The 57671-nt window shown below is 65.6% G+C and carries 49 protein-coding genes, 3 tRNA genes and 1 pseudogene (2 of these 53 only partly in view); 27 read left to right on the plus strand and 26 right to left on the minus strand.

What is annotated here, in order from left to right; all coding sequences use genetic code 11:
• The 7 genes from C5E10_RS00290 to rpmH all read right to left on the minus strand — a co-directional run.
• Positions 1 to 551, minus strand: partial view of a ParA family protein gene (locus C5E10_RS00290; protein WP_104329930.1) — the 5' portion only. The gene continues 373 nt to the left of window position 1, outside the view; only the first 551 of its 924 coding nucleotides appear in the window; its start codon is at positions 549 to 551; its stop codon lies beyond the left edge, outside the window.
• Between the two features lie 6722 nt (positions 552 to 7273).
• The gene (gene rsmG, locus C5E10_RS00295; RefSeq protein ID WP_104329931.1) at positions 7274 to 7912 is read right to left on the minus strand and encodes a 16S rRNA (guanine(527)-N(7))-methyltransferase RsmG; all 639 of its coding nucleotides are present in this window, start codon (positions 7910 to 7912) and stop codon (positions 7274 to 7276) included.
• 281 nt (positions 7913 to 8193) lie between these two features.
• Positions 8194 to 8703 carry a R3H domain-containing nucleic acid-binding protein gene (locus tag C5E10_RS00300; RefSeq protein ID WP_104329932.1) on the minus strand — a complete coding sequence of 170 codons (510 nt, stop codon included), beginning with the start codon at positions 8701 to 8703 and terminating at the stop codon, positions 8194 to 8196.
• 40 nt (positions 8704 to 8743) lie between these two features.
• Entirely contained in the window at positions 8744 to 9754 is a 1011-nt protein-coding gene (gene yidC / locus C5E10_RS00305) for a membrane protein insertase YidC (RefSeq protein WP_104329933.1), read from the minus strand.
• 31 nt (positions 9755 to 9785) lie between these two features.
• A complete protein-coding gene (gene yidD, locus C5E10_RS00310; protein WP_104329934.1) occupies positions 9786 to 10085 on the minus strand; it encodes a membrane protein insertion efficiency factor YidD in 300 nt (99 codons plus the stop codon).
• The gene (gene rnpA, locus C5E10_RS00315) at positions 10085 to 10543 is read right to left on the minus strand and encodes a ribonuclease P protein component (protein WP_258070935.1); all 459 of its coding nucleotides are present in this window, start codon (positions 10541 to 10543) and stop codon (positions 10085 to 10087) included. Before rnpA ends, yidD begins: the two co-directional genes overlap by 1 nt.
• Positions 10482 to 10619, minus strand: coding sequence for a 50S ribosomal protein L34 (gene rpmH, locus C5E10_RS00320; protein WP_068484134.1), 138 nt, complete (start codon positions 10617 to 10619; stop codon positions 10482 to 10484). The genes rnpA and rpmH overlap by 62 nt, the downstream gene beginning before the upstream one ends.
• Positions 10620 to 11041: 422 nt before the next feature.
• Here rpmH and dnaA point away from each other — a divergent pair, with 422 nt between their 5' ends.
• From dnaA to C5E10_RS00365, 9 genes are all read left to right on the plus strand, one after another.
• Positions 11042 to 12508 carry a chromosomal replication initiator protein DnaA gene (gene dnaA, locus C5E10_RS00325; RefSeq protein WP_258070936.1) on the plus strand — a complete coding sequence of 489 codons (1467 nt, stop codon included), beginning with the start codon at positions 11042 to 11044 and terminating at the stop codon, positions 12506 to 12508.
• A gap of 479 nt (positions 12509 to 12987) precedes the next feature.
• Positions 12988 to 14127 (plus strand): DNA polymerase III subunit beta, encoded by a 1140-nt coding sequence (gene dnaN, locus C5E10_RS00330; protein ID WP_104244032.1) that lies wholly within the window; start codon positions 12988 to 12990, stop codon positions 14125 to 14127.
• A 3-nt stretch (positions 14128 to 14130) separates the two neighbouring features.
• On the plus strand, positions 14131 to 15312 hold the full coding sequence (recF, locus tag C5E10_RS00335; RefSeq protein ID WP_104329937.1) for a DNA replication/repair protein RecF: 1182 nt from the start codon (positions 14131 to 14133) through the stop codon (positions 15310 to 15312).
• Positions 15305 to 15793, plus strand: coding sequence for a DUF721 domain-containing protein (locus C5E10_RS00340; protein ID WP_104244036.1), 489 nt, complete (start codon positions 15305 to 15307; stop codon positions 15791 to 15793). Before recF ends, C5E10_RS00340 begins: the two co-directional genes overlap by 8 nt.
• Positions 15794 to 15958: 165 nt before the next feature.
• Complete coding sequence (gene gyrB / locus C5E10_RS00345) at positions 15959 to 18181, plus strand: DNA topoisomerase (ATP-hydrolyzing) subunit B (RefSeq protein WP_104329938.1); 2223 nt, start codon at positions 15959 to 15961, stop codon at positions 18179 to 18181.
• A 17-nt stretch (positions 18182 to 18198) separates the two neighbouring features.
• Complete coding sequence (gene gyrA / locus C5E10_RS00350) at positions 18199 to 20853, plus strand: DNA gyrase subunit A (protein WP_104329939.1); 2655 nt, start codon at positions 18199 to 18201, stop codon at positions 20851 to 20853.
• 11 nt (positions 20854 to 20864) lie between these two features.
• A complete protein-coding gene (locus C5E10_RS00355; protein WP_104244042.1) occupies positions 20865 to 21272 on the plus strand; it encodes a DUF3566 domain-containing protein in 408 nt (135 codons plus the stop codon).
• A gap of 54 nt (positions 21273 to 21326) precedes the next feature.
• Positions 21327 to 21400, plus strand: a tRNA-Ile gene (locus C5E10_RS00360).
• A gap of 39 nt (positions 21401 to 21439) precedes the next feature.
• Positions 21440 to 21512: transfer RNA gene (locus C5E10_RS00365), tRNA-Ala, on the plus strand.
• Positions 21513 to 21566: 54 nt separating this feature from the next.
• Here the strand turns inward: C5E10_RS00365 and C5E10_RS00370 are convergent.
• The 3 genes from C5E10_RS00370 to C5E10_RS00380 form a co-directional block, all read right to left on the minus strand.
• On the minus strand, positions 21567 to 22412 hold the full coding sequence (locus C5E10_RS00370) for an NAD(P)-dependent oxidoreductase (RefSeq protein WP_258070937.1): 846 nt from the start codon (positions 22410 to 22412) through the stop codon (positions 21567 to 21569).
• A gap of 184 nt (positions 22413 to 22596) precedes the next feature.
• Positions 22597 to 24228: a cation acetate symporter gene (locus C5E10_RS00375; protein ID WP_104329940.1), complete on the minus strand. Its 1632-nt coding sequence runs from the start codon at positions 24226 to 24228 to the stop codon at positions 22597 to 22599.
• Entirely contained in the window at positions 24225 to 24569 is a 345-nt protein-coding gene (locus C5E10_RS00380) for a DUF485 domain-containing protein (protein ID WP_104329941.1), read from the minus strand. Before C5E10_RS00380 ends, C5E10_RS00375 begins: the two co-directional genes overlap by 4 nt.
• A 181-nt stretch (positions 24570 to 24750) precedes the next feature.
• Between C5E10_RS00380 and C5E10_RS00385 the strand changes: the two genes are divergently transcribed.
• The 5 genes from C5E10_RS00385 to C5E10_RS00405 all read left to right on the plus strand — a co-directional run bounded on the left by C5E10_RS00385 (position 24751) and on the right by C5E10_RS00405 (position 29194).
• Positions 24751 to 25644: a LuxR C-terminal-related transcriptional regulator gene (locus tag C5E10_RS00385; RefSeq protein ID WP_181062566.1), complete on the plus strand. Its 894-nt coding sequence runs from the start codon at positions 24751 to 24753 to the stop codon at positions 25642 to 25644.
• A gap of 198 nt (positions 25645 to 25842) precedes the next feature.
• Positions 25843 to 26718 (plus strand): MetQ/NlpA family ABC transporter substrate-binding protein, encoded by an 876-nt coding sequence (locus C5E10_RS00390; RefSeq protein WP_104329943.1) that lies wholly within the window; start codon positions 25843 to 25845, stop codon positions 26716 to 26718.
• A 151-nt stretch (positions 26719 to 26869) separates the two neighbouring features.
• On the plus strand, positions 26870 to 27922 hold the full coding sequence (locus tag C5E10_RS00395; protein ID WP_104329944.1) for a methionine ABC transporter ATP-binding protein: 1053 nt from the start codon (positions 26870 to 26872) through the stop codon (positions 27920 to 27922).
• Positions 27919 to 28578, plus strand: a complete 660-nt coding sequence (locus C5E10_RS00400; RefSeq protein ID WP_104244057.1) for a methionine ABC transporter permease — start codon at positions 27919 to 27921, stop codon at positions 28576 to 28578. Before C5E10_RS00395 ends, C5E10_RS00400 begins: the two co-directional genes overlap by 4 nt.
• A gap of 157 nt (positions 28579 to 28735) precedes the next feature.
• Positions 28736 to 29194, plus strand: a complete 459-nt coding sequence (locus C5E10_RS00405) for an NUDIX hydrolase (protein WP_104329945.1) — start codon at positions 28736 to 28738, stop codon at positions 29192 to 29194.
• On the opposite strand, the gene C5E10_RS00410 is transcribed toward C5E10_RS00405, so the two are convergent.
• Complete coding sequence (locus C5E10_RS00410; protein WP_104329946.1) at positions 29191 to 30111, minus strand: DMT family transporter; 921 nt, start codon at positions 30109 to 30111, stop codon at positions 29191 to 29193. The genes C5E10_RS00405 and C5E10_RS00410 overlap by 4 nt on opposite strands.
• Before the next feature lie 68 nt (positions 30112 to 30179).
• Between C5E10_RS00410 and C5E10_RS00415 the strand changes: the two genes are divergently transcribed.
• Positions 30180 to 31049, plus strand: a complete 870-nt coding sequence (locus tag C5E10_RS00415) for a LysR family transcriptional regulator (RefSeq protein ID WP_104329947.1) — start codon at positions 30180 to 30182, stop codon at positions 31047 to 31049.
• Positions 31050 to 31083: 34 nt separating this feature from the next.
• On the opposite strand, the gene C5E10_RS00420 is transcribed toward C5E10_RS00415, so the two are convergent.
• Entirely contained in the window at positions 31084 to 31629 is a 546-nt protein-coding gene (locus tag C5E10_RS00420; RefSeq protein WP_104329948.1) for a hypothetical protein, read from the minus strand.
• Positions 31630 to 31820: 191 nt separating this feature from the next.
• Here C5E10_RS00420 and C5E10_RS00425 point away from each other — a divergent pair, with 191 nt between their 5' ends.
• A complete protein-coding gene (locus tag C5E10_RS00425) occupies positions 31821 to 32360 on the plus strand; it encodes a peptidylprolyl isomerase (RefSeq protein WP_104244184.1) in 540 nt (179 codons plus the stop codon).
• A 21-nt stretch (positions 32361 to 32381) separates the two neighbouring features.
• Positions 32382 to 33257, plus strand: a complete 876-nt coding sequence (locus C5E10_RS00430) for a rhomboid family intramembrane serine protease (protein ID WP_104307578.1) — start codon at positions 32382 to 32384, stop codon at positions 33255 to 33257.
• Between the two features lie 155 nt (positions 33258 to 33412).
• On the opposite strand, the pseudogene C5E10_RS00435 reads toward C5E10_RS00430, so the two are convergent.
• A pseudogene (locus C5E10_RS00435) lies at positions 33413 to 33646 on the minus strand (cell division protein CrgA); the annotation flags it as partial.
• Between the two features lie 151 nt (positions 33647 to 33797).
• Between C5E10_RS00435 and C5E10_RS00440 the strand changes: the two are divergent.
• Together C5E10_RS00440 and C5E10_RS00445 are read left to right on the plus strand one after the other, a co-directional pair.
• Positions 33798 to 34688: a class E sortase gene (locus C5E10_RS00440; RefSeq protein WP_181062567.1), complete on the plus strand. Its 891-nt coding sequence runs from the start codon at positions 33798 to 33800 to the stop codon at positions 34686 to 34688.
• Positions 34688 to 34882, plus strand: coding sequence for a hypothetical protein (locus C5E10_RS00445; RefSeq protein ID WP_104329950.1), 195 nt, complete (start codon positions 34688 to 34690; stop codon positions 34880 to 34882). The genes C5E10_RS00440 and C5E10_RS00445 overlap by 1 nt, the downstream gene beginning before the upstream one ends.
• An 84-nt stretch (positions 34883 to 34966) precedes the next feature.
• Here the strand turns inward: C5E10_RS00445 and pknB are convergent, their stop codons facing one another.
• The 7 genes from pknB to C5E10_RS00480 form a co-directional block, all read right to left on the minus strand.
• Positions 34967 to 36739 (minus strand): Stk1 family PASTA domain-containing Ser/Thr kinase, encoded by a 1773-nt coding sequence (pknB, locus tag C5E10_RS00450; RefSeq protein ID WP_104329989.1) that lies wholly within the window; start codon positions 36737 to 36739, stop codon positions 34967 to 34969.
• A 184-nt stretch (positions 36740 to 36923) separates the two neighbouring features.
• Complete coding sequence (locus tag C5E10_RS00455) at positions 36924 to 38723, minus strand: protein kinase (protein WP_104329951.1); 1800 nt, start codon at positions 38721 to 38723, stop codon at positions 36924 to 36926.
• On the minus strand, positions 38720 to 40180 hold the full coding sequence (locus tag C5E10_RS00460; protein ID WP_104329952.1) for a penicillin-binding protein 2: 1461 nt from the start codon (positions 40178 to 40180) through the stop codon (positions 38720 to 38722). The genes C5E10_RS00455 and C5E10_RS00460 overlap by 4 nt, the downstream gene beginning before the upstream one ends.
• On the minus strand, positions 40177 to 41571 hold the full coding sequence (locus C5E10_RS00465) for an FtsW/RodA/SpoVE family cell cycle protein (RefSeq protein WP_104329953.1): 1395 nt from the start codon (positions 41569 to 41571) through the stop codon (positions 40177 to 40179). The genes C5E10_RS00460 and C5E10_RS00465 overlap by 4 nt, the downstream gene beginning before the upstream one ends.
• On the minus strand, positions 41555 to 42805 hold the full coding sequence (locus C5E10_RS00470) for a Stp1/IreP family PP2C-type Ser/Thr phosphatase (protein WP_181062568.1): 1251 nt from the start codon (positions 42803 to 42805) through the stop codon (positions 41555 to 41557). The genes C5E10_RS00465 and C5E10_RS00470 overlap by 17 nt, the downstream gene beginning before the upstream one ends.
• A 2-nt stretch (positions 42806 to 42807) precedes the next feature.
• Positions 42808 to 43398 (minus strand): FHA domain-containing protein, encoded by a 591-nt coding sequence (locus tag C5E10_RS00475; RefSeq protein WP_104329954.1) that lies wholly within the window; start codon positions 43396 to 43398, stop codon positions 42808 to 42810.
• On the minus strand, positions 43395 to 44105 hold the full coding sequence (locus tag C5E10_RS00480) for a DUF3662 and FHA domain-containing protein (protein WP_104329955.1): 711 nt from the start codon (positions 44103 to 44105) through the stop codon (positions 43395 to 43397). Before C5E10_RS00480 ends, C5E10_RS00475 begins: the two co-directional genes overlap by 4 nt.
• 222 nt (positions 44106 to 44327) lie before the next feature.
• On the opposite strand from C5E10_RS00480, the gene C5E10_RS00485 reads away from it, so the two are divergent.
• Positions 44328 to 44412, plus strand: a tRNA-Leu gene (locus C5E10_RS00485).
• A gap of 227 nt (positions 44413 to 44639) precedes the next feature.
• Positions 44640 to 46121, plus strand: coding sequence for an MFS transporter (locus tag C5E10_RS00490; protein ID WP_219820296.1), 1482 nt, complete (start codon positions 44640 to 44642; stop codon positions 46119 to 46121).
• 96 nt (positions 46122 to 46217) lie between these two features.
• Here C5E10_RS00490 and C5E10_RS00495 read toward each other — a convergent pair whose 3' ends face one another.
• Positions 46218 to 47492 carry an alpha-amylase family glycosyl hydrolase gene (locus C5E10_RS00495; RefSeq protein ID WP_104329956.1) on the minus strand — a complete coding sequence of 425 codons (1275 nt, stop codon included), beginning with the start codon at positions 47490 to 47492 and terminating at the stop codon, positions 46218 to 46220.
• A 123-nt stretch (positions 47493 to 47615) separates the two neighbouring features.
• Between C5E10_RS00495 and C5E10_RS00500 the strand changes: the two genes are divergently transcribed.
• Positions 47616 to 48536 carry an aldose 1-epimerase family protein gene (locus C5E10_RS00500; RefSeq protein ID WP_104329957.1) on the plus strand — a complete coding sequence of 307 codons (921 nt, stop codon included), beginning with the start codon at positions 47616 to 47618 and terminating at the stop codon, positions 48534 to 48536.
• A gap of 65 nt (positions 48537 to 48601) precedes the next feature.
• Here the strand turns inward: C5E10_RS00500 and C5E10_RS00505 are convergent, their stop codons facing one another.
• On the minus strand, positions 48602 to 49531 hold the full coding sequence (locus tag C5E10_RS00505) for an N-acetylglucosamine kinase (RefSeq protein ID WP_104329958.1): 930 nt from the start codon (positions 49529 to 49531) through the stop codon (positions 48602 to 48604).
• Between the two features lie 78 nt (positions 49532 to 49609).
• On the opposite strand from C5E10_RS00505, the gene C5E10_RS00510 reads away from it, so the two are divergent.
• From C5E10_RS00510 to C5E10_RS00525, 4 genes are all read left to right on the plus strand, one after another.
• A complete protein-coding gene (locus tag C5E10_RS00510) occupies positions 49610 to 50311 on the plus strand; it encodes a hypothetical protein (RefSeq protein ID WP_104329959.1) in 702 nt (233 codons plus the stop codon).
• A 190-nt stretch (positions 50312 to 50501) separates the two neighbouring features.
• On the plus strand, positions 50502 to 51320 hold the full coding sequence (locus C5E10_RS00515) for a CoA ester lyase (protein WP_236558325.1): 819 nt from the start codon (positions 50502 to 50504) through the stop codon (positions 51318 to 51320).
• Between the two features lie 162 nt (positions 51321 to 51482).
• Positions 51483 to 51947 (plus strand): peroxiredoxin, encoded by a 465-nt coding sequence (locus tag C5E10_RS00520; RefSeq protein ID WP_219820297.1) that lies wholly within the window; start codon positions 51483 to 51485, stop codon positions 51945 to 51947.
• 101 nt (positions 51948 to 52048) lie between these two features.
• Positions 52049 to 52747 (plus strand): GNAT family N-acetyltransferase, encoded by a 699-nt coding sequence (locus tag C5E10_RS00525; protein WP_104329962.1) that lies wholly within the window; start codon positions 52049 to 52051, stop codon positions 52745 to 52747.
• A 43-nt stretch (positions 52748 to 52790) separates the two neighbouring features.
• Here C5E10_RS00525 and C5E10_RS00530 read toward each other — a convergent pair whose 3' ends face one another.
• From C5E10_RS00530 to nucS, 4 genes are all read right to left on the minus strand, one after another.
• The gene (locus C5E10_RS00530; RefSeq protein WP_219820298.1) at positions 52791 to 53999 is read right to left on the minus strand and encodes an ATP-binding protein; all 1209 of its coding nucleotides are present in this window, start codon (positions 53997 to 53999) and stop codon (positions 52791 to 52793) included.
• 17 nt (positions 54000 to 54016) lie between these two features.
• Positions 54017 to 54499 (minus strand): DUF3224 domain-containing protein, encoded by a 483-nt coding sequence (locus tag C5E10_RS00535; protein WP_104329963.1) that lies wholly within the window; start codon positions 54497 to 54499, stop codon positions 54017 to 54019.
• 51 nt (positions 54500 to 54550) lie between these two features.
• Positions 54551 to 55318: an HAD hydrolase-like protein gene (locus C5E10_RS00540; RefSeq protein ID WP_104329964.1), complete on the minus strand. Its 768-nt coding sequence runs from the start codon at positions 55316 to 55318 to the stop codon at positions 54551 to 54553.
• 69 nt (positions 55319 to 55387) lie between these two features.
• On the minus strand, positions 55388 to 56083 hold the full coding sequence (nucS, locus tag C5E10_RS00545; protein WP_104244101.1) for an endonuclease NucS: 696 nt from the start codon (positions 56081 to 56083) through the stop codon (positions 55388 to 55390).
• A 178-nt stretch (positions 56084 to 56261) separates the two neighbouring features.
• On the opposite strand from nucS, the gene C5E10_RS00550 reads away from it, so the two are divergent.
• A protein-coding gene (locus C5E10_RS00550) for an alkaline phosphatase (protein WP_219820299.1) crosses the window boundary here: on the plus strand, positions 56262 to 57671 show its 5' portion. It continues 267 nt past the right edge of the window; only the first 1410 of its 1677 coding nucleotides appear in the window; it begins with the start codon at positions 56262 to 56264; its stop codon lies beyond the right edge, outside the window.

A 57671-nucleotide genomic window follows, 5' to 3' on the forward strand; every position in this document is an offset into this window, starting at 1 on the left:
CCGAGCGAGGGAGGGCAGTCGATGAAGACGTAGTGGAACTCCTGGTCGGTGCCCGTGGTCTCGTCGAGGAGCCCCGCGATTGCCTGACGCAGGCGGTAGTCGCGCTTGTCAAGGTTCACGAGCTCGATTTCAGCGCCCGCCAGGTCAAGTGTTGCCGGTACGCACCAGAGGGTCTCGATATCCGGGCACTGCTGCATGAGTTCGCTCAGTGGTTCTCCATCGAGGAGTGCCTCGTAGGTTCCCGCGGTCTCACCGCGGTGTTCGATACCGAGCGCAGTGGATGCGTTGCCCTGGGGATCTAGGTCGATGACAAGGACCCGAGCGCCAAGCGTCGCGAGAGCCGCCGCGAGGTTGACAGCCGTTGTTGTCTTCCCGACTCCGCCCTTCTGGTTGGAGATCGTGAAGATGCGCGTGTGATCGGGAAGGGGAACCTCTTTCTTGACGAGGCTCTTTCTCCGCTGGTTCAGTTCAGAGAGGGCCGTCGCGAGCGGTGAATCGTCGAGCTGCGACGCTGGTGGCGAAGCGGCATCGCCGGCAGATGAAGCTTTCAAGAATGCTCTCCCTCAAGTAGACGTCTCAATTGTGCCCCAGATCGCACGCGGAAACGCGGTGACGCTCAGGCTTGTGGAATCAGTGCAACGCGCAACGTTTGGTGGGTTTCACGTGGAACGTCGGTCGGCCACATCAACTTCAGCTAGAGGGTTGAAGTGATGTGGGCGCAGCTGACACCAAGAACTGGTCTCAGCATCAACTGGTGAGGCTTGACGAGTTCGATCCGACTCACCCCTGCCCGAGCTCTGCCTTCTCGGGGCCTCAGACCAGCAGATTCAAGAGATCTCAGGAGTGTGGTCCGGCAAAGCAGCGCACGGTGGCAGGCACGGACGCACGGACGCAGGCACGGACACACACGAACATGGGCTCACGGGCTCACGGGGTCAACGAGTTCACGGATGCGCCGACGGACACCGAAGGACGAATGGGCGAACGGGCGAACGGGCGAACGGGCGAACGGGCGAACGATGATGTTCCACGTGAAACGCTGGTCACCGAACAAATGGATGAAGGAAGGAGGGGTCGGTGACGGGTCCATTCATTCCTCCGCGAGCACAAGTAGCTTGCGTCCCCGCATCTGCTCGAATTGACTGGAAAGCTCAGGACTCGGAACCGGATAGGTGAAGTGCAACACGCTGGGTCGAATCACGATCCGAAGGCGGTAGCCGCATCGTGTGTCGACTGCACCGTCGGCCAACAGTCGCCGGAACATCAGAAGAGAAGCCAATGCCAACGGGCTCGGCACGCCCCTCCCCACTAGCTCGACAAAACTGCAATCTGCAGACCTGCGGGTCCATCCCGCCGTTGAGCAAACGTGCGGGACCCGGTGCTGACCAGACTTGGGGCTTCGACGTCTGCGAGATCTGCGAGACCGACGACAGTCAATAGGCCACCGGTTGCTTGTTGTCATCTTGCGCGGCAGTAGGATTTCGCTTTCTCAGATCAGGCAGGAACTGACCGCTGCAGCACATAGCCAAGGCAGACGGACGACGGTCGATGTCTGACCGACGGAAGCCCCGATGCATGCGACAGAGGGTTCGAATCGCGAAACCCCCGTTGCATTGCAGTGACGGGGGAACTCGGAGAATGTCGCGGCTCACCAGGCTCGTGCTCAGAAGTCACGCCCCTCAACCGATGCGTTTCACGTGGAACGGCCGGAGTTGTGACCACAGTTGGCCTGCTATCCGGGCTCCCCGAGGGAGTCCGCACTCGACCGCGTCGAGAAGGCCGGCGACAGAAGTTCGACGGATGTGTCGCATAGGGAGTGCGTAGAGACGACGAAGAGATGAAGAGATGAAAGTATTGGATCTCATTGGGTGCCACAACGCGCCTGTCTCTCGCGGTGCAGAATCGCCGGCCGTCGCTGCCTAGCAGCGTTGACCTGGTGCAGGTGACCCTAGTCGCGTTGACCCGCAGACCTACTTAAGTTTCGCGAAGGAGGGTCAGGGTCGTCACCGTCACCTGAGCCGTTTCACGTGGAACACTCCGAGTCCTTGCCAGTCGCGGACACATGCCGTGCGTGGTCCTTGGGCGAGCAACTCAGGAAGAACGAATCGGCCTACCAGGGCATCGAACGCTCACGCTCTCCAACCGGTGGGCAGCCACACACCCTGCACAAACCTTCATTTTCGATGCCCGTCACTGTTCAGGTGCACGCCCTTGTTTTGGTGCGCATCCTTGTTTCGGTTCACGTCCTTGTTTTGGAGTGCGTCCTTGTTGAAGCGTGGGCTACGACTGCCTAGGAGGCTGCGATGGTCCATTCCGTGCCCGTGCCCGTCCCGTGCCCGCAAGGGACGATGCCACTCAACCCGCGACGGTGGGACAGGCCGACGAAGACATCGCATTGCAAGAGCTGAGGGCACCAACCTGCACACATCGGTGCGGTAGACCAATTGGCACCCTGGCCTCTCACTCGCCACTAGGGGCCCTAAAGCCGGGCAGTCAGCAGTCACAACTGCCAATGCGTGAGAGGAGGAGACACGCGCGCTTCGGTGCCGCTGCGGGCCACTGAGCCGCCAAGTGTCTAGCCGACCAGTGTCCGCCGGCAAGCAGCACGGCTCCGGCACAACCCAACTAGCGCCTTCCTGTGGACGCTATGCTGCCTGCTGCTGTGATTGCCGAACCGAGGCTGACACCTCATGTAGCTTCGTCTCGCCCGGGGCAGTGTTCGAGCTATGTTCCACGTGCAACATCTGAAGAGAAACTATCTCTGCCCAGGTACGTTGCGCGAGCAGTCTGCCGCCATGCCCATAGCCTGGGACGAGGCACTTCGCGACGGTCTGCTGGGCCTACTACCGCCCGCTCATGACGGTTGATGGACCGACTGTCCGCGGGAATCTCCCTTTCAACTGTATGGGCCTGCTCTTAGTAGTTTTGCGAGCCCTCATCGCCCGAAAGAACGCCACTGCAGGTACCCGCCACCTGCCAAGACTCAGACGTCAACATCCGCGGCTCTTGTTGTTGGAGTCGCAGAGCAGCCGACTCCAGGCAACGGATCTTGCGAGCTCAGGAGGGACGAGCGAGCTGGACTCCATTCCGCAGCAATAGAAGCCAGAGATCCGACGCCGAAATTCCAGGGCGCCAGCGCGGCCCTGACCGAGTGATTGCAGGGCCTGGGTGGATCTCGTGACTCGGTCGGCTCGCGCCTGTACTCCACGACCTTGAACGCGACCATGGGTCGTCATTCAACCGGGACGGCCGCCTCCACCAGCCGTTTGAAGGCCTGTCTTGTCATTCTGATCCTTTGCTGCAGCACACCCCCGGGTAGCCATAACGCGTTCGAGAACCGAGTCGAGTGCGGTCCGTCTGAGCTTCTTACTTCGCACCTGTCCGGTTCTGAGGTCCAAGCTCCACCCCGCCATTCTCCAGTCGGTCCGCACTGCGGTGGTTCGCAGCCCTAGCCCTAGCCCTAGCCCCTGCGCTCACCCGCACACCTCACCCGCCACCCTCTCTAAAACCGACACCACTCACCGCAGGCAGTCACCGCAGGCAGGTGCAATGATCCAGAGGCGAAGCTGCCACGGGACGCCGCGACTACATAAGAACGCAGAGGGGTGAGTAGGCGATCAATCGCGTTTCACGTGAAACGAAGCGCGCGTCTTGAGCTCATTAGAGTGGCCTCATCTCGGTGCACGCCTAGTCAACGATTGCCGGTCAACCGCTGCCGAGAGGACCAGACACCATGGACTTGGAACGTGTCTCTCTGGGCTGTCCGCGTCTCCGCCCTGGATCTCTTCTTGGGTCTTCTGAGCGACTACGAGGCGTTTCACGTGGAACGGAGCCCAGTTCTGAACCTCGGTGCGGTCCGACGAGAAGCCTAGATGACAGTTGGAATGCAGTGTTCCTGTTGAAGAACCATGATGATGGGCGTCGAGATTCGACTCTTGCGGATGACAAGTTCGGTGAATCAGGAGCCGCCGGAACTACCTGCTGACTGATCTCCGTGTTTGAGGACCGGAGGCTGAACCGGCGAAGGAAACTCCTGCCCGTATTGGTCGTGGTGCAGTCCTCTTATGAGACCGATCGTTGACGGATACCTGCACTACCCACGGCGGGGCCACGGGCTCGATAATCTCTGGCGGACTAGATCCGGGTAGGGGTTTACACAGGGCGATGATCATTATGAGAAGTGATCCGAGCTGCAACCATCAGCTTCTGTTCCACGTGAAACGGCTTTGCGGCCTACATCTCTGAGTCGGTGGCCGGGGCGAGGACTTCTCGGTCCCACACCCCACTGTCCCAAGACAAGCTTCTTCCGATCTCCCACACGCTTGTGACCTCCCACACGCGTGTCTGATCCTCGGTTCTATCAAACGCCCTACCAACTCGGACCTGACCCCAGAGGAACCACAGCAAAGAGTCCCACGCAACTCCTGGCCAGACGAGAGTTCCTGATCAACAACATGGCAGCGTCCTGACATCTGCGGCCTTGAACCATGCCGGTAGCCGGCAGAGAGAGGCCGATAGGCACCTCTTCGGGAATGGACTCAACTGATGACTCCAGCCAGCCCCTTGATGCAAGGCACACGACAGACCCGCATGACGCCACTGCACATCTGGTCTTCGGCGGCGGCCTCTGGAGACATGACTCAGTTGATCAGCCACAGGGCAACGTTGGCTGCTCTCAGAGGCACCGCTACGCACGATGAGCGTGCGTTTCACGTGGAACACACCGCCCCCACAGAATGCCCCCTCCGGCTAGATCAGGATCCGGGACAGGACACTCATCGCGCCGCAGTTGCGATCCCACAGTCGCTGCTCTTAGTGAACTCCCTACTGCCGCATCTCACTCGAGACGGGCACGGTTTTGCGAACCCCATAAGTCACACGATTCGTATCGTACGGACGACAGGACGAGGCAGAGTAAACCGGCAGCGTGGCTCTACGGACGATCAGACTCCTACCGCCCGCTCCACCGCCCACTAACCCCGCCCCAACCTGCTGCGAAATTCAATCCAAATGGCGCGGCTCATTTCCTGCACGCGAGCTGAGTCGCAGATTTCGAATTGGTGTGCCGTGAGTTCCTCGCGGCTGGGTCACAGGGTCGCTGGGTCACAGGGTCACAGGGTCACAGGGTCACAGGGTCACAGGGTCACAGGGTCACAGGGTCACGGCGCCATAAAGCTACGGGGACACACGTACACACGCCATCCTGGTCCCGCCATTGTTCTCGCCGCACTCGACTCGGCCTCTAGACCGCAGCTTTCATGTGGTCCGTCCCTTTTAGCTACCCAGCCCATCCCTTCCTCACTGACAGTGGGCTGTGAGACACGGAGTTGTAGACCGGGGCGCTGCTCGTTGTAGAAGGACTCCGACCGACAACGACTTCCGAGTCCCTCACCTGTGTGCCTTCATGCTCCGCACCCAGGGGCTCATTCCAACAGGCTGCGTACGATGGAGTCTTCTCACATTCAGTGGTCCTACTGCCCTCCTGCCTCCTGCCTCTTGCCTCTTGCCTCTTGCCCTCTGGCTTCTGGCTTCTGGCTTCTGGGCGCGAGCACACGAGTTGGATACCCCCCAAGCCGTCGTTCAACACCCCAATCGGATGACCACGCTGGTGCGGGTATGGCCCGCGGGGTAACGATCGGTCCGCCGTTGTTTCACGTGAAACCAGCGCAGTCAGTGTTGAGAAGAACACGAGCGTCGACCATGGCACGATCGGCAGCCTGATCAATGAGCAAGAAGTTGCCCGACGAGCCTGAACGTCACGGATCATGCGACTCACAGCCTCTCGCCCTAAATGTTCCACGTGGAACAACTCGAAAACATGACTCCGAAACCGGTTAAGTGGTGACTTCGATCACCCAAACACAGTGATGCCCAGGCCATGGTCTCGACGGGATCCAGGATCGGGCACCTCACATGGCTTCGCGATCAGTCCAATAGATCATTCATTCGGCAGTCCTGAACAGGCTGGGCCCCCCAGCACGAGTCAGCGCCCCGCGAGAGCAGCCAAACGCTTGCGAGCAGCTGCCCCCACCCCAGCAGGCAGCTAGCTCCGCCCGACGGCGCACGAGGAGTTGTCTCAGTGGCGGCAGCTATCTCTACAACAGATAGGCGTTCAGCTTCCAGTCCCCAGTGCTCGTCCACCTCGCGCGCTGAACCAGACAGTGACATCAGTGACGTTGACGCGCCCAGCCTGATTTCACCGACGCAACAGGCACATGGAGTCGCAAGTCCTCCTTCTGCCCGCAGCCCCGCTCTCCTGGGCCGTTCCCGTACCCTCCCCAACGGAGACCGGAACCCCAATCGCAAGTAGGTGGTCGCCCGCCAGCACTGGGCAGCCAGCAGCTGTCTCTCGTCTGCCGCCATGCGCAGACTGCCAGTGGGCTTTCCCCGTAGCCCTGCACGTGTGAGCACAGCGATGACACGGGGGCTGTGCGATGTCGTGGCGAACCGCCTCAGGGCGACCTCAGTGCCCTCAGACCTCCCGCGCTCGGCCAAGACGATCTCGGGCTTGGACCAGGGAATGCAGGAGCTTCTACGCCCCCCACCTGCCCAAAGGGCTCCGGCAGAGACCAACGGGCAACGGGCAACGGGCAACGGGCAGACACAACCACCGCACCACAACGATCCGCACTACTGCCGGTCGGATCTCCGAGCTCACCAGATGTCCAGGGCACTTGGCCAAGGCATTGGCAACACCCAGTTGGATTGCCAGGAGTCACGTCGGTCGACACCGTACTCAGGCCCGGTTCCCCGACTCCTGGAAGCGTAGAGCGACGGTTTCGTGGAGCTGAGGCCTGCCGGATGACAACGGGAACCGGGGTGCAAGACAACCAGCGTTTCACGTGAAACGGCCGCTATTGACGACTCAGACCGTGCAAACTGGTCGAGAGACCCCGCAAAACAACAGAGAGACGACGCAGCGTTCTAAGAGTCCCACCTCAACTCAAGAGCGCCGAAAACTCCTCGAAGTGATCGTACTTGGCGTGATGTGACCTGCATCAGCCATTCGAGTCACACAAGAGCAAGAAACTCTGCCGATTCGGCCGAGTAGGAGCCGGATCCAGAGAGAAGGCACGCTGATTCTCCCAGAGCCGACTGGGATTGGCCCGCGAGATCAACTTTGTGCGCCATATTGGCAATCAGGATGAGTTTCACACGAATCTTCTTCGGCCCCGCACCACCATTTGACATCGCCGAACGAAGGTTCCTGCATCGAATTACATGAATGCAAGGAAGTCGATGATGAGACGAACCTGGGGTGAGCTCAAAGCAGTCAGTCGACCGTCGCGCGGACGACGCGCGTCGTCTCGGTGTCGAGCGTTTCCCCGAGCTCCTCGACACGAACGTCGGTGAGCCCGAACTTGCGGATCACCTTGCTGGCCTTCTCGATCTCCGCCTCTGCGGAGCGGCCCTTGAGAAAGACCAGCTCCCCGCCTGAGCGGACGAGCGGAACCGTGATCGGGATCAGCTTGCTCAGGGCCGAAACAGCTCGGGCTGTCAGTTGGTCGAACGTGAACTCATCGTGGACCTCTTCGGCACGAGCACGACGCACCTGCACGTTCTCGAGGTCAAGCGCATCCACCTCGCGCTGCAGCCAGTCGGTACGACGTTCCATCGGCTCGATCAGCACGAAGTTGACATCAGGACGTGCGATGGCGAGCACGATACCCGGCAAGCCCGCACCAGAGCCGATGTCCCCGACGAGGCCCGGACGGAGCAGCGGCGCCATAAGCGCCGAGTTCACGATATGGCGCGTCCACAGTCGCGGGTACTCGAGGGGCCCAACCAGACCGAGCTGCTCTCCGTACTGAGCCAGGTCGGACGTGAACGCCCGCGCGAGGTCGATACGATCAGCGAAGAGCTCAGCGGCGATCGCCGGCTCGACCTCGACTTCGGTTGGCTGCTGAGTCATACGGGAGATCCCTCTCGAACGTGAATGTTGACGCCAGACTGCGAGTGCGTCTCGCAATCAGCTCGAACCAGTCTGACACGCGAGACGGAGACCGCACCTGCCCGACTGTCGCCCACGGACAACAAAGCTGTGGATAACTTTGTGGAAAACCAGCGATCAGAGAGACTTGAGAGTCAAATCGTCTGGAAATAGCCGCTGACCAGGCATTTAACCCAAGAAGGCGCAGAACCCCCCACGGAGCGAACTCTCGCCTGTGGAAACTCCTGTGGATAAGTCCTGGATCAGGCAGACGCGACTGGGCGGATGACGGTGTGACGCTCGCGAGCCTCACCCTCAGACTCGGACACGTAGCCGCGCTCCGAGACGATGTCGTGCACGATCTTGCGCTCGTAAGAAGACATGGGGGGAAGTGCCGCGGAGGAGGCGCCTTCCTCGATGCGAGTCACGGCGCGATCGACGAGACCGACCAGCTCGGTGCGGCGCGCATCCCGCGAGCCGCCGATGTCCAGAATGAGCCTCGAGAACTCACCCGTCTCAGCCTGGACGGCCAGACGAGTCAAGTGCTGGAGGGCGTCGACCGTCTCGCCATCCGCAAGCTTCGAGAGGTTCGATTCGCCGTCCGAGTTCACCGAGATGTACGTGCGTGACTCGCGAACCTCGATGTCGAGGTCACCGTCGACGTCGCTGATGTCCAGCAGCTCCTCGAGGTAGTCCGCCGCAATGTCACCGTCGTCGCGGGTGTCGGGTGTGCTGGCCTCTGCGGGGATGGTCTCAGGAGTTGCTTCAGTCATGCGGGTTCCTTAAAACAGTGTGGCAGCGAGAGTTTGTGAGCTATTTCTTGGCAGGTGGGCTGCTCTTGCCCGAAGCTGTGCCACCGCTCGGCTTGCCGCCAGAGGCCTTCTTCTTTGCCCTGTTCTTCGACACGGGCTGCGTTCGCTGCACCGGCTGCTGAACGGGTGCCTCGATGATGACGTTGCCCTTGGAGTCCTTGCGCTCGGGCTCAACCCACTTGCCGCGTGCCTTGAGCCGGTCCTCACGAGCCTTCGCGGCTTCAGAGCCGGGCGTCGGCATGTTGCGGATGATGATGTACTGCTGCCCCATCGTCCAGAAGTTCGAGATGAGCCAGTAGGTCATGACACCGAGCGGGAACATGACACCGGAGACAAGGAATGTGAGCGGCAGGATGTACAGCAGCATCTGCTGCTGGCGGTACATCGGCGACTCCTTGGTCGCCTGCGACACGTTCTTCGAGGTGATCTGCTTCTGCGTGATGAACTGCGAGACCGTCATCACGACGACCATGACGCCGGCGAGGATCTGCACTCCGACGTTGCCGTCGTTGTTGAGGAACGTCGCACTCAGCGGTGCGCCCCAGATATCTGCCTGCGAGAAGGATGTGGCGAGCTCCTGGTTGAGGAGGCCGACACCCACCGTGTTGTGCTGTGCGCCGTTGAGCACAGAGAAGAGGCCGAAGAAGATCGGCATCTGCACGAGAAGTGGCCAGCACCCAGCCATGGGGTTCGAGCCGGTGCGCTGGTAGACCGCCATGGTCTCGCGGCGCATCGCCTCCATCGAGAACTGGTCGCGCTTGCCCTTGTATTTGTCCTGGATCTTCTTGATCTCAGGAGCGACATCCATCATGGCTCGCTGGGACTTCACCTGCTTCACCATGAGGGGAATCATGGCGGAGCGGACGACGAGCACCAGGCCGAGGATCGCGAGGATCCAGGTCCAGCCGTCTGTGCCATCGAGACCGAGCGTCGTCCACAGCGAGTGGAATCCGACCAAGATGAGCTCGATGACCCATTTGATCGGCCACAGGATGGTTCCGAGGATATCCATGAGTGTGGTGACGTCTTTCTCTTAGATGCCGCTAGCTGCCCTGGACTACGAATCCGTGGGCAGTAGTGGTGGTGGTTCTGTGTTCAGGCTCAGGCACGTCGTCAATGCCTCCGGTAGCCCAGGGGTGGCAACGAACGAGTCGTCGCCCGGTGAGGAAGCCGCCCCGGAGGACGCCATGAACCTGCACGGCCCTTAAAGAGTACGCGGAGCAGCTGGGGTGATACCGGCAGACATCTCCGTAGAGCGGAGAGATCAGCAGCCGGTAGCCGTTGAGCACGGCGATGACGACGTTTCGGGGAAACAGCGCTACCGCGCGGAGTGAGCCGCCCATCAGGTGCTCGAGCTCACGGTTCTCGGTGCGCTCGCGTCGCCGTTGGCGGCGATACGACGCACTCCTCGTAAGGATCCGAACCGTGCACGCTCCCGCAGCTCCTCGAATCCGAGCGCAGCCGCTTCGGGGTGCACGCGGTAGACGATGTCGAAGCCCGAACCCACTTCAGGGAGAAGCTCCCTGGAGACGGCTTTGAGGCGACGACGGATGCGATTGCGCACAACGGCCACACCTACCCGCTTCGAGACAATGAAGCCGAAGCGGGTAGGTGTGTCGTTGGTGTCGCGCTCGCGCACGCTGACCGTGATTCCCCGAGCACCCACGCGAACGCCGCGTCGAACGATGGCTTGATAGTCATCGCCCTTCGTGACGCGGTTCGCGTAGGGAAGCAAGAAGCTACGCGGAGAGCTCGGTGCGTCCCTTGCGGCGACGAGCCGAGAGGATGGCGCGACCCGCACGGGTGCGCATACGCAGGCGGAAGCCGTGGGTCTTCGCGCGACGGCGGTTGTTTGGCTGGAAAGTACGCTTCGACATGAGAACTCCGGAAGATACGACCCGATCGGCGGACGCCGTACGGATTTTCACAAGTGCCCTACCGAAGGGCACAACTGCCTTAACCTACGTGACCTGCGCCTGGCAGTCAACTGCCGCCAGAAGCCCCGCATTATGCTGACGAGCTCGTGCCGCGCAGCGTCGACATGCCGGATCCAGCGAAAGCGATTGGCGCGCGTCCTGATCCGGCGTAGGCTGGACCCCTACCTCTGCGAGTTATGCACAGGCAGACGCCCGTTTGTCCACAGAAGTTGTGGATATCTCACCGGGTAGATCACAATGACTTGCGCACCAGTGCCACACGGCCGGTGCGTTGACCATGCTGCGAGTGCGCAGCCAAGAAGAAACGCCGGCCCACAGAGATGCGGAGCTGGGAAGTACAGAGGGACGGGGGGAGTGCTTCGGTGACCGACCCCGTTTCGGAGACGTGGCAGACGCTGCTCTCCACACTGCGTGAAGATGACCGCGTCCCCGCTTCCCTCCTGGGGTTCCTCGGCCTCGTCGAGGCGAAGGGCGTCATGAGCGGCGCCCTGCTCCTCGAGGTCCCGAACGACATGACTCGCACGATGATCGAGACGCGCGCGCGAGTGCCCATGCTCGCGGCGATCGCAGAGCTCGACGAGTCCGAGATCAAGACCTTCGCGGTGCTCGTCAACCCGGATGCCGCTCCCCGGGCATCGGCGAGCGAGCCCCTCGACTCGCACGACTACATCGAGGTGGCACCACCACGCTCCGCTCCCGCGGCGACGAGCTCCGTCACCGTGGTCGAGTCGGAGGCGGTCGGCCTCCATTCCTCGTCGGATCAGGGAGCGCGCACACAGCCAGACCCGGAGTCGCGCCTCAACCCTCGCTACACCTTCGACAACTACATCATCGGAGGGTCGAACCGATTCGCGCATGCTGCCGCGGTCGCAGTAGCGGAAGCACCGGCTCGCTCGTACAACCCCCTGTTCGTCTACGGCGGCTCCGGACTCGGCAAGACCCACATGCTCCACGCCATCGGCAACTACGCCGAGTCGATCTACCCGGGCATCCAGGTCAGGTACGTCTCGAGCGAAGAGTTCACGAACGACTTCATCAACTCGATCGCCAACAACAGGACGCAGTCGTTCCAGGCGCGCTACCGCGACAACGACATTCTCCTGATTGACGACATCCAGTTCCTCCAGGGCAAGGACTCGACGCAGGAAGCCTTCTTCCACACGTTCAACACCCTGCACGAGCACAACAAGCAGGTCGTGATCACGAGTGACCTCCCACCGAAGCAGCTGACGGGCTTCGAGGACCGGATGCGGTCGCGCTTCGAGTGGGGCCTCATCACCGACGTGCAGTCGCCTGACCTCGAGACGCGAATCGCCATCCTGAGGAAGAAGTCGCAGGTCGACAACCTCCTGATTCCCGACGATGCGCTCGAGTTCATCGCTGCACGGGTGTCCTCCAGCATCCGTGAGCTCGAGGGCACGCTCATCAGAGTCACCGCGTATGCGAACCTCAACGGCGAGAAGGTCGATCTTGCGCTCGTCTCGACCGTGCTGAAGGATCTGGTCTCCGACCAGGACACGGGCATCGTGTCCCCGGTCGACATCATCAACCGCACTGCCGCGTACTTCCAGCTGACGGTCGACGACCTCTACGGCTCGTCGCGCTCTCAGGCGATCGCGACGAGCAGGCAGATCGCCATGTACATCTGCAGGGAGATGACGAACCTCTCGCTCCCGAAGATCGGGCAGCTGTTCGGCGGGCGGGACCACACGACGGTCATGTACGCCCACCGCAAGATCACGAAGCTCATGACCGAGCGACGAGATGTCTACAACCAGGTCACCGAGCTCACCGCGCGCATCCGTCAGAACGGCAACGGCCGCTCCTGAGTGCTCCAGCTGCTCCACATCACGACGCCTCGTGCTCGGATGTGGAGTTTTTCTTGCCCTTTTCGCCTGTGGATAACTTGTGGACTGTGGAATCGACACGCGAGCACGGACTGTGGAAAACGCCCTCGACGCTGTGGAGTCCGCGAAGTTGTGCACCCCAGTGCTCGTCAGCGTGCACAGGGCGTCCACCGCTCCACCACAACTTACATTCTTGTAGTTCCCGTGGGGCCGCTGGTGAGTTCGGAGTTATCCACAGTGTGCACAGCTGTTAATACGATGATGACAAGAAATCTATAGATATTGGGAGAGTCGATGACATCGATGGACGGTGGTCGGCTGCACCTCGACGGACTGGTATTTTCGCGTGCGCGACGCCTCGAGCATGCTGCTGCGTGCAGCACAGGATGCACGGGCGATCGGTCACAACACACCGAATCGAGGCGGCTACCATTGGGGCATTCCAACGAGAGGAACGCCTAGTGAAGTTTGTGGTCAACCGTGACGTCTTCAGCGATGCGGTGTCGTTTGTCGTCAAGCTTCTGCCTCAGCGCCCGACCCTCCCCATCCTCAGCGGTGTTGTCGTCGAGGTCGGCGAGGCAGGCGTCACGCTCTCGTCGTTCGACTACGAGGTCTCGAGTCGTACGAGCATCGACGCTGATGTGCAGGAGCCCGGTGCGGTTCTCGTGCAGGGTCGCCTCCTCGCAGATATCGCGAACCGGCTCCCGCAGGCCCCCGTCGAGCTGAGCCGTGATGACTCCGGTGTCGTCATTCGCTGTGGAAGCGCTTCGTTCCACCTCCCGACGATGCCGATCGAGGAGTTCCCGAGCCTTCCCGTCGTCGAGGGAGCCAGCGGTTCCATCGCCGGCGACGTCTTCTCGGAAGCCATCTCGCAGGTCGCCGTCGCCGCTTCCCGCGAAGATGTCGCCCCCGTCATCACCGGCGTCAACCTCTCCCTGCAGGCAGACTCCATGAGCCTCGTCGCAACCGACCGCTACCGGGTCGCGGTTCGCACGATCGAGTGGCAGAGCTCCCTCACGGAGACCGAGACTGCCCTCGTGCCGGCGAAGACGCTCGCCGAGGTCGGCAAGTCGCTCGGCAGCTCCGGTGAGATCACCATCACCCTCGTCAAGGACGACATCCGCGAGCTCATCGCCTTCTCCGCCGGCAACAAGACCGTCACCTCGCTGCTCATCAAGGGCAACTTCCCGGCCGTCGAGCGTCTGTTCCCCGCCGAGACCCCGCACTACGCGGTGCTCACGGTGAGCGACATCGTCGACGCGGTTCGTCGCGTGCAGCTCGTCCTCGAGCGCGAGGCGGCTCTGCGCTTCACGTTCACGACCGAGGGACTCCACCTGGAAGCGCTCGGCAGCGAGCAGGCGCAGGCGAGCGAGAACCTCGACGCGGTGCTCCAGGGCAACGACATGGTCGTCTCGCTCAAGCCGCAGTTCCTGCTCGACGGCGTCGGGGCCATCCACTCGCCGTTCGTGCGCATCGCGTTCACGAACTCCGAGAACCCCAACAAGCCCGGACCAGTGCTGCTGACGAGCCAGACCTCGCGCGATGAAGGCGAGTCGACGAACTACCGCTACCTGCTGCAGCCGAATCTGCTCATGCGGTAACCGGTGCACGTCACCCGTCTGCAGCTGCACGACTTCAGGAACTACGAGTCGGCCGACCTCTCGCTTGGACCCGGCGCTCACCTGTTCGTCGGCTCCAACGGCCAGGGAAAGACCAACCTCGTCGAGGCGGTCGGATACCTGGCCACGCTCGGTTCGCACCGAGTCTCGAGCGACCAGGCGCTGGTGCGCTTCGGTCAGGAGTTCGCCGTCGTCAAGATGGAGCTGGCCCACGAGACTCGCTCGCTGCACCTCGACGTGCAGATCGCGAGCTCGGGTGCGAACAAGGCGCGGGTCGGCGGACAGAACGTCCGGTCTCGTGACCTGGCCAGGTACTTTGCGAGTGTGCTGTTCGCACCGGAGGATCTGACGCTCGTTCGCGGCGAACCCGGGGCGCGACGCCGGTTCCTCGACTCCCTGCTCGTGACCCACTCGCCCAGACTGGGCGGTGTCATCGCCGACTACGAGCGTGTGCTTCGGCAGCGGAACTCCCTGCTCCGCTCCATGCGCGGGCCACGATCGTCCGACGCGATGATCGCGACCCTAGATGTGTGGGATGAGCGAATGCTCGAGCTCGGCTCGCAGATCATCGCGGAGCGGTTGCTGCTCTGCGACCGGCTCCTGCCTCACCTCGCCGGTTCGTATCAGCGTCTTGTCGGCGCCGACCACCGTCCGACGCTCTCGATGCGGGTCTCTGCATTCGGGCACGCAGCTTCCGTGATGGGCGACGCAGATGGCGAGGGGGCCGAGGTGGAGGGTGGCGAGGTCACGACGTCTGAGATCCGCGAGCGGTTCACGGCACAACTGACTGCCATGCGTCCGCGGGAGCTCGAGCGCGGAGTGAGCCTCGTTGGCCCGCACCGCGACGACGCCGTCTTCTGGTTGAACGGCCTGCCGGCCCGCGTCACGGCGAGCCACGGGGAGTCCTGGTCGTTCGCCCTTGCGCTCAAGCTCGCCGCTGCCGAGCTGGTGCGGAGCGAGTCGCGGGCCGGGGATCCCGTCCTGATCCTCGACGACGTCTTCGCCGAGCTCGATGCTTCGCGCCGATCTCGTCTCGCAGAGGCGATCGGCGACTTCGAGCAGGTCCTGATCACCGCGGCGGTCCTCGAAGATGTGCCAGTCGGGCTGCGGTCGCAGGTCATCCGCATCAGCGCCGGAACGATACAGACGGGCCACGCCGATGAGTGAGGGCGCGGAAGTCTACGCGCGCTTCAAGGAGGTCTTCGGCGGGAAGACGACCTCGCTGCGCAGGCGGCTGGCTGCGAAGGCGAAGGATGAGCAGGGCACCGACCTGTCCGAGCCCTTCGGCTTCGGACGCGACCCCGTGGCTGCTGGTTCCGCTCTCGCGGCGCTCACCAGGCAGTTCGGCTGGAACGGCCCCATCAAGCAGGCGGAGCTGATGGATGCGTGGCCCGAGATCGTCGGCAAGGAGACGGCCGCGCACTCGACTCCCCTGCACATCGAGGACGGCGTGCTGCTTGTCCAGTGCGACTCGACAGCCTGGGCGACGCAGCTCCGCGGCATGCAGACGCTGCTGCTCACGAACCTCATCGAGAGGTACGCCGAGGCCAAGGTCGAGCGCATCCGCTTTCTGAACCCGGGTGCCCCCTCGTGGAAACGCGGTCCCAGATCGGTTCCAGGGCGTGGCCCACGCGATACCTACGGCTGACGAGGCATTTACGGTCCTGGCCATTGTTTTCGTCGCTTGACGCGCCTTCTTCGGGCTTCGGGCCGGGTTCCTTGGTAGACTGAACAGTCGCTGGATCCGCGTCGTGTGAGTTTGCTCGCAACGCGGATCTTGCATGTCGCCACACAGCAAGGAGACGCCCGAGTTATGGCATCAGAAACTTCCGACCCCGAGAACACGACTGAGACGCCAGATGATGCGGGGAAGTCGGCCGGTCCAGGAACGTCGGAAGGCCAGACTGCGTCGGAAGGGCTGAACCAGGCGCCCGCTGAAGTGGCAGAGGCCCGCTCGCAGAACGATCGCGTCGAGAACGACTACGGCGCCGGGCAGATCCAGGTGCTCGAGGGTCTCGAGGCCGTTCGCAAGCGCCCGGGCATGTACATCGGATCGACGGGCCCCGAGGGCCTGCACCACCTGGTGTACGAAATTGTGGATAACTCTGTGGATGAATCGCTCGCGGGGTACTGCGACGACATCCAGGTCGCGCTCCAGGAGGATGGCGCCGTACGCGTGAGCGACAACGGCCGAGGCATCCCCGTCGAGCTGCACCCGATCGAGGGAATCTCCACACTCGAGGTGGTCCTGACCAAGCTCCACGCCGGCGGCAAGTTCGGCGGCGGTGGCTACGCGGTCTCCGGTGGTCTCCACGGCGTCGGCTCTTCTGTGGTCAACGCGCTCTCCTACCGACTCATCGCTCAGGTCAAGCGCGACGGCTTCGAATGGGAGATGGACTTCGAGAACGGCGTCCCGACGGGCGACATCCGCAAGGGTGAGCCGACGGAAGACACCGGGACCACCATCACGTTCTACGCGAACTCCGAGATCTTCGAGACCGTCGAGTACGACTTCGAAGTGCTGCGTGCCCGCTTCCAGCAGATGGCGTTCCTGAACAAGGGCCTCCGCATCTCGCTGGCCGACGACCGTGACCAGTCCACCCTCCAGGGGGACGGGCTCGCCGCTCAGATCACGGAGCTGCAGGACGAATCCGCTGCCGATATCGACGAGGCGGAGCGCACCGAGACGGGTGAGCCGAAGGGGGTCACCGAGTCGATCGAGATCCCGCAGAAGCGCTCGCAGACGTACCTGTTCGAGCGCGGCCTCGTCGACTACGTGCAGCACCTCGTCAGCCGCCGCAAGAAGCAGCCGGTCCACGAGGAGATCATCGAGGTCAACGCCGAGGACACCGAGCGCAAGATCTCGCTCGAGCTCGCCATGCAGTGGATCGACTCCTACTCGGAATCCATCCACTCATTCGCGAACACGATCAACACCAAGGAGGGCGGCACGCACCTCGAGGGGTTCCGTGCAGCGCTGACCACGGTCGTGAACCGCTACGCGAGGGAGAAGAACCTCGTCAAGGAGAAGGACGAGAACTTCTCAGGCGAAGACGTCCGCGAGGGCCTCGCTGCAGTCATCTCCATCAAGCTCGGCGAGCCGCAGTTCGAGGGTCAGACGAAGACCAAGCTCGGCAACACGGAGGCCAAGTCCTACGTGCAGCGCATCGTCGGACAGGCCCTCCAGGACTGGTTCGACCGCAACCCCTCGCAGGCGAGGGACATCATCCGCAAGGCCGGTCAGGCATCCGCCGCCCGCCTCGCCGCCCGTCGTGCGCGAGAGCAGACCAGGCGCAAGGGACTCCTCGAGACCGGCGGCATGCCCGGCAAGCTCAAGGACTGCCAGTCGAAGGACCCGACTCGCTCTGAGGTCTTCATCGTCGAGGGCGACTCGGCAGGCGGCTCCGCTGTCCAGGGCCGCGACCCCGAGACGCAGGCGATCCTCCCGCTCCGCGGCAAGATCCTGAACGTCGAGAAGGCCCGCCTCGACCGTGCGCTGCAGAACAACGAAGTGCAGTCCATGATCACGGCCTTCGGGGCCGGCCTCGGCGACGACTTCGACCCTGACAAGGTCAGGTATCACAAGATCATCCTCATGGCAGACGCCGACGTCGACGGTCAGCACATCACGACCCTGCTGCTCACTCTGCTCTTCCGCTACATGCGCCCGCTCGTCGAGCTCGGGTACGTCTTCCTCGCCCAGCCTCCGCTGTACCGCATCAAGTGGTCGAATGCCGCGCACGACTTCGCGTACTCCGACCGTGAGCGCGACGCGATGCTCGCAGACGGCAAGGCAGCTGGCCGACGCATCCCCAAGGACAACGCCATCCAGCGCTACAAGGGCCTCGGCGAGATGAGCTACCAGGAACTCTGGGAGACGACGATGGACCCCGCAGTGCGCACGCTCCTGCAGGTCAAGGTGACCGACGCGGAGGCGGCTGACGCCGTGTTCAGCACGCTCATGGGCGAGGACGTCGAATCTCGCCGGACCTTCATTCAGCAGAACGCGCACGACGTGCGCTTCCTCGATATCTAAGGCACACAGGCACCTCTATGGCTGAAGAACGCGTCACAACCACCAACGCCGACGGCGGCGACCGTATCGGACAGGTCGACCTGCAGCTCGAGATGCAGCGCTCGTACCTCGACTACGCGATGAGCGTCATCGTCGGTCGAGCCCTGCCCGAGGTTCGGGATGGGCTCAAGCCCGTGCACCGTCGCGTCATCTACGCGATGTACGACGGCGGGTACCGCCCAGACAAGGCGTTCTCGAAGTGCGCCCGCGTCGTCGGCGACGTCATGGGGCAGTTCCACCCGCACGGTGACTCGGCGATCTATGACGCTCTGGTCCGCCTCGTGCAGCCGTGGTCCCTTCGCTACCCGCTTGCACTCGGCCAGGGCAACTTCGGCTCTGCCGGCAACGACGGCGCTGCCGCCCCCCGCTACACCGAGACGAAGATGGCGCCGCTCGCGCTCGAGATGGTCAGGGACATCGACGAGGACACCGTCGACTTCCAGGACAACTACGACGGCCGCACGCGTGAGCCTGCCGTGCTGCCCGCTCGCTTCCCGAACCTTCTTGTCAACGGCTCCGTCGGCATCGCCGTCGGAATGGCCACGAACATCCCGCCGCACAACCTCCGCGAGGTCGCAGCAGGCGCGCTCTGGCACCTCGAGCACCCGGACGCCTCTCGCGAGGAGCTCATGGATGCGCTCATGGAGCGCGTCCACGGCCCAGACTTCCCGACCGGTGCGCAGATCCTCGGCACCAAGGGCATCCAGGAGGCGTACCGAACCGGTCGCGGCTCCATCACGATGCGCGCCGTCGTCGCGATCGAGGAGATCCACGGACGCACGTGCCTGGTCATCACCGAGCTGCCGTACCAGGTCAACCCGGACAACCTCGCGCTGAAGGTCGCCGAGCTGGTCAAGGATCAGCGTCTTTCCGGTATCGCCGACATCCGCGACGAGTCCTCCGGCCGCACGGGACAGCGCCTCGTCATCGTGCTCAAGCGCGACGCCGTCGCCAAGGTCGTGCTGAACAACCTCTACAAGCACACGCAGCTGCAGGAGAACTTCGGCGCGAACATGCTCGCGATCGTCGACGGCGTTCCGCGCACGCTCGCCATCGACGGCTTCATCACCGCTTGGGTGCAGCACCAGGTGGAAGTCATCGTGCGCCGCACGAAGTTCCGCCTCAAGAAGGCCGAGGACGAGGTTCACATCCTCCGCGGTTACCTCAAGGCTCTCGACATGCTCGACGAGGTCATCGCACTCATCCGTCGGTCGCCGACCGTCGAAGAGGCGCGCACCGGCCTCATGGAGCTGCTGGACGTCGACGAGCTGCAGGCAAGCGCCATCCTGAACCTCCAGCTCCGCCGCCTCGCGGCGCTCGAGCGCCAGAAGATCATGGAAGACGCGGCCCGCCTCGAGGCCATGATCGCCGAGTACAAGGCGATCCTCGCCGACCCCGTTCGCCAGCGCACCATCATCGGCGAGGAGCTGCAGGAAGTCGTCGACAAGTTCGGCGACGATCGTCGCACCGAGATCCTGCGTGGCTCCGGCGGCGACATGACCGACGAGGACCTCATTCCCGAGGAGGAGATGGTCGTCACGGTGACCCGCGGCGGCTACATCAAGCGCACGCGCAGCGACAACTACCGCTCGCAGCACCGCGGAGGCAAGGGCATCAAGGGAGCGCAGCTCCGCGCGGATGACGTCGTCGAGCAGTTCTTCGTGACGACGACGCACCACTGGCTGCTCTTCTTCACCAACCTGGGTCGTGTGTACCGGGCGAAGGCGTACGAGCTCATGGAGGCGGGCCGGGACGCGAAGGGGCAGCACATCGCGAACCTCCTGCCGCTGCAGCCCGACGAGAAGGTCGCGCAGATCCTCGACATCAGCGACTACCGACAGGCGCAGTATCTGGTGCTCGCCACACGCGAGGGGCTCGTCAAGAAGACGGCACTCACGGAGTACGACACCAACCGTCAGGCTGGCATCATCGCGGTCAACCTACGCGAGGGCGACGAGCTCGTCTCCGCCATGCTCGCCGACGAGTCGGACCACGTGTTCTGCGTCTCGCACCTCGGAATGTCGCTTCGCTTCGAGGCGAACGATGAGGCGCTCCGGCCCATGGGGCGCTCGACGTCCGGCGTCAAGGGAATGTCGTTCCGCGATGGCGACTACCTGCTCACGGCCGCGGTCACCTCGAGCGACGATGCCTACGTGTTCATCGTCACGGAAGGCGGATACGCGAAGCGCACCTCGGTGTCGCAGTACCGCATCCAGAAGCGCGGCGGCCTCGGCATCAAGGTCGCGAAGCTGAACGAGGAGCGCGGCGGCCTCGCCGGTGCGCTGCTCGTCCAGGACAACGAAGAGGTGCTGGTCATCCTCGGCTCCGGCAAGGTCGTTCGCTCCAACGTGGCCGAGGTCTCGGTGACGGGACGCGACTCCATGGGCGTGACGTTCGCGAGGCTCGACAGCAGCGACTACGTGATCGCGATCGCGCAGAACGCCGACCGCGAACTCGAGAAGGAAGACGAGGACGGCGAGGACGGCGAGACGGCCGTCACCGCCGCCGACTCCGCCGTCGAGGGGGCGTCAGCAGGCTCAGCTGACGGTGAGACTGCCGCAGCCGAGAGTGCCCAGAGTGAGACTGTGGCAGACTCTGTCACGTCGTTCGAGCAGGACGAGACCGAAGACTGAGGTACTGATCTATGACGAGCGTTGCTGACAAGCTGGCCCAGAAGTCCAGCAAGAAGACTGCGAGCAAGCAGGTGCGCCTCCGTTTGGTGCACATCGACTTCTGGTCTGTCGTGAAGTTCTCCTTCCTCCTGTCGATCTGCTTCGGCATCATCACGATCGTCGCGACGTTCCTGATGTGGACCGTCATCGAGAACACGGGTGTGCTTGGAAGCGTCAACGACCTGCTCAACGACGTCTCCGGCTCGGCCGGCGTGGGGGTCGACGACTTCGTCACCCTGCCTCAGCTGATGCTCTTCTCCCTTGTAGTCGCACTCCTCAACCTCGTCGCGGGTACCGCCCTCGGCGCAGTTGCGGCGTTCCTCTACAACCTCGCTGTGAAGGTCACGGGGGGCCTCGTGTTCGGTTTCACGAACAGCTAGCGGCTCGATTTCCCTTGACGTGCACTTTTCGTGTATGTTGGGGCAGTCGCTTCGGGGGCTATAGCTCAGGCGGTTAGAGCGCTTCGCTGATAACGAAGAGGTCCCAGGTTCAAGTCCTGGTAGCCCCACGGTTCGATACTGAAGGTTGGTATCGTTTCCACCCGAACGGGGCCTTAACTCAGTTGGTAGAGTGCCTGCTTTGCAAGCAGGATGTCAGGAGTTCGAATCTCCTAGGCTCCACGGTGACAGAGAACCCCGGTCAGAGAAATCTGACCGGGGTTCTTGCTTTTCTCTCTAGTCGACGAAGGCGTCGGGGTAGAGCTCGGAGGCGTCGACTCCCGGCGAGTACACGCTGAGGTCGCTCACGCCGGCTTCTGCGAGCACGTCCTCGCAGAGCAGCGTCTGTCCCCGGTATCGGCCCCGCGGGGCTGTCAGCACCGCGTGGGCGGCGTCGGCGTACAGCTCAGGGGTGCGGCTGCGGCGCATGAGCTCTTCGCCGCCGATGATGTTGGCCACCGCTGCAGTCTGAATGGTGGTGCGGGGCCACAGGGTGTTCGCATCCACACCCCGTTCGGCGAACTCGGCCGCGATGCCGAGCGTGGCGAGTGTCATCCCGTACTTCGCGGTCATGTACGCCGGGTAGGCGCCGAGCCACTGGGGTGCGAGGTTGAGGGGCGGCGAGAGCGACAGGATGCGCGCATCCGCTGACTCGAGGAGGTGCGGCAGTGCGGCCCGCGAGAGCATGAACGTGCCGCGCTGGTTGATCTGGTGCATGAGGTCGTAGCGCTTCTCGTCGATGTCGAGCGTCGAGCGCAGGTCGATGGCGCTCGCATTGTTGACGACGATGTCGATGCCGCCGAACTCGGCGACGGCGCTGTCGACCGCCCGCTGCAGGTCGGAGTCGTCGCGCACGTCGCCGACGACCGGCAGCGCGCGTCCGCCGGCCTCGCGTATCTCCTCAGCGGCCGTGTACACCGTCCCCGGCAGCTTCGGATGAGGGTCCCCGGTCTTTGCGAGGATCACGACATTCGCACCGTCACGCGCGGCGCGCTTCGCGATCGCGAGTCCGATGCCGCGGCTCCCGCCCGACATGATGATGGTCTTCCCCGCGAGGGAACCTGTCTCCGTTGACTGCGTCAAAGCCGCACCTCCATGTGCATCGTGGACGCACCCACGCTACCCACGCGTCCGCCGAACCTCATGTGCGTTGTGGCACGGAGACAACGCAGACCCGGAAATGGCCGCCCTGAGCGAGTCGGAGCGACCATTTCGCGAAGGCGAACGCGAACTCGACGTGTCGGCGAGCTCGGCGCAGCCGAGCCTCCTAGTGCTCGACAGCCTCCTCCGCGCCGTAGCCCGTGAGCGAGCGCACATCCATCTCTGCGGCGACCCGAGGGTCTTCCTTCTTCTGCGGCAGCACGGAGCCGAGCCAGCCGAGGAAGAACCCGACCGGGATCGAGACGATGCCGGGGTTGTTGAGTGGGAACCAGGCGAAGTCGATCTCCTCGCCGAGCATCGCCGTCTCGGCGCCGGAGACGACCTTCGAGAAGACGATCAGGATGATCGCCGTCGCGAGTCCGCCATACATGCTCCACAGCGCCCCACGGGTCGTGAACTTGCGCCAGTAGAGCGAGTACAGGATCGTCGGCAGGTTCGCGCTGGCCGCGACGGCGAAGGCGAGCGCGACCAGGAACGCGATGTTCTGCCCCTGCACGCCGATGCCACCGACGATGGCGACGACGCCGAGGACGACCACCGTGTACTTGCCGACCTTCACCTCCTGCTCGGGGGTCGCCGTTCCGCGCTTCACGACGCTGTTGTAGATGTCGTGGGCGAAGGATGCGGCAGCCGTGATCGCGAGGCCCGCGACGACCGCGAGGATCGTCGCGAATGCGACCGCCGAGATGAAGCCCATGAGGATCGGCCCGCCCAGCTCGAGGGCGAGCAGCGGGGCAGCCGAGTTGACGCCTCCTGGCGCATCCTTGATGGCTGGGGCCCCCACGAGTGCCGCTGCGCCGTAGCCGAGGATGAGCGTGAAGACGTAGAAGCCGCCGATGAGCCAGATGGCCCAGACCACCGACTTCCTGGCCTCCTTGGCGGTCGGCACCGTGTAGAAGCGCATCAGCACGTGCGGGAGTCCAGCTGTGCCGAGCACCAGCGCGAGTCCGAGCGAGACGAAGTCGATCGGGTTCTTGCCGTACTGCAGGCCCGGCGCGAGGATCGCGGCCGGATCCTCCGCGCCGTCAAGGGCCGCCTTGTCGACCGCCGCCTGGAGGAGCGCGGAGAGGTCGAAGCCGTTGATGACGAGCACCCAGATGGTCATCGCACCCGCGCCGCCGATGAGCAGGAAGGCCTTGATGATCTGCACCCAGGTGGTGCCCTTCATACCGCCGATGAGCACGTAGATGATCATGAGCACGCCGACGACGGCGACGACGATCGCGACCCCGATGTCGTCGGTGATGCCGAGGAGGAGGGCGACGAGGCCGCCGGCCCCCGCCATCTGCGCGAGCAGGTAGAAGAAGCACACCGCGAGGGTCGTCAGGGCCGCGGCAACGCGCACCGGACGCTGCTTGAGGCGGAACGAGAGCACGTCCGCCATCGTGAACTTGCCGGTGTTGCGCATGAGCTCGGCGACGAGCAGCAGAGCGACGAGCCAGGCGACGAGGAAGCCGATCGAATAGAGGAATCCGTCGTAGCCGTTGATCGCGATAGCTCCGACAATGCCGAGGAACGACGCTGCTGACAGGTAATCACCTGAGATCGCGAACCCATTCTGGGTTCCGGAGAATGATCGACCGCCGGCGTAGTAGTCGGCTGCGGTCTTGCTGTTGCGGCTTGCGCGAATGACGATGAAGAGAGTGACCGCGACGAATGCCGCGAAGATCGCGATATTCAGGACGGGATCATTGTTCGCGACAGCGCTGGCCTGGGGTGCCAACAGCTGCCCGCTCATGCCTGGTCCGCCTTGGTGAGCTGGACGCGAAGGTCGTTCGCGAGCGGATCGAGCCGCCGGTTGGCGTAGGAGACGTACCACATGGTGATCGCGAAGGTCGTCACGAACTGGCCCATGCCGAGCAGCAGACCAACGTTGATGTTGCCGAAGACCGGGGTCGCCATGAAGTCATGCGCGTAGGCGGCAACGACGATGTACGCGCCGTACCAGACCAGGAAGAAGATCGAGAGCGGGAAGACGAAGGAGCGCTGGCGCTTCTTCAGCTCCTTGAATTCAGCCGCCTCCTCGAATGCGACGTAGTCGATTCCGCCTGGCGGTTGAGATGACGTTTCGTTCTGCATGGGGCCTCCTTGCCTCAGTGCATTGCTGCGTTCGTCAGATATGTGCGTGCAGTTCTCGACGGCAAAAGGCGGCGCTTCTTCGCATCGTTGCGAACACGAAAGCCTCATTGCCTGCGTGATAGCATCCACGCTACGCATACGACGAAGTATCGAACTACCCCCGGAAGTTGGTAGTGACCACATGATGTTCCCAGAGGCAGCCACTGAAGCGGATGTCTTCGCCGAGGCCGTCGCCCGCCTGCGCGAGTCCACGGGGTGTCCACTCTCCTTCGGCGGACCCACCCATCGCGACACGACGAATGTCCACACGATCTGCGGGAATCAGGGTCGCGGCTTGGTCGGGCTGCGAGTGCAGCTCGGCCGTGGTCTCGGCGGTCGGGCGATGCTGGAGCGTCGAGCCAGGGTCACGACGAACTACCGAGGAAGCAGCCGCATCACCCACGACTACGACGTGCAGGTCCTGTCTGAGCACGTCCAGAGCCTCATGGCGGTTCCGGTCATCGTCGACAAGCATGTTCGGGGTGTGCTCTACGGAGGATTCCGCGCTGCTCCGGATTCTCAATCGATGTCGCTCGGTCAGGCCGTCGCGCTCGGCAAGAAGGTCGAGGATGAGCTGCGTCTGCGGGACGAGCTGAAGCGCCGAATGCGGGTGGGGTCCGCGAGCATCTCCGAGCTGGGTTCCGGCGGGCTCACCGCATCCCAGCTCGAGGAGCTGCGAGGCACCTTCTCCGACTTGCGCGAGGTCGCGGCGATGCTCGGCGATGCGCGCGTCCGTGCGCGCCTTCGAGGCGTCGAGGAGCGACTCGTCAGATTCGCCGGAGATCACGGTGACCCCCGCGATCGGGAGCGCTCGAGAGCCGTCGAGTCGGCCGAGGAACCAATCAGGCTCTCGCCGCGGGAGCTCGATGTGCTCGGGCAGATCGCCCTCGGACTCTCCAATCGGGACATCGCCGGAAAGCTGATCCTGACCGAAAGCACCGTCAAGAGCTACCTCGGTACGGCAATGACGAAGCTGGATGCGAGCTCTCGCTACCAAGCTCTTGCCAAGGCGAGGCAGCTGGGGCTCCTCCCCTGAGCTGAATGCGGGTCTGACCGCAACATTCTTGCGTTCATGACCCCGTCAGTGGACTGTTACGCAACGTGTCAGGATGTATCGGCGCGGAGACCCTCTGTTCTCTTATTCTTGCGACGCCTCGTGGCTCTTCTTGCGAGGCCCTCTAGACCCTTAGAGGATGGCCGGCGCTTGCGCGCCGCATTGAAAGGACCCTCCTCCATGTCACGTCTCACCAAGATCGCCGCAGCAATCGGCGCGATCGCCCTCGTTGGAGGCCTCTCCGCGTGCTCCGCCGGCGCATCCGATGAGAACACCATCAAGCTCGGCGTCGTCGGCGCATCCGACCCGTACTGGGAGGTGCTCGTCGAGGAGGCCGCAGCTCAGGACCTCACGGTCGAGCTCGTCGACTTCTCGGACTACAACCAGCCGAACCCGGCGACGACCGAGGGTGAGCTCGACGTCAACGCGTTCCAGCACATCATCTACCTCGCGCAGCACAACGCAGCAAGCGGCGACGACCTCGTGCCGATCGGCTCGACCGCGATCTACCCCCTCGGCTTCTACTCCTCGCAGTACGACTCCGTCGAGGCGATCCCGGACGGCGCCGAGGTTGCAGTGCCGAACGACGCGTCGAACCGCGCACGTGGCCTCCTCGTGCTCCAGGAAGCCGGTCTCATCTCGCTCAAGGACGGCGGCTCGCCGTTCTCGACCCTCGACGACGTGCTCCCCGAGTCGCGCGTCACGGTGACCGAGCTCGAGGCCTCGCTCACGGCGACCTCGCTGCCTGACCTCGCCGGTGCGATCATCAACAACGACTTCGTCGAGAACGCAGGCCTCACGACGGAAGACGCGCTCACTCGCGATGACCCCCAGAACGCCTCCGCGTTCCCGTACATCAACATCTTCGTCACGTCGGCCGAGAACGCCGACAACGCGAACTACCTGAAGCTGGTCGAGATCTACCAGAACTCCGAGGCAGTCGCGGCTTCGGTCAAGGAGACGTTCGGCGACACCGCCGTGCTCACCAAGACCCCCGTCGACGAGCTGCAGACGACGCTCGACGAGCTCGTCGCCGAGATCGAAGCACAGGGCTAGAACCCACCGCTCGCGTGCTCGCCGCCCGGGACCCGATGATGATCATCAGGCCTCGGGCGGCGATCTCGCTTGCACCGACGGACGGCGTCACGACGGCGTCCACCAGCACCACCCACACGGTTCGACCGTGAAAGAAGGCGAGAGCGAACACATGGCCCTCATCACACTCACCGACGTCGTCAAGGAGTATCCGTCGCCGAAGCGCGGAGCCCCGGCGACCAGAGCCGTCGACGGCGTCTCGCTCAACGTCGAGGCTGGCGACATCTACGGGGTCATCGGCTACTCGGGGGCTGGAAAGTCGACCATGGTGCGCCTCATCAATGCGCTCGAGCCGACCACGTCCGGCAGCATCCACGTCGACGGCGTCGACATCACGACGCTCAGCGAGACGAAGCTGCGCTCGGTGCGCGCGGGCATCGGCATGATCTTCCAGCAGTTCAACCTCTTCAACTCCCGCAACGTCGCGGGCAACGTCGCGTATCCGCTGCGCGTCGCGAAGACCCCAAAGGCGGAGCGAGAGAAGCGCATCACCGAGCTCCTGGAGTTCGTCGGGCTCTCGGAGAAGGCCCGTGCCTTCCCCGACCAGCTCTCCGGCGGTCAGAAGCAGCGTGTCGGCATCGCCCGTGCGCTCGCAACGAATCCCAGCATCCTGCTCGCCGACGAGTCCACGAGCGCTCTCGACCCGCAGACCACGGCCGATGTGCTGCAGCTGCTCAAGAAGGCCAACCAGGAGCTCGGGGTCACGATCATCGTCATCACTCACGAGATGGACGTCGTCAAGGAGATCGCGAGTCACGTCGCCGTCATGGAGCACGGCAAGATCGTCGAGCAGGGCGAGGTCTTCGACATCTTCGCGAACCCGCAGGCGCCCGCGACCCAGCGGTTCGTCTCGACGGTCGTCCAGGGAGTTCCGGATGCTGCCCTGCGGTCCGACCTGCATGCGCGACACCCGGGAACTCTCGTGACGCTGAGCTTCCGCGACGGGCGGACGAACCAGGGCCAGGCGCTGCGCATCCTGCACGACGCCGGCATCACCGTCGAGCTCGTCTACGGAGGCATGAACGAGATCCGCGGGAGGTCGTTCGGCGACCTGACGTTCGCCCTGCAGGGCGATATCGCAGCGCAGCGCAGAGCGCTCGACCAGATCAGGGAACTCGCCGTCGTGACGGAATTCCAGGACACCAACGCTGGAGGTGCCGCATGAACGATGTGATCGACCTGCTGCCGAAGCTCTTCGAAGCCACAGGTGCCACCCTCTACATGGTGGCCCTGAGCCTCGTCTTCGGTGGCGTCGGCGGACTCTTCGTCGGCCTGCTGCTCTATCTGACGCGCAAGGGCAACCTCTACGAGCAGCCGGTCGTCAGCACGATCGTCAACATCATCGTGAACTTCTTCCGACCCATCCCGTTCATCATCTTCATCGCTGCGGTGCAGCCGGTCTCGCGGATGATCGTCGGAGTGGGGATCGGGGCAGAAGCGGCCATCGTCGCCATGTCGCTCGCCGCGACGTTCGGGATCTCGCGCCTCGTCGAGCAGAACCTGCTCACGGTGTCGCCAGGTGTGGTGGAGGCCGCACGGTCCGCAGGAGCGGGGCGCTTCCAGATCGTCTGGTCGGTTGTCGTTCCCGAAGCCCTCGGGCCCCTCATCCTCGGGTACACGTTCGCGGTCGTCGCGCTCGTCGACATGTCGGCCATCGCCGGTGCGATCGGCGCAGGTGGTCTCGGCGACTTCGCCATCCAGTACGGCTACCGCCAGTTCAACCCGGCCGTCACCTGGGCTGCTGTCATCGTCATCGTGGTCATCGTGCAGGGTCTGCAGTTCCTCGGGAACTGGGCGGCGCGCAAGACGCTGCGTCGCTGATCCGGGCAGACACCAGCACCCGACGATCGCGCGTCGGCGCCTCCCTGTGCGGAGGCCCGGCGCGCGTCGGCGTACGATAGCGATCGCCCGTGGTTCGGGTCGGCCCAGGCATCAGGCCGCTGACCTCGAGACCTCGGCAGAGATCTTTGGGGGTTCCGTGCATCGACGACTCGCTTCCTACGGTGTCATCGTGCGCGATGGGCAGATCCTCCTCGCGCACTGGCGTGACCGCGGCCGTTCCGGCTGGACCCTGCCCGGCGGTGGAACCGACCCCGGCGAGGATCCGATCGACGGCGTCGTCCGTGAGATCTGGGAGGAGACCGGCTACCACGCGTCCATCGACCGGCTCCTCGGCATCGACTCGCACATCATCGCGGGCCGCGACCGGCTCGAGCCGGGCAAGACGCCCATGCAGTCGGTCCGGGTCGTCTACGAGGCGAGCATCGTGAGCGGCGAGCTCCGCAACGAGCGGGGCGGCTCGACGGACGAGGCTCGCTGGTTCGACCTCGACGAGATAGCCGCGCTCCGCACAGTGTCGCTCGTGGACGTGGGGCTCAGGCTCCACGAGGAGCGTCCGGCCAACGGCCATCTGCGGTCCACTCGGGCCCACCGCTAGGCGCTGGAGGGTGTGACCCCGTCAGGGGGAGTGCGGGCGACACGAGACCCGCGAAGGCTGCGGGAGACGGCCACGGCGTTGACGGCCACGATGATCGCCATCCCGATCCACTCATGCGCTGCGGGCACCTGCCCGAGCACCACGACGCCAGCGAGGGCCGCGAACATCGGGTTGATGCTCATGAACACCCCGAAGAACCTCGTCGTCACCCAGCGGAGGGCGATGACGTCGATGGAGTACGGGATGACGGAGCACAGCACACCGGAGAGCGCAGCCAGCAGCAGTGGCCAGCCGAGCAGGCGGCCCTCCGCGATCAGCTGCACCGTGATCGGGAGTGTCAGCAGGCTCGACACGAGCGTTGCCGTAGCGGGCGCCTGGAGGCCGCTCAGGCGACCGCCGAGCATTCGATTGAGCAGGATGTAGCTCGCCCAGCAGCACGCCGCGAGCAGCCCGAGGGCGTAGCCGAGGACATCGCTCGACGCGTCTGGGAGCAGCAGCACGTACACGCCGACAGCGGCGCCGGCTGCGAGCAGGAGATCGGCCCTCGTGCGGGATGCGCAGAGGGCCACGGCGAGGGGTCCGAGGAACTCGAGGGTCACGGCGAGCCCCAGCCCGATGCGGTCGACGGCTCCGTACAAGGACAGGTTCATGGTCGCCAAGACGACGCCGAGCAGGAGCGCAGGCCACCACTGCGCCCAGGTGAAGCTCCGCAGGCGAGGGCGCGCGACGGGAAGCAGGATTGCTGCGGACACGAGCTGGCGGATGGCCACGACGCCCGAGGTGCCGAGGGGCCCGAAGGCCAGTGCGCCGAGAGCCGCGCCGAGCTGGTTCGAGAGCCCGCTTCCGGTCAGCATCGCTGCACCCGTCACCACGCTGCGTGGTGCGGCAGCGGCGGCCGTTCTCGCGGTTCCTGTCATGCGCCAATGGTGACCCCGCCCGCGCAGGCCCAGAAATGCGCGACACGCGTGAGTTATACGCTGGACGCATGAGTTTGGAGATCCGTCACCTGCGCGCCCTCGCCGCCGTCGTCGACACGGGAACCTTCACCGACGCGGCGATCGAGCTCCACTGCTCGCAGGCGGCCGTCTCCCGGGCGATCCTCGCCCTCGAGACGCAGCTCGGAACGCAGCTGCTCTCCAGGTCGACTCGCCACGTCGCGCTCACGCCACTCGGCGAGCGTGTGCTGACCCGCGCCCGCCGGGTGCTGCTCGAGGTGCGTCTCATCACCGAGGAGGTCGCCGAGACGACGCGGGAGGTGCGAGTCGGCTATGCCTGGTCGACGCTCGGTGCGCACACCGGCGCCGTGCAGCGCACCTGGCGAGCACAGCATCCCGAGTCGCATCTCGTCTTCCGGCAGAGCAACACCGCGACGGCGGGGCTCCTCGACGGCGAGGTCGAGCTCGCGGTGCTCCGCACGGTTCCCCGTGATCCCCGAATCGAGACGGTCCGCCTCGGCGAGGAACGACGCGTCGCCGTCCTCGCGAACGACGATCCGCTCGCCAGACGCAGGGCGCTGCTCCTCGACGACTTCGCCGGCAAGACCATGGCGGTCGATGCTCGCACCGGCACGACGGTCAGCTCACTGTGGCCGGCGGAACGCGCCCCGGTCTTCATCCCCACGAGCTCGCTCGACGAGTGGCTCACCCTCATCGCGGACGGCGACGTCTACGGGGTCACAAGCGAGGCCACGGCAGCGCAGCATCCGCGACCCGGCATCGCCTACCGACCGCTGCGGGACGCCCCGACGATCGAGGTCAGACTCGCGTGGTGGCGAGGTGCCAAGCCAGCGGTGGCGGACGCGCTCGCGCAGGTCATCATCGCCGCCTACGACGAAGCCCCGCAGCTCACCAGGTGAGCGCGGGGCCAGTCGTGCGTGTGTGCGGCGAGAACTACTTCGCTGCAGACGCGGGCGAGACCGTCGTGACGGGAGCGTCGAGCTCCTCGTCGGCGATCCACAGGTCGTCGTCTGCGCGGAAGGTCTGCCAGAGGGCATAGCCGACTGCGGCGACTGCGGCGACGCCTGCGCCGATGAGCAGCCAGCCACCAACACCCACGCCGGAGCTGTTGTACTTCTTGTCGTACGCCTTCGAAGCCTTCTTGGCGCGCGAGTTGAGCTCCTTCGAGACCTTCTTCGCGGTGCCAGCGGCGTCCTTGAAGTCGCCGTTCTTCGAAGCGAGGTTGCTGACCGTGCCCGCAAGCGAGCCGGAGAGGCCGGCCACGACAGGAAGGACCTTGCCGTTGAAGCGGACGCTCGCATCTTCGTACTTGTCGCGCGCGGCGTTGTAGCTGCGGTCGAAGCTGGGGCGAACGTTGTTGTCGTAGCTCTTCTGCAGCGCTGGCACGAGCTCGGACTCGGCCAAGCCCTTCGCGCTCACGCCTGCCGACTGCAGGATGCCTCGAGCGTGCTCGATGACAGACTGCTGCTCGCTCCACAAGTTTGTTGCGTCCTTGCGGAGACGCTTGAGTTCACGCGACTGCTTCCGTGAAAGGGCCATTGGTACCTCCGGACGTTGACAAGTAGGTACTGCATATCTTGGCACGCTTCTGCCACACGGAACCTGAATCACCGCACGCTGTCGGCGGACAGGGAGGAGAGAAGTCGGGGGGCTATGGAAAGATGACCAACATGTCAATCGCCACTGCACTCGCAACGATCAACACGAACCACGGCCCCATCAAGGTGGAGCTCTTCGGCAACCACGCGCCGAACACGGTCAAGACCATCGTGGGCCTCGCCACGGGTGAGCTCGAATGGACCGACCCTCGTGACGGCCAGACGAAGAGCACGCCCCTGTACGACGGCGTGATCTTCCACCGCATCATCCCCAACTTCATGATCCAGGGCGGTGACCCCACGGGCACCGGCACCGGTGGTCCCGGATTCGCGTTCGACGACGAGATCCACCCAGAGCTCAACTTCAACGAGCCCTACATCTTCGCCATGGCGAACGCCGGCAAGCAGATGGGGCGCGGCACGAACGGCTCGCAGTTCTTCATCACGACGGACCCCACTCCCTGGCTCCAGGGAAAGCACACCATCTTCGGCCGCGTCGCGGATGACGAGTCGCGCACCGTCGTCGACGCGATCGCGAAGGTCCCCACCGACGGCCGTGACAAGCCGCTCAAGGACGTCGTCATCGAGAGCGTCACCGTCGAGCAGCTCTAACCTCCAGGAGCCACTCCCCGCATGACATCACCCGAGCTGTCGCAGCAGCGTGAGAACTTCTGCTACCGGCACCCAGACCGACAGAGCTTCGTGCTCTGTCAGCGATGCGGGCGCACCGTGTGCCCCGAATGCCAGACACTCGCGCCAGTCGGCGTGATCTGTCCAGAGTGCATCCGGGAGGCGAACGCGAAGGCCAAGGCCGCCCAGCGGCCCTCGGCTCGCACACGGCTGCGACGGCTCGGGCAAGATCAGCGTCCGCTCGTCACCTACGCCATCATCGGCATCTCGGCGGTCCTCTGGCTGCTGCAGCAGGTGACGGGGGACTGGCTCACGGGCATCCTCGTCTACCACGGCATCTACTCTCACGCGGGTAGCGGGGCCTTCGAGCCGTGGCGCATGCTGACCTCGGCGTTCGCGCACTCGACCGTCTTCCACCTGGCGTTCAACATGCTGACGCTGTGGATCTTCGGTCGGGTGCTCGAGCAGGTCTACGGGCACCTGAGGTTCGCAGCGCTCTACGTCGTCAGTGCGCTCGGCGGCTCGCTCGCCATCGCTCTGGTTGCTCCGAACACCACCGTTCTCGGCGCCTCCGGTGCCGTCTTCGGTCTCTTCGGCGCGTACTTCGTCGTCATGCGGCAGGCACGGATGAACACGATGTCGCTCATCGTGCTGGTCGGCATCAACGTCGTCATGGGGTTCGTGATCCCAGGTATCGCCTGGCAGGCGCACCTCGGTGGGCTCGTCACGGGAGCGCTGTGCTCCTGGCTGTTCCTGTGGGAGTCGAAGTCGGCGAAGCCCTCGCAGAAGGGGCTCTGGATAGTGGCGGCCCTCGGCGTGCTCATCGTCGTGGGTGCCACCGTCAGTGTCTCCCAGCTACCGCTCGCGGCAGCTGGCTAGCTGTCCCGTCTGCTTCGCAGGACCAAAGAAGCCGCGCATCCGGTCGGATGCGCGGCTTTTCTGTGTTGTGCGAGAGTTATCCACAGGGTTATGCACACCTGGGGATGAATTACACAGCTGTCATTCGAGGCCCTGTGGATAACTTGTGAGGGCTGCTAGCGCCAATTCGTCGTCATGATGAAGCCGATGAACGCGATGCCGAAGCCCACGAGGATGTTCCACGAGCCGAGCTCGGCGATCGGGAGAGCACCGCTCGTCAGGTAGAACACGATGATCCAGAGGAACCCGAGCAGCAGGAAGCCGAACATGAGCGGCTTGAACCAGACCGGGTTCGGGTTGCGCTCATCGCTATCGCTCACCCCGGATGCGCGCTTGTGCCGACGCTGCTTCTCCGTCGCCGCGAGAGCGGCCGCAGCAGCGGACGCTTCCGAGGAACGGTGCTTCTTCGTACCGGCCGGAGTCTTCTTCTCCGGCTCGTCGGACTTGGAGTCGCTGGACTTCTCACGAGACATGCGGGCCATCCTATCTATGATTGCTCCTATGCCATCTGCTGAACGGCCCGGACGAGGCGACGGGACGACGTCGATCGAGGCTCTTCTCGCGGCCGACGACGGCTACGAGACCAGGTCAGAGCGACGCCTCCGAGAGCAGCAGGCCGCATCCCGGCAGCACAAGAACCCCTCGAAGCCCACCGGCTCGAAGCCGAGGCGGCGGCTCAGCATCATCGGCGTCTCGGGTGAGGTGCTCATGACCCTCGGGGTCGTCGTCCTGCTCTTCGTCGGGTGGAAGTACTGGCTCAACGACCTCATCGTCGGCGATGAGCAGAACCAGGCTGGGCAGGAACTCAGCCAGGTACTCGCGGATGGTGGTGAAGAAGCAACGACCGTGACCACAACAGATCCGGCCATCGGCATCCCCATCTCCTCGGCGCCGACGGTCACCAACGAGCGCTTCGCGATTCTCTACGTTCCCACCTGGGGTGCCGACTACGCCCGTCCCATCGCGCAGGGAATCGAGCAGCACGAGGTGCTCGACAACAACATCGGCCACTACCCCGATTCGCAGATGCCCGGTGAGGTCGGCAACTTCGCCATAGCTGGCCACCGTCTTGCCTACGGGGCTTCGATGCAGAAGATCCACGAGCTGCAGCTCGGCGACGAACTGGTCGTGGAGACTGCGGACGGCTGGTACACGTACTCCTATCGTTCCGGCGAGTACGTTGCCCCCTCACAGGTCGACGTGCTCGGCTCGGTGCCTCGCTACCCCGAGCAGACCGGCACCGACAGGCTCATGATGATCATGAGCTGCAATCCGTTCTGGTCGACGGCAGAGCGAATCATCGGCTACGCGGTGTTCGACAGCTTCACGCCACGCGCCGACGGCCCGCCGGCATCGATCGCCGCCTCCGTCGCCACACAAGGGGGTCTCTGATGTACGGCGCGCTCTGGCGTGTGCTCCCCGGGCCATGGCCCGTCAAGCTCCTGATCGCGCTCGTCGTGATCGCAGCCGTTCTCTACGGCCTGGTCTTCTACGCGTTCCCTTGGGTGGATGCACTGCTCACACCCCAGAACGACGTCACCGTCGGCCTCGGAATCGCTGGCTCTGCAGCCACACTGCCGTCCTGACAGCGACGGCTCCTCCCGATCATCGGAAGGAGCCGAAACGCGTTGCGCGAGCGCCGCGACCCTGGCCGCGTGCGTCGTGCGCCGCTACTCCTCCGTTGAGGAGGGGCCGGCGCTCGAGGTGGGTTCCGGTGCTGGCGCGGTCGTCTCCGGAGGGGCGGGCACGGACGTGCAGTAGGTGACCTCGACCTGCGAGTGCTGGGCGACTGGTCCTGGTGGGACCGACATGTTCACGATCGGGTCGCCGTCGACTGCGAGGCAGCCGGGGTCCTGCTTCACGACCGCGAGGAGCCCGAGTTCGCGGAGCGTGGCGGTCGCCGACTCGAGGGGCTGACCGATGAGGTCAGGCAGCGCCACGTTGCCCGTCGACGTCACGAGGTTGACGCTGGAGCCCGCGGCGACGCTGGAGCCGCCCGAAGGGTCGCTGCGGACGATCGTGCCGGCAGCGACCGTCGGAGAGTCCTCTGACGTGATCTGGCCGACGCTCAAGCCCGCGCCCTGGAGAGCGACGGTCGCCTGCTCCACGGTCATGCCGTTGATGTCGGGCATCGTGACCGCGGACGGGCCAGTCGAGACCAGGACGGTGATCTCCTGGCCGGGAGAGACGCTCAGCCCGGAGCCAGGGGTCGTGCTGATGACCTGGTTCTCGGGGACCTCGTCGCTCGTCTGCGCCGCACGCACGGGTGTCAGGCCGGCGTCCTCGAGGGTTGTGCGCGCCGCATCCCACTGCTCTCCCACGACGTCTGGCACATCGACGCTCGTGTCTGGCAGCTGGCCGACCTGGGGGAGGGATGACACCCAGATGCTGACGGCCACGATGACGACGACGAGGAGCGCCGCGGCACCCCAGATCCACATCGCGGGGGGACGCCGCTGCACCTGCGGCGCGCGGTCGTCGGTCTCGGAGAGCGAGTTGAAGGCGGACTCCGTGGCGCTCACGCCAGAGGGGGCCGGCCCGAAGAGCTGGGTGCGGTCGTCGTCCTCCACCTTCGTGGCGAACGCGGGCATGATGCCCTGTGCCGCGAGGTCGAGGTCGCGACGGAACTCCGAAGCCGACTGGTAGCGGTCCTCGCGGTTCTTCGCGAGGGAGCGCTTCACGACCGCATTCATCGCCTTCGAGACCTTCGGGTTGATCTCGTTGGCATCGATGGGGCGCTCGGTGACGTGCTGATAGGCGACGGCAACGGCTGAATCACCCTGGAAGGGAACCTTGCCGGTGAGCATCTCGTAGAGCACGATGCCCGCAGAGTAGAGGTCGCTTCGTCCGTCGACGTTCTCGCCCTTCGCCTGCTCGGGCGAGAAGTAGGAGGCGGTGCCGAGGATCGCCGTCGTCTGGGCGATCGTGCCCGCCGTGTCGGAGATGGCCCTGGCGATGCCGAAGTCCATGACCTTGACCGTGTCCTCCGGCGTGATCATGATGTTGCCCGGCTTGATGTCGCGGTGCACGACGCCAGCACGGTGCGAGTACTCGAGCGCCGTCAGGATGCCCGTCATGTACTCGTGGATCTGCGTGTCGGCGAGCGGTGCACCGGCCATGACGTCGCGAAGCTGCTGCCCCTCGATGTACTCCATGACGATGTAGGGCACCACGAGCTCGTGCCCATCGGCGCGCACGAAGGTGTCCTCGCCAGCGTCGAAGACGCGGACGATCGTCGGGTGCGTCATCCGGGCAGCGGCCTGGGCCTCCTGTCGGAAGCGCGACCTGAAGTCGGGCTCGCCGGAGAGCTGCGTGTTGAGGAGCTTGACGGCGACGCGGCGGCCAAGACGCTCGTCGGTCCCGAGGTAGACCTCAGCCATACCTCCACGACCAATACGCCGACCGATGTCATATCGGCCCGCGAGCGTGCGTTCGCCCTGCATCACGGAAGCAAGCTCCTCTCCCCTTGGCAGTATTCGCCAAGCTCAAGCCTCGTTAGTCTGCCGATCTTATCTCGACGCGAATGAGTGATCGGTGCCATCGAAGCTGTGAACCGCGCGTTCCATGTGGATGCATGGAGTTGAGCGAATTCGTTGCTTTGCGCAGCCGCCGGCCGGGCCGCCGAGATCAGTTCTCCGGGTCGTTCGTCGGCGGAGTCGTCGTGCTCGGCGTCGGCTGCGGGACGGTCGCCGAACCGGTCGGCGAGTCGGCACTCGTGTTGCCAGACCCGCAAGTGGCGCTGTACGAGGCTTCGACGATCGTCGAGCCGTCGTTGACGTTGACGTTCACCGAGGTTCCCGTCACGCTGCCCGGGGATTCGGCGCCGGACACGTTCACGTTGTACGCGGAGAGGCTCTGCCCGGGAGGGCACTGGAACGACGGCCAGCTGATGGTCGCCTGCGTGCCCGCCGCGTTGACGGTGACGGTCGGCGCCGTCGTCGGGGTGTTCGGCGTCTCCACGTTCGCGTAGACCGTGAGCGTCACGGTCGAACCCAGGTCGACGGTCCCGGTCGGGCTGACCGCCGTGACCGTGTTGACGTCTTCCTGGTTCGTCGCGACGGGGCCCTCGGCTCGGACTGGAGTGAGCCCGAGCTCCGAGATGCGGTTCGCCGCCGTGTCGTAGTCGAGGCCCAGGTAGTCGGCCTGCGCGATCGACACGTTGGTCGGCGTGCTGACGCTGGGGGTCGGCTCCTGCGAGGGAGTCTCGACCGGTGTGGTCTGGGTGATCGAGGGCGGCGGTGTCGTCGTCGCGTCGGCGTCGGTGTTGTTGGTCACCAGCGCGAACGCGAACCAGGCGAGAGCCGCAGCGAAGAGGATGATCGCCCCGATGAGGACCCACAGCCAGGCAGCCGGCTTCTTGCGCTCTTCGTCGGCCGGGGAGACGAGCGAGGTCGACTCCTCTTCCGCGCCTTCGACGGGGGTTCCGCCGATGAGCGTGTCGAAGTCGTCCTTCATGACCTCGGTTGTGCCCGCGGCCGTGCCGAGCACGGTCGTGCGTGCGCCTTCGTCCATGATGGCTGTGCGATCGAGCGGAGCGGTGGCGTCACCGACCTCGTCGGCGGCCGTCAGCCCGAGGACCGCGGGGACCGCCTGCGCCGCACGCGTGACGTTGCCGTCGCGCAGCGCGCGCGCGGCACGCGCGAACACCTCCGCCGAGACCGGTCGGTCTTCCGGCTTCTTCGCGATGGCGGCGAGCACGAGGTTGCGAACCGGCTCCGGAACCGTCACGGGAAGCGCCGGAGGCTCGTCGTTGATGTGCGCCATGGCGATCGCGACCTGCGATTCGCCGGTGAATGGGCGCCTGCCTGCGAGCGCCTCGTAGGCGACGATGCCAAGCGAGTAGATGTCGGTGGACGGGTTCGCGGCGTGTCCGGAGGCCTGCTCGGGCGAGAGGTACTGGACGGTGCCCATGACCTGGCCCGTCGCCGTGAGCGGCACCTGGTCGGCGATCCGCGCGATGCCGAAGTCGGTGATCTTCACGCGACGGTCCGGCGTGATGAGCAGGTTGCCTGGCTTGATGTCGCGGTGCACAAGACCCGCCTTGTGAGCGGCGTGCAGGGCGAGCGCGGTCTGCGACACGATGTCCATGACCTGGTCAGGCGGCAGCACTCGCTCGCGCTCGAGCACGGTCGACAGCGCCTCGCCTGGCACGAGCTCCATGACGAGGTAGGCGGAGCCGTTCTCCTCGCCGTAGTCGTACACGTTGGCGATGCCCTCGTGGTTCACGAGAGCGGCGTGCCTCGCCTCGGCGCGGAAGCGCTCGAGGAAGCCGGGGTCGCCCATGTACTCGTCTTTGAGGATCTTGATGGCAACGGTGCGCCCGATCACCTGATCGGTCGCCTCCCAGACCTCGCCCATGCCGCCGATGGCAATGCGCGAGCTCAGCTTGTATCGGTCTCCGAACGAAACACCTGCAGCTGGTCTCATCTGCTCAGCACCGCCTTCATCACTTGCTGCCCAATCGTCGCCGCCAGGCCATTTCCGGTCCCAGACTGTCCCATTCCGCCACCGTCTTCGAGCACTACCGCGACCGCGATCTGCGTATCGCCCGATTCGGCGAATCCTGTGAACCATAGCGAGTACGGCTCACCCTCACCGTTCTCCGCGGTCCCTGTCTTCCCAGCCACGTTGATCCCGTCAATTCTTGCATTACTGGCAACGCCCGAGTTCACGCTGCCCTCCATCATCGACTGGAGTGATGCCGCAGTCTCCTCGCTGATGGCCCGGCCATAGCTCGAGATCTCCGGTCCCTGGATCTCCTGGAACGTCGGAGTCTGGATGCTCTCGACGAGCGACGGGTTCATGACCTCGCCGCCGTTGGCGATGGCCGCCGAGATCATCGCGAACTGGAGGGGCGTCGCTCGGACGTCGAACTGGCCGAATCCGGTCAGGGCGAGCTGTGCATCGTCGTCAAGTGCTGTCGGATACGTGCTCGCGCTCGCCGTCATCGGGATCTCGAATTCGTGGTTGAAGCCGAACGCCTCGGCCATAGCGCGTACCTTGTCGGCGCCGAGGTCCATGGCGAGCTGCGCGAACGGCACATTGCACGACTGCTCAAGCGCGATGCGGAGGTTCGTGGTGTCGCCGCTTCCGCACTTCGAGCCGGCGGACGGGTTGTTCACCGAGACGTTGGTGCCCGGGAGCGTGAGCGTCGCCGGGTTCGGGAGCGGGGACTCCGCGGTGGCGAGGCCATCCTCGAGCGCTGCAGCAGCGACCACGAGCTTGAACACCGACCCTGGCGGGTTCATGTCTCCACCGATGGCGCGGTTCTGGAGAGGATCGTTCGGGTCAGCCAGGAGATTCCGGTAGGCCTCCTCGACGGTCTCGGAGTCATGTCCGGCGAGCACGGTCGGGTCGAACGTCGGCGTCGAGTACATCGCGAGGATCGCGCCCGTCGCCGGGTTGATCGCGACAGCCGCACCCTTGTACTCGCCGAGAGCATCCGCAGCCGTCTGCTGGGCGACGGGATCGATCGTCGTCTCGACGAATGCGCCAGCTGGGTCCTGGCCTGTGAAGAGCCGCTCGAGTCCCTGGAAGAACTGCGTGTCGCTGCTGCCAGAGAGCTCTGGGTTGAGGGCACCCTCGAGGCCCGTGGATGCCCCGTCGATCGAGTAGTACCCGGTCACGGCAGCGTAGAGGGGGCCGTTCTCGTACTGTCGCTCGTACTTGTAGGCAGTGTCGACGGGCGTCGAAGACGCGATCGGCGTCCCATCGACGAGGATCGGACCACGCTGGATCTCGAAGCTCTCCTCACGGGTGCGGCTGTTGCGCGGGTCATCGCGGAGCGACTCGGCCTGGAAGACCTGGATGCTCGTCGACGCGACGAACAGCGACATGAACATGATCATGACGAGGACGCCAACGAGGCGGATGTTCTTGCTCATTCGTCGATCGCCTCCGTCGGCACGTTACGCACGGTGTCGCTCAGTCTGAGAAGGATCGCGACGATGATCCAGTTCGCGAGCAGGCTCGAGCCGCCCGCCGCCATGAAGGGCATCGTGAGGCCCGTCAAGGGGATGACGCGCATGACGCCACCGGCCACGACGAACACCTGCACGGCGATCGTGAACGCGAGGCCCGTCGCGAGGAGGCGCCCGAAGTCGTCGACCCCCTGCTGGCCGATGCGGAAGCCACGCGCCACGAAGATCACGAACAGCAGCAGCACGACGAAGATGCCGGCCATGCCGAGCTCCTCGCCGATGGCCGCGATGATGAAGTCGCTCGACGCGAGCGGGGTCGTGCCGGGGCTGCCCGAGCCGAGGCCCTTGCCGATGAGGCCGCCGGCGCCGAGGCCGAAGAGTCCCGTCACGAGCTGGTAGCTGCCGCCGTCGGCGAAGTACATCTCCTCGTCGAACGGATCGAGCCAGGCGTGGACGCGGAACTCGACGTAGCCGAGCGTGTTCGCCGCGATGAGCGCGCCGCCGATGAACAGGCCGAGGCCGATGAGCACCCACGAGAGGCGGCCGGTCGAGACGAAGACCATGACCAGGAACAGGCCGAAGTAGAGCAGGGAGGTTCCCAGGTCGCGCTGGAAGACCAGGACCCCCATGCACACGGCCCAGACGACGAGGATCGGTCCCAGATCTCTGATGCGAGGGAAGCGCATCCACAGGAACTTCTTGCCGACGACCGAGAGCGAGTCGCGCGCGGTCACGAGGTAGCCCGCGAAGAAGATCGCGAGCGCGATCTTCGCGATCTCACCCGGCTGGAAGGAGAAGCCGGCGATGCTGATCCACACGCGCGCGGCGACGTCGGTGCGCCCGAGGCCCGGGATGAGCGGCAGCAGCAGGAGCACGATGGCGATGGCCATGAACACGTACGTGTAGCGCTGCAGCACACGATGGTTCTTGAGCAGGATGAGCACCACCATGGCGACGCCGACGGCGAGCATCGTCAGCACGATCTGCTGCGTCGACGGGGTCCAGAAGACACCCTCGAGATCGGAGTTGCTCAGATCGATGCGGTAGATCATGGCGATGCCGAGGCCGTTGAGCACCGCCGCGATGGGCAGGATGAAGGGGTCGGCGCCCGGCGCGCGGAAGCGCAGCACGATGTTCACGCCCAGGGTCAGCGCACCGATGATGGCCGACAGGGTGACGACGTTGAAGTCGAAGGTGCCGCGCACGCCGAGCTGCACGAGCAGCAGCGCCGAGAAGTTGATGATGAACGCGAAGACCAGCAGGCCGAGCTCCATGTTGCGGAGCCCCTGACCCGTCTTCCTCGGGGCGCCGGGCACGACGGGTGCCTCTTCGCGTTGCTTACTCAGGAATGGCATCTCGGAGCCGTTCCACGATCTCGTTGGCGGCCTCGCGGTCGCCGGCGCTGATCGTCTTGTCGACCTGCGACTGCTGGTACTCAGGCAGGCTCGAGATCTTGATGTCGGTCGTCTCGGTGAGCTCGTGCAGGGTGATCGGGCCGATGCCCTGCTGCACGCCCTGGTAGACCGCGACGTAGCCGACGCTCTCACCGACGTAGTACTGCTGCTGCGTCCAGTTGTAGGCGAGGAGCCCAGCACCGGCGACCGCCGCGAGGAAGACGATGGATGCAGCGAGCCACGAGACCTGCCGGAGCCGCTTTCGTCGCTTGTCCTCCGCGATGAGCTCCTGCAGCGCCTCGTCGCTGAATGGCACGAACTCCTCGTCCTGCGGGCGAGGGGCGGGCCGCCGAAGGGGGTGCAGGATGGACGGGATGATCTGGTTGCTGCGCTTCTGCAGGTTCGCCGAGTAGCGAAGCGGGTTCGCGGCTGATCCCACGACTCGCGTCTTCATGGGCTCGAGCGCCTCGGGGCCGATCTCGAGCATCACCACGGTCACGTTGTCCGGTGCGCCGTTGTCGAGCGCGAGCTGCACGAGGTCGTCGCTGATCTCGCGGCTCGATTCGTCCATGCGTGCCAGGGTGCGCTCGATCTGCGACTCGTCGACGTAGCTCGAGAGGCCGTCCGAGCAGAGCAGCCAGCGGTCGCCCTCCTGGATATCGAAGACCTCGGTGTCGACATCAGGCCTGGTCTCGACGTCGCCGAGCACGCGCATGAGCACCGAGCGCCTCGGGTGCGTGAGCGCTTCCTCCGCTGTGATGCGGCCCGCATCCACGAGCCGCTGCACGAACGTGTGGTCGACGGTCATCTGCACGAGGGACCCGTCGCGGAAGCGGTAGACACGCGAATCGCCGATGTGCGCGAGCACGAGGGACTGGCCGACGAGGCTGAGGGCGCTCACCGTGGTTCCCATGCCGCGAAGCTCACTGTGCTCCTCGACGGCACCCGCGATGAGGGCGTTCGCGTCGAGCAGCATCTCCGTCATCGCCTGCTCGGCGTCTTCGGTGCTCGAGTACTGCTCGTCGTTCTCCGCGAAGTGCTTGACCGCGATCGCGCTCGCCACGTCACCGCCGGCGTGCCCGCCCATGCCATCCGCGACGACGAACAGGTTGGTGCCGACGAAGCCGGAGTCCTGGTTGTTGCTTCTGACCTTGCCGACGTGGGAGACGGCGCCGGCGCGCGCGATGACCAGCATGCCTATCGCAGCTCGAACGTCGTCGTCCCGATGCGGACAGGCGTGCCGACCGGTACGTGGGTCGGCTGGGAGACGCGCTTGCCGTTGACGTAGGTGCCGTTCGTCGAGTCGAGGTCCTGCACCATCCACGCATCGTTCCAGAGCAGCAGGCGCGCGTGGTGCGTGGAGCTGTAGTCGTCCTGGATGACGAGGTCGGAGTCGCCGGATCGGCCGATCGAGAGCGGTTCGCTGCGCAGCGACAGCTCCGTGCCGCGCTTCGGGCCGGAGGTGATGACCAGCTTGCTCGGCCGCTCGGAGCGCGCAGCCGGACTGGGCACGGGAGTCGGCGGCCGATGGCTGCCGGGACCAGCATCACCCGAGTCGGAGGAGCGGACGGGAGGAGCAGGCGCGGGGGCCGGTGCCGGCGCGGCGTCGCTGTCGCTGTCGGCCGAGGCGAACACCTGCTGGCGCGACTTCTCCATCGCCTGCTTGTAGGCGGAGGATCGGGTGCCGAAGAGATCGCTCCGAAGCGAGTAGATGACAGAGAAGACGAAGATCCAGAGCGCGGCCAGGAAGGCGAGGCGCAAGACGAGGAGAGTCAGCTCACTGGTCATGTGAGGCCTCCCTGTCGCGGGAGGTACCCGGTGTCGTCGCTCGGGTCGGCCTGGGGGATCACCCGGAACACAATACGGTGACGACCGATCTGAATCGTCGAATCGGGCTCGAGGCCCGCTTGCGAGATCGAGCGGCCGTTGACCTTCGTCCCGTTCGTCGAGCCGAGATCGCGGATGCCCGCACGCTTCCCGTCCCACACGACTTCGGCGTGCTTCCGCGACGCGCCGGTGTCCGCGATCGTGATGTCGGCTTCGGAGCCGCGCCCGATGACCGTCGAACCGACGCCCACATGGATGCGCTCGCCATCGACGTCGAGGATGGGGGCCCAGGCGACCTGGCCCTGCACGCTGCGCGAGTCGACCTCGATGCGCCCCTCGGAGAGCGAGTCGTTCTCCAGGAACTTGATGCTGAGGCCACCCGAGAACTGGTAGCCCTGCTTGGCGGCGTGCTGCTCGACGACGCGCATGAGCTCGTCCTGGATGCCAGCGATCTGCGAGATGCGCGTGTAGTCGACCGGCGACATCTGCACGTTGAAGCGGTTCGGAACCAGCACGCGGTCGCGTGTGACGATCGACGCCCTGGTGTCCATCTCGCGTTTCAGCGCGGCGCTGATCTCGACGGGCTGGAGCCCAGAGCGGAAGGTCTTCGCGAACGCACCATTGAAGAGACGCTCGAGCCCACGCTCAAATCTGTCGAGGATTCCCACATGTCTCCTGGTTCTCGAGGGCACGCAACAGCCCGCACCGGGTGGCGCGAATCTGTTTCATGCTAACGGCACTGGGCTGGATGTCCGACTTCTTTGCCTTCGCTATGGGCTTCCGGTGCCCCGTCTGGGGGCTTTCCAGTGGGCGTTCTCGGGTCTCGAACGCGCGCATCCACGCCCCGGTTTCGCACTCTGCGACAGTGTCTGGTAATCTCTCGGAGGTTGGCGCGAGTGGCGGAATTGGCAGACGCGCACGGTTCAGGTCCGTGTGCCTTCGGGTGTGGGGGTTCAAGTCCCCCCTCGCGCACCAGGGTCCCAGACCAAGAGCACTGGGAATGCGAAACCCCCGGAACTTCGGTTCCGGGGGTTTCGTCGTCCCGCCTCGAGCCCACACCGGTGGACTTATGTCGAGCTTCAGGACTTGCTAAGGTGGCCGATCTGTCGAGCGTCGCCGCTCGGGTAGGTCGAGGCGGCGACGTCCTCGGTCCGAGGCTTGAAACCTCCAGCACTCGCTTTCTGAGAACCTGGAGGGTTTTCTTGTCTTCTGACGCGTCTTCCGTCAAGCGCGCATCCGCGCCACGCACCATCTCCAAGTGGTGGGCGCTCGCCGTGCTCGCCCTCACCCAGCTCGTCGTCGTGCTCGACGGAACGATCGTCACGATCGCACTGCCGCAGGCGCAGATCGAGCTCGGCCTCACCGACGTGCAGCGGCAGTGGGTCGTCACCGCCTACGCCCTCGTCTTCGGGGCGCTCCTCCTGCTCGGCGGTCGTATCGCCGACTACTGGGGACGCAAGCGCGCCTTCCTCGTCGGCATGATCGGCTTCGGGGTGGCCTCGGTCTACGGCGGCTTCGCCCAGAGCGCCTTCGACCTCATCCTCGCCCGCGGGCTCCAGGGACTCTTCGCCGCGCTCCTCGCGCCAGCCGCCCTCGCGCTGCTCACCGTCAGCTTCCCCTCCGGCAAGGAGCGCACCACCGCGTTCGCCGTCTTCGGCGCCATCGGCGGAAGCGGGGCCGCGGTCGGCCTGGTGCTCGGCGGAGCACTCACCGAGTTCGCCAGCTGGCGCTGGTGCCTGCTCGTCAACGTCTTCTTCGTCATCGCCGGTGTCATCGGCGCGCTCATCGTCCTGAAGGAGAGCAAGGCAGAGGGTGACAACACCTACGACCTCTGGGGCACGGTCACCGTGTCGCTCGGCCTCGGCTCGCTCGTCTACGGGTTCAGCCTCGCCGAGGAGGGCTGGGGATCCCTCGGGACCATCGGCTGCCTCGCGCTCGGCGTTGCACTCCTCGCCGCGTTCGTGTGGATCGAGACCCGCGTCGCCCAGCCTCTGCTCCCGCTGCGGGTCGTGCTCGACCGGGTGCGCGGAGGAGCGTTCCTCATCCAGGCCGTCATCGGCAGCGTGCTCATCGGCGCAACCATGTACCTCGCGCTGCACCTGCAGATCGTCATGGGAATGGAGCCGCTCGTCGCAGGCCTCGCGAACGTCGCGATGACCGTGGTCATCCTCGTATGCGTCCCCGTCTGGGCGCGCCTGCTCCCCAAGTTCGGGCCGCGCCCGTTCATGGTCATCGGCCCGATCGTCGTCGCTGGCGGACTCCTGCTGCTCTCCGGGGTGACCGTCGACGGCAGCTACCTCACGCACATCCTGCCCGGACTCGTGCTGCTCGGCATCGGCCTCTCGATGATCTTCGTCCCGCTGCAGAACCTCGCGCTCACGGGCGTGGAGCCGCACGACGCTGGTGCCGCAGCGGCAACCGTGAACTCGACCATGCAGATCGGTGGGTCGATCGGCCTCTCCGTTTTCACCGTGTTCTACGCGAACGCTGTCGCTTCGGGAGTGGAGGCGGGTGAGACGCAGCTGCAGGCCTTCACGAACGGCTACTCGGCGGTCTTCCTGGCCGCCGCGGGTGCCATGCTCCTGGCGGCGCTCATCGCCGGCTTCATGATCAGGGGCACCAAGGACCGCCCGCTCGTGCAGTCGGAACCAGCCGAGCAGGACTCCCTCGTCTCGATGCACTGAGCTCGCCCTGACCAACTTCAGTGCTGATCTGGTCGTTCCGGGTCGTCTCGAGCGAATCCGGGGCTTCGCTGCACTGAAGTTGGTCAGTCGTCGTCGCTAGCTGCCGTCGCTCCAGCGCTCGAGACCGTGGCCCTCGACCGATCGGCCGCCGAGCTGCACCGAGTCGTCGCCGAGGTTCACCGCGAGGAGAGCCCGCTCGCCCTCGTTGCCCTCGGCGATGAACAGGGCCGCCGTGTTCGCGAGCTCTTCCGTGCGGATGCGCGCTGTCGCGAGCCAGGGATGCTGGCGCCGGAACGCGATCGCGTCTCGGTGCGCCTGTGAGTAGGCGTTCTCCGGCCACTCCTTCGGGTCGCGCGGGAACTCCGGCCTGATGTCGTCGTCTCCACCGGCCCGCTCTTCCTTCAACGCCTCGAGTCCCCGCTCGTCGCCCGCGTACACGCTCGGGGCACCCGAGAAGAAGAACAGCATGGCGATGGCGATGGCGTGGTTGCGCTCATCGTCGATGGCGCTCGCGATGCGCGTCACGTCGTGGTTGCCGAGGAACGTCATCGGAAGGAAGTGCTCCGCGAAGTCGTTGTGCCGCTGCAGCGACCAGTCGAGCTCGAAGAGGTTCTGCTCCTGCACGGACGAGCGCAGCGCCTTCCACAGCTCGTACTGCGTCATCGAGTCGAGGCCGGACTCTCGCACGTACTCGTCGTAGTCGCCGTGGATGACCTCTCCAACGAACCACGAGTCCGGGAACCGCTCACGCAATGGGTCGATCGTCGACCGCCAGAAGAGCGGCGGCACCGCGTAGGCCGCGTCGAGGCGCCACCCGTCGACGCCCCGCTCCAGCCAGTGCGCCATGGCGACCTCGACGAGCTCGACGACCTCCGGATGCTGGTGGTTGAGCACCACAAGCGAGTCGTGGCCCTCGAACACGTCGACGGCGAGTCCATCGACCTCACGCGCATCCGCGCCTCTCGAGAACCGCGCAGCGGCTCCCGAGTCGGGTCCTGCCTCGACCGCCTCGCGCCACCACGGGTGCTCGCGGCCCACATGGTTGAAGACACCGTCGAGGAGTACGCGCACGCCGCGCTCACGGCAGGCGGCGATGAGCGCGTCGAAGTCCGCATCGTCGCCGAGCCGCGGGTCGATGCGGAGATGATCGACCGTGTCGTAGCCGTGGGTCTGCGAGGCGAAGATCGGGCCGAGCAGCAAGCCGTTGAGACCGAGAGCGACGAGTTCGTCCAGCCACGCCGTAATGCGATCGAGGCGATGCTCGACGGGGCTCGAGAGTGGAGCGCCCGCCGTGTCCGCACCGACGAAGCCGAGCGGGTACACATGCCACCAGAGTGCGGTCTGCGGCCAGGGCTGAGGAGCTGGAGTCATCGTGTCAGGCTAGTGAGGCGTTCTGGGAAGCACTCCGGGAGCGCCTGCGACCCACCCCCGCCTCGCCTCGGCGTGAAAGACTGCCTTGGTCCTTCCCCTGACAGCACCGAGGAGTCCCCACAGATGTCGATCACCCCGCGCTCAGGCTCCTCCTACTTCCTCTCGCACGGTGCCTACGAGGCCTCGATCTCCAGCGTCGGCGCGACCCTGCGCGAGCTCACGCACAACGGCAGGCACCTCGTGCACACCTTCGACATGGATGAGGTTCGGCCCGCGTACAAGGGGGCGACGCTCGCCCCGTGGCCGAACCGCATCATCGACGGCCGGTACCGCATCGACGGGCAGGAGCTGCAGCTGCCCCTCTCAGAGCCCAAGCGCGGGCACGCCCTGCACGGCCTCGCCCTCTGGCTCGACTTCACACCGGAGGATGTGCGCCCCGACCTCGTCGTGCTGACGGCCACGATCGAGCCGCAGACGGGCTACCCGTTCCGCATCGAGGTGCGGACGAGCTATGTGCTCGGCGATGACGGCCTCACCACGACGGTGGAGCTGCGCAACGTCGGAGCCGGGACCGCACCGGCCGGCGCATCCACGCACTCGTACCTCGTCGCCGGCGAGGGACAGATCGACGAATGGACCCTCGAGTCTCCCGCGCAGAAGCTCATGCACGCCCACGGCGCACGTCTGCTCCCCGGCTCGGTCGTCTCGGTCGAGGAGGTCGCGGGGGCCTTCGACTTCCGGGCCGCACGGCGCATCGGCGAGATGGAGATCGACCACGCCTTCACCGACGTCTTCGGGGAGGGCGACACCGCCACGGTGACGCTCACGACCCCCGAAGGCACGGGCGTCGGCATGACCTGGAGCACGGACGCACCGTGGGTGCAGGTCTTCACGAGCGATCAGCCCGGCATCGAATGGGACCGCCAGGCTGTCGCGGTCGAGCCCATGACCTGTGCACCCGACGCCTTCAACTCCGGCCTCGACCTCGCCTGGCTCGAGCCCGGCGAGAAGCTGGAGACCGCGCAGCGCATCTTCGCGATCTGACGCTCGGCGCACGCAGGGAGGCCGTCCGAGTCGTCCCAGAGCGTCACGTCCCAGAGCGTCACGACCTAGAGCGTCACGACCCCGATCGAGGCGATCAGCGCGTGGTCCCTCTCCAGATGAGGGAGCATCGCCGCCCCGTCCAGCGGGTGGCTCTCGCCCACCGCCACCCGAGCCTCCGGGACCCGCTCGAGCAGCGAGCGTCGGAACGCCGCCGCCACATGCGGTGACGAGAACACGTTGCCGATCGCCCGCACCTGCACGACCTCACGATCGCCGGGCAGACCGACCCGCGCGAGCCCGGCCGCGACCGAGGCGGCCAGCTCCGAGCCCGCCGCGGCCAGGATCCCGGCAGCGACCGCATCCGTCTCAGCCAGGTCGCCGACCGACCGAGCGAACGACGCGATGTGACGGACCTTCCCCTCGTTCGTCTGCAGCGACACGTACATGCTGGGCAGATCCGGGTGGTGGGCGAGCACGACCTCGGTGAGCGCCGTCTCAGGGCCACGACCATCGAAGGCGCGCATCACCGAGTCGAGTGCGGCGCGACCGATCCAGTACCCGGAGCCTGCGTCTCCGACGAGGTAGCCCCAGCCGTCGACCTGTGCGAGGCGTTCCTCGCCGACCGCGAGCGTCACGACACCCGTGCCGGCGGCGACGACTGCACCGAGCTCGGATCCGAGGGCCCCCAGGAAGGCCGAGATCGAATCGTGCGCGATGAAGACCCTCGCGACGCCGAACTGCCCGACCAGCAGGGCGAGCTCGTCCGCAACCGTCTGCGCGTGCGTCACCCCCGACACGCCACCGGACACCGTGACCCCCGCCAACCCAGAATCTCGCAGCGACTGCTCCACGACGCTCGCGAGCTGCGGCGCCAACGGGAGGTCGGTGCGAATCGCGGCGAAGGAGCGCACCTCGCCCGAATCGATCTGCGAGCGGATGCCACTCTGGCCAGCGTCGATGGCAAGAACAGGCGAAGGGGAGAACGTCGTCGTCATGCACCGAATCGTATTGCAGAGAGGCGACGGGTAGAGGTGCCCGCGTCACGAACACACCAACGGTCCTAGGGTGAACGCATGACGACACCGAGCCAGTGGAACGGACAGCCCAGCCCCGACCCCCATTCGAACGCAACCCAGGGCGCGTCCGGCTACGGCACTCCGCCGAGCGGCGCACCCGCCGCCTACGGTCCCGCTGGCCAGGCAGCGTCGGGCCAGGCAGCGTCGGGCCAGGCCTCGACTGGTCAGGGATACGGTCAGGCGTCCGGCGAGTACGCGCAGCCGGGTGGCTACCAGCAGTCCGGCGGTTACGTGCAGCCCGGCGCCTACCAGCAGCCAGGCAGCTCTGCCCAGCCCGGCGAGTACGCGCAGCCGGGCGGCTACCAGCAGCCGGGCAACCCTCAGCAGGCCAAGACACCGAGCCGGAAGCAGCTGGCCACCTTCACGAGCCTTCGCGAAGAGCTCTCCTTCTCGACGAACCTCTTCGGCATGATCTCGCTGGCGAGCGCGCTCGGGGGGTGGGTCCTCACGACCTTCCTCTCCTTCGTGATGAGCATCCTGGCGCGCACTGGCGGCTACGAGATCTACGGGGTGCTGAGCCCCGCCAACGGCATCCTGCAGCTGCTGACCTCCGTCGCCGCCATCGTCTTCGGCATCCTCGCGCTTCGATCAAGCGGATGGCGCAACATGCCAGCCTCCGTCGGCTCCGTCGTCGGAGTCATCACCCTCGTTCCCACGGTTTTCTTCTTCCTCATCGGCCTGATCCCGTTCTCCTACTGATCAGGATCCCGAGCCGTTCTTGTAGAGGTCCGCAAGAGGACACCGCGTTTCGTCGTACTAAGCTCACACCTTGGCTGCGTGTCACGCGGCCGTACGCGGTCGAGCAGGCCCGTGCATCCAGTCGATGAATGAGGCGAGAGTTCTGAACGCTCCAGCGAGCCCCCACCCCAAGTCAACCGCCGGACACGTCGTGCCCCCGGCAGACGCCAGGTCCTGGTTGCTCGTCCCGGCGTCCAAGCCCGAAGCCTTCGACGCCGCGGCGGCCTCGCGCGCCGACGTCGTCATCCTCGACATCGAGGACGCCGTCGACCCCAAGCACAAGGCCGCGGCCCGAGCCGACGTCATCGCCTGGCTCAAGGCCGGCAACGCCGCCTGGGTGCGCATCAACGACACCCTGTCCGACTTCTGGGCTGACGACGTCGACGAGCTCGCGGGAGTCCCCGGACTCCTCGGAGTCGTGCTCGCCAAGACGGAGCAGGCCGAGCAGGTCGTCAACACGTACCAGCGACTCGGGGCACGCATCCCCGTGGTGCCGCTCATCGAGTCGGCGCTCGGACTCGAAGAGGCCACGAACATCGCCCGCGCTGACGGCTCCTTCCGCCTCGCCTTCGGCAGCGGCGACTTCCGCCGCGACACCGGCATGTGGGCGACCCGCGAGGCCATGGCCTACGCACGCTCGCGCCTCACCGTCTCCTCCAAGGCGGCCGGCCTCCCGGGCCCCGTCGACGGACCCACCACCGACGAGAGCCTCCGCGTGCTCCGCAACGAATCCGAGTGGACGCTCGAGCACGGCATGACCGGCAAGCTGTGCCTCCGCCTCGAGCAGACGGCCGTCGTCAACGAGGTCATCTGCCCGCAGACGAGCGACATCCTCTGGGCACGCGAGTTCCTCGCCGACTTCGACGCTTCCGGCGGAGTGGTCCGCGACGGCAGCGACCTCCCGCGTCTCGGTCGAGCACGCAAGATCCTGCGCCTCGCAGAGGCCTTCGGCATCACAGTGGAGGCCTAGAGAGTTCAGCCAGGGTCGGCTTTGCGCCGATCGCTCGGTTCCGCTCCGCAGTTGCGGGCCGCTCGCCCCCGGTGGGCGGGTTGCCCGCGACTCGTTCACAGGCGACGCTGGATGCGCGCTCGCTAGAGTCGGGCAGGTCTGATTCCCGAGCGAGGAGCAATCTTGGTCACCACTCTCAGCGTTGGCGACAGCGCCCCCGATTTCGCGCTCACCGACCAGCACGGCGAGATCATCCGCCTCAGCGACCTCGTCGGCTCGCCAGTCGTCGTCTACTTCTACCCGAAGGCCGGCACGCGCAAGTGTACGCAGCAGGCGTGCGACTTCCGCGACAACTACGCGGCACTCAGCGACGCTGGAGTCACCGTGCTCGGCATCTCGCTCGACCAGCCGAGAGAACTCGCCATCTTCGGCGAGGAGCAGCAGGTGCCGTACTCGCTCCTCAGCGACTCAGGGGCGACGGCCATGGAATGGGGCGCGTGGGGCGAGCGTCCCGTCGCGGGAATCGCGGGAACGGGAGTCATCAGGTCGACCTTCATCGTGGATGCGACCGGGAAGCTCTCCTGGGTCGCCTACGACATCGACCCGGACGGCCACGTGGAGGAGCTGCGCGCGAAGCTCGGCATCTGAGCCGAGCGGGAGGCAACGGGTCGTAACCGTCGGTCACGACGTCAAGAGCATCGCGCGGTGTGCGTGAGAATCGGAGACACATCCACCGTCTCGAGGACCCCATGACCGACACCACCATCGCCTCCACCTCCGTGCTCGACAACCCCGCCTGGAACTCGCTGACGGGTGCCCACGCGCACCTCGCGGTCGGCGGCGACCTCGTCAAGCGCTATCCGGCCGACGTGTCGCCGTTCGTGGGCGTCCGCTCCTGGGAGGAGCCCGGCGTCTGGGACGCGATCGCCGAGCTCCTCGGCTCCGGGGCAGAGCTCGCGATCTCGCACGCAGACCCCGAGGTTCCGGCCGACTGGGCACAGACCTGGCGCGGCGAAGGGGTGCAGCTGGTCGAGACGCCGCGCCTGCAGACGAGACCGGACGAGGAGATCGTCGAGCTCGGGGCAGACGACGCACCTGAGATGCTGGCGCTCGTGGAACGCAACCAGCCCGGCCCGTTCCTGCCGCGAACGTACGTCCTCGGGCGCTACGTCGGCATCCGCCGCGAAGGAAAGCTCATCGCCATGGCCGGGGAGCGACTCCACCCTGCGGGTTGGACGGAGATCAGCGCGGTCGCGACCGACGCCGACTACCGCCGACAGGGACTCGCATCACGTCTTGTGCTCGACGTCGCCTTCCACATCCAGGAACGCGGCGATCGTGCACTCATGCACGCTGCGGCCGCCAACACGGGCGCCATCGCCGCGTACGAGAAGCTGGGCTTCGAGCTGCGTCGGGCCACGCCGTTCACCGGCGTGCGCGTTCCCTGAGTCCGTCGAGGCCGACCCGGCCCCTCACGACTGGGCCCGGGGCTCAGTCATCGAGGTCTTCGTCCTCCTCGGGAGGCGGCGGGAAGGCCCGCCCCTGCGGGAGCGCGATGGCCTCGCTCACGACGTGCTCTCGCAGATACTCACGCAGGTACGGCGTCGTGAACTGCACGCTGCCGTAGCCCGCGGGCTCGATGATGCCGGCGTTGATGAGTCGCTGGCGGTACACGCCCACGTAGCCGGCCTTCGCGCGCATCCGCAACCGGATATCGCTCGAGCGCGATGGCCCGTCGTCGCTCGCCATCGCGGCCAGGTAGGTCCGGTCGCCGATGGACAGTGCAGCGAGGGTGGGTTCGTAGATGTACTGGCCCATGGCCTGCCTCGCGAGCCGAACGGCCCGGCGGGCGTGCGCGAGCTGGATGCGCTCGGCGGGGCCGGCCTCCTGCCACGATTTCGAGCCGATGAACTGCACGAGGAACGGGTACCCCTGCGTGCCCCGTACCGCGTAGTCGAGGGCGTCGTCGTCGATGCTGCGCCCACCCTCCGCGATGGGCTCCCGGAGAGCCCTCGCTGACGCCTCGTAGTCGAGCTGCCCGAGTTCCTGCACGTGCGCGCGGCGCAGGAACGTCAGCATGCGGTCGCTGCGCAGCTCGTTGATGTTCGGCTTGAGGCCGGCGCCGACGAACGCGACGTCGAGCCCCTCGCGGAATGCGTGCTGCACAACCGTCGTGATCTCGCGGAGGTCGTCGATCGCACCGCGGTGGATCTCGTCGACGGTGATGAGGACCCCCGTGCCGTTCGGGGCGAGCAGACGCGTGAGCTCCGTCAGCTGAGACCGCAGGTTGGCGACGGGTCGGTAGCGCTCCTCGACCGTCGACACGAACCCTCCGGTGCCCATCGGCAGGGTGACTCCCGTAATGCGCCGCTTGCTGGCCCTCGGGTCGTGCTCGGCCAGGAGCTTGGGGAGCGCTTCGGTGGTCATCCGCTCGGCCAGCCCCTTCGTGGCCGTCTCCGAGATCACGAGCCAGCCGCGTGTGACGGCGATGTCCTCCAGCGCGTTGAGCATGACGGTCTTGCCGACGCCGCGCAGTCCGGTGACGAGGGTCGCCCTCCCCACCTCGCCCGGCGTGCCGTCGATCGCCGCTTCGAACGACGCCAGCATCGCCGACCGGCCGACGAGCAGCGGTGGCGTCACGCCGAACGAGGGCGTGAAGGGGTTCGGCCGCGTGGATGCGGCTCCCGTCTTCGTGGGCACGGGTGACCGGCTTCCGGTCAGGCCTCGCTCTTCGACGAGCCCGCCTCTACCTCGCCCGCGAGCACCTCGCCGTCGATTTCCACGTCGTCGGCGTCGTCGAACTCGATCTGCAGGACAAGCGTGTGGTCGTCGCCACGGGCGATGATCTCCCCCGTGCCGCTCGCACCCGTCAGTTCTCCGGTGCCCGAGTCGGGGACGACATGCAGCACGCCGCCGCCAGCAGCAGGACGGCCCCTCGCGACCGTGTTCGCGTGCCAGAACGCGAGCGTGCCCGTCCTGCCCGCGATCGAGCCCTCGAAGGCGTCGATCGCGACGTACGTGCCCGAACCGTGCTTCTCGTTGAAGGCACCAGCGAAGAGCACCTCGCTGCGCCCCTCGATGTCACCGCCTGAAATGGCACGGACGATGAATGCACCGCCAAGCGGTGCGGCGGTCTCGATGCCGACGGCCCTGCCGTTGGCGTCCCAGGCTTCGATGGTGAAAGAGCTCTCTGCGCGCATGCCATGAGGATACGACGGCGCACCGACAAAGCGACGGGAACTCCGGCGTGGTCAGTCGAGCGAGAGGAGGCCCCGGAGTCGTTCCGCCGAATCGGCGACCGCGACGGAGCCCGCCTCCTCGCCGAGGCGGCCGTAGCCCCAGGACACGTACACCGCGGGCACGCCGTGCTCGGCGGCCCCCTCGACGTCGTAGAACCGGTCGCCGATCATCAGTACGTTGCCGAGGTCGACGCCCGCGACGTCGAGTCGACGAAGCGCCTCCTCGATGACGTCGGCCTTGGCCGAGCGCACCTCGTCGTCGGAGGCTCCCGTGATGGTGAGGAAGCTGTCTTCGACCCCGTAGCTCTCGAGGATGACCCTCGCCGAGCTCTCCGGCTTGCTCGTCGCCGTCGATTGCGGGATGCCCGCGGCGTGCACGTCGCGGATGACCTGCAGCACCCCTGGGTACGCGTCGCCGATGAACGACTCGGAGGCGCGGTAGATCGCGCGATAGCGTTCGGTCGCCTCGATGGGGTCGAGCCCGTAGGCGGCGAACGTCTCGTGGATCGGCGGGCCGACGTGCTTGAGCAGCTCGCCGTCGCTCGGGATCGGCAGCCCGTAGCTCGAGAGGACGGTGCGCAGGCTGTTCAGGATGCCCGGTGCCGAGTCGCTGATCGTCCCGTCCAGGTCCCAGAGCACGGCCGTGTACGGGGCGATGCCGGTACCGCGCTCGAGGTCGACCCTGCGAGTCGTCGTGGTGGCAGCAGGCTGGACGGCCGGTGTCGGCTGCGGGTCGGTGGGGACCCGGCCTTCCGTTTCTGGAGAGCTTGTGTGCGTCATGTCCGAGCCAGTGTAGTGAGGGCTGGCCGAGCGGCAGGCGACAGCCCGCTGAACGGTTGGGGCGCGCCGCTAGAAGAGGCGCATGTGGCGCGGGTCGACGCCGCGCATCTCGTCGTAGTCGAGGATGACGCAGCGGATGCCGCGGTCCTCGGCGAGCGTGCGTGCCTGCGGGGCGATCTCCTGCGCGGCGAACACCCCCGAGACGGGAGCGAGCAGCGGGTCGCGGTTCATGAGCTCGAGGTAGCGCGTCAGCTGCTCGACGCCGTCGATGCCTCCACGACGCTTGATCTCCACGGCAACGGAAGCGCCGCTCTCGTCGCGCGCGAGGATGTCGACCGGCCCGATGGCGGTCATGTACTCCCGGCGCACGAGCGCATGCCCCTCGCCGAGCAGGTCGATCTGGTCGGCGAGCAGCTTCTGGAGGTGCGCCTCGACGCCGTCCTTCTCGAGGCCGGGGTCCTTGCCGAGCTCGTGGGAGTGGTCGCCGAAGACCTCGCCGATCGTGACGAGCAGCTGGTCGCCGGTCTTCGTCTGCGTGACCCGCCACAGCGCGGTGATGCCGGCTTCCAGCTGGGTCGCGTCCGGTTCCTCCTCGACGATGGAGCAGGGTGCGCTCATCCAGTTCAGCGGCTTGTAGCTGCCGCCGTCCGAGTGCACCAGGAGGCTGCCGTCGGCCTTGCGCATGAGCACCCGTGGGGCCATGGGGAGGTGGGCGGTGAGACGGCCGATGTAATCGACGCTGCAGTTCGCAATGACAAGACGCACCTGACGAGGGTAATCGCTCCCGATGCACCGGGTGGTCGTGCGCGCCGGTGTCGGCCCGCGAGGAGGTCACCCGAAATTCACCGGGGCGCTACCCGGGGGAAACTGCGGCTTCGCCGGACATGCGAATGGTTCTCATAGCGTCGCCGAGGTACCCCGAAGACGCACCGGAAGGAACCAGATGCCCAGCATCATCCGCAGACCACTCGCCGGAGGCGCAGTCGCGCTCACCGCGCTCGCCATCGCAGGCACCGCGTTCGCCGCGACGCCGGCCGTCGCCGACGAGACCGGCCCGAAGAACGTCATCGTGCTCATCGGCGACGGCATGGGCTACAACTTCGTCGACCTCGCGAACGCCCACACCAGCGGCGAGACCTACTACCAGGTCACCACGGGTGGGGACAAGAAGGTCATCCCCGCTGGCAGCAACAACGACCGGCCGACGGAGGGCTTCCAGAGCTGGGACCTCGCCGGCATGTCCACGCACTGGGCTGAGGGCCCCGCGTACGACCCAGCCGAGTCCTGGACCGACTTCGAGTGGAACAAGAACGACCCGACCGACTCCGCTGCGGCAGGCACCGCCATGGCGACAGGCGTCAAGACCTACAACGCGGGCATCGGAGTGGACGTCGACGAGAACGTCGTCGAGAACCTCTCGGAGCGTGCGAACTCGCTCGGCAAGTCGACGGGCGTCGTCACGAGCGTGCCGTTCTCGCACGCCACACCCGCTGCCTACTCGGCACACAACGTGTCGCGCAACGACTACCACGGCATCGCCGCCCAGCAGCTCTCGGGCGAGATGGATGTCGTGATCGGCGCGGGCCACCCGTTCTACGACGACGACAACCAGCCGTTGGCCGCACCGAACTACCAGTACGTCGGCCAAGCGGAGTGGGAGGCGGCGTCAAGCGGGGCGACTGAATATGCCTTCCTGGAGACGAACGAGGACTTCGCGGCGCTCACCGAGGGCGACACCCCCGAGCAGGTCTTCGGGGTCGCCCAGGTCTGCTCGACGCTGCAGCAGGGCCGCACGGACAGCGGCGCGAAGAACGACGTGCCGGGTCTCGCGACGCTCACCGAGGGCGCCCTCAACGTGCTCGACAACAACGACAGTGGCATGTTCCTCATGGTCGAGGGCGGCGCGATCGACTGGACCGGGCACGCCAACCAGACCGACCGAGCGCTCGAGGAGACCCTCGACTTCAACGACGCCGTGGATTCGGTCATCGACTGGGTCGAGACCGAGTCGAGCTGGGACGAGACGCTTGTCGTCGTCACCGCCGACCACGAGACCGGATACCTCTCTGGCCCGGTCGAAGGCCAGTTCACGCCCATGACGGTCGAGAACCACCTCGACTACGCCACCCACTCGTGGAACTCCACGAACCACACCAACCAGCTCGTGCCCTTCTTCTACAAGGGTGCAGGTGCCGCGCAGCTCACGGCGCTCGCCGATCAGCGGGACCCGCTGCGCGGCCACTACCTCGACAACACCGAGATGGCGCAGTGGCTGCTGACGTCCGCGTGGGTCGAGGTCGCTCCGCCGGCTCCGACCGCGACGACCGAGCCGACCGCGACGAGCGAGCCGACC

The sequence above is a fragment of the Pseudoclavibacter sp. RFBG4 genome, from assembly GCF_002931515.1.
Taxonomy (GTDB): Bacteria; Actinomycetota; Actinomycetes; order Actinomycetales; family Microbacteriaceae; genus Pseudoclavibacter.

Coding starts and splice junctions, on each gene's coding strand:
- C5E10_RS00465 (WP_104329953.1), bottom strand. CDS start 41,571: ATGCCATTCCTGAGTAAGCAACGCGAAGAGGCACCCGTCGTGCCCGGC.
- C5E10_RS00505 (WP_104329958.1), bottom strand. CDS start 49,531: ATGACGACGACGTTCTCCCCTTCGCCTGTTCTTGCCATCGACGCTGGC.
- C5E10_RS00300 (WP_104329932.1), bottom strand. CDS start 8,703: ATGACTGAAGCAACTCCTGAGACCATCCCCGCAGAGGCCAGCACACCC.
- C5E10_RS00475 (WP_104329954.1), bottom strand. CDS start 43,398: ATGACCAGTGAGCTGACTCTCCTCGTCTTGCGCCTCGCCTTCCTGGCC.
- C5E10_RS00540 (WP_104329964.1), bottom strand. CDS start 55,318: ATGACGCACACAAGCTCTCCAGAAACGGAAGGCCGGGTCCCCACCGAC.
- gyrB (WP_104329938.1), top strand. CDS start 15,959: ATGGCATCAGAAACTTCCGACCCCGAGAACACGACTGAGACGCCAGAT.
- C5E10_RS00535 (WP_104329963.1), bottom strand. CDS start 54,499: ATGCGCGCAGAGAGCTCTTTCACCATCGAAGCCTGGGACGCCAACGGC.
- C5E10_RS00400 (WP_104244057.1), top strand. CDS start 27,919: ATGAACGATGTGATCGACCTGCTGCCGAAGCTCTTCGAAGCCACAGGT.
- C5E10_RS00390 (WP_104329943.1), top strand. CDS start 25,843: ATGTCACGTCTCACCAAGATCGCCGCAGCAATCGGCGCGATCGCCCTC.
- yidD (WP_104329934.1), bottom strand. CDS start 10,085: ATGGGCGGCTCACTCCGCGCGGTAGCGCTGTTTCCCCGAAACGTCGTC.
- yidC (WP_104329933.1), bottom strand. CDS start 9,754: ATGGATATCCTCGGAACCATCCTGTGGCCGATCAAATGGGTCATCGAG.
- C5E10_RS00500 (WP_104329957.1), top strand. CDS start 47,616: ATGTCGATCACCCCGCGCTCAGGCTCCTCCTACTTCCTCTCGCACGGT.
- C5E10_RS00460 (WP_104329952.1), bottom strand. CDS start 40,180: ATGAGCAAGAACATCCGCCTCGTTGGCGTCCTCGTCATGATCATGTTC.
- C5E10_RS00445 (WP_104329950.1), top strand. CDS start 34,688: ATGTACGGCGCGCTCTGGCGTGTGCTCCCCGGGCCATGGCCCGTCAAG.
- C5E10_RS00340 (WP_104244036.1), top strand. CDS start 15,305: ATGAGTGAGGGCGCGGAAGTCTACGCGCGCTTCAAGGAGGTCTTCGGC.
- C5E10_RS00395 (WP_104329944.1), top strand. CDS start 26,870: ATGGCCCTCATCACACTCACCGACGTCGTCAAGGAGTATCCGTCGCCG.
- rsmG (WP_104329931.1), bottom strand. CDS start 7,912: ATGACTCAGCAGCCAACCGAAGTCGAGGTCGAGCCGGCGATCGCCGCT.
- C5E10_RS00355 (WP_104244042.1), top strand. CDS start 20,865: ATGACGAGCGTTGCTGACAAGCTGGCCCAGAAGTCCAGCAAGAAGACT.
- pknB (WP_104329989.1), bottom strand. CDS start 36,739: ATGCAGGGCGAACGCACGCTCGCGGGCCGATATGACATCGGTCGGCGT.
- C5E10_RS00385 (WP_181062566.1), top strand. CDS start 24,751: ATGATGTTCCCAGAGGCAGCCACTGAAGCGGATGTCTTCGCCGAGGCC.
- C5E10_RS00410 (WP_104329946.1), bottom strand. CDS start 30,111: ATGACAGGAACCGCGAGAACGGCCGCCGCTGCCGCACCACGCAGCGTG.
- C5E10_RS00495 (WP_104329956.1), bottom strand. CDS start 47,492: ATGACTCCAGCTCCTCAGCCCTGGCCGCAGACCGCACTCTGGTGGCAT.
- C5E10_RS00425 (WP_104244184.1), top strand. CDS start 31,821: ATGTCAATCGCCACTGCACTCGCAACGATCAACACGAACCACGGCCCC.
- C5E10_RS00455 (WP_104329951.1), bottom strand. CDS start 38,723: ATGAGACCAGCTGCAGGTGTTTCGTTCGGAGACCGATACAAGCTGAGC.
- C5E10_RS00380 (WP_104329941.1), bottom strand. CDS start 24,569: ATGCAGAACGAAACGTCATCTCAACCGCCAGGCGGAATCGACTACGTC.
- C5E10_RS00440 (WP_181062567.1), top strand. CDS start 33,798: ATGCCATCTGCTGAACGGCCCGGACGAGGCGACGGGACGACGTCGATC.
- rpmH (WP_068484134.1), bottom strand. CDS start 10,619: ATGTCGAAGCGTACTTTCCAGCCAAACAACCGCCGTCGCGCGAAGACC.
- gyrA (WP_104329939.1), top strand. CDS start 18,199: ATGGCTGAAGAACGCGTCACAACCACCAACGCCGACGGCGGCGACCGT.
- C5E10_RS00415 (WP_104329947.1), top strand. CDS start 30,180: ATGAGTTTGGAGATCCGTCACCTGCGCGCCCTCGCCGCCGTCGTCGAC.
- C5E10_RS00470 (WP_181062568.1), bottom strand. CDS start 42,805: ATGCTGGTCATCGCGCGCGCCGGCGCCGTCTCCCACGTCGGCAAGGTC.
- C5E10_RS00525 (WP_104329962.1), top strand. CDS start 52,049: ATGACCGACACCACCATCGCCTCCACCTCCGTGCTCGACAACCCCGCC.
- C5E10_RS00430 (WP_104307578.1), top strand. CDS start 32,382: ATGACATCACCCGAGCTGTCGCAGCAGCGTGAGAACTTCTGCTACCGG.
- C5E10_RS00510 (WP_104329959.1), top strand. CDS start 49,610: ATGACGACACCGAGCCAGTGGAACGGACAGCCCAGCCCCGACCCCCAT.
- C5E10_RS00375 (WP_104329940.1), bottom strand. CDS start 24,228: ATGAGCGGGCAGCTGTTGGCACCCCAGGCCAGCGCTGTCGCGAACAAT.